The sequence below is a fragment of the Emticicia sp. C21 genome (assembly GCF_003418935.1).
In the GTDB taxonomy this organism is placed as follows: domain Bacteria; phylum Bacteroidota; class Bacteroidia; order Cytophagales; family Spirosomataceae; genus Emticicia.
In genome coordinates, this window is sequence record NZ_QVMT01000003.1 from 1 (window position 1) to 57671 (window position 57671).

The following is a 57671-nucleotide window of genomic DNA, read 5'->3' on the forward strand; positions in this document are numbered from 1 at the left end:
CTACTTCCTTAACGACTTGAAGCTTAAAGCTTAGCGTATAATCTTTTTGTGTACGCTTCACATAGTTGTTTTGATTTCCCATCTTCGATACTTTTTAATGTATCGCTATTTCAGGACGTGACATGGTACAGAAAAGAAGGATGGCGCTGGGAAATCTATCCCCACTTATAACAATAATGATATTGCTAATCTGGCGAAAGTATTCACCGGATTATCGTGGGGTGATAGCAAATATTTAGGGGATGTAAATAAAGACTACTGGAGTTATACAAAAAAGCTTAAATTCTATGCAATTGACTCAAGTGATGCCTATCTTAGACCTTGGGTTCATCCTAGTAATTGGGTTATTGTAAATGGTCATGAAGTTGGGCCTAAAACTTTCTTAGGAAATACCATTCCAACCCGCTCTGTTCAACAAGGAGAGTTAGATATTAAAGATGCATTGGATATTTTATTTAATCACCCGAATGTAGGCCCTTTTATAGGACGCCGCCTTATTCAACGATTGGTTACATCGAATCCTAGTCCTGCTTATATACAACGTGTAGCATCCATCTTTAATAATAATGGCAGTGGGACCAGGGGAGACCTAAAGGCAGTTGTCAGGGCAGTTTTGCTAGACCCTGAAGCTAGAGACTGCTGTAACAATGGCGATACGCAGTTTGCCGGTATATTTAAAGAGCCATTTATCAGATATACGAATTTAGTCAAAGGTCTTAATTTAACCGCCACAGGTGGTGTGTTCCGTAACGTTATGAGAAGGGCTTATGACAAAACTGGACAAATTCCTATGTATTCACCTAGTGTGTTTAACTTCTTTGCGCCTGATTACACACCAGATGGTGCACTAAAAGGTACGGGCAAATATGGACCTGAATTTCAGACTTTAAATTCTCAGACCTTAACAGGCTATCTGAATGCATTAAATAGCTGGATTATTGTAGATGATGTGGTTGAATACACTACCTATTTTAGTGGCGAGAAGTATAAGCCATTGCAAGAGCCTGGGTTTATTTTAACTGCTGACTATCCGTTGACAAGAAATGACAGGTTGCCACAGTTATTAGATAAATATAATCTGATTCTGGCTCATGGCAGGCTTTCTCAAAAAACGCTTGACATTATCAAAGGGGCTTTATTAGAGATGCCTATTAGTGTAACCAATGGAGTTCCTAATGCTGATGACGCTTCAAGAAGAGTTCGTATTGCAATTTTCTTAATTATGGCATCTCCAGATTATCTTATTAATAAGTAACAATAAAATGAATAGACGTGATTTCATAAAACAGTCTGGTTGTGCGGCTATGGGAACGACAACTTTACTGAGCACACTAACCAGCTTAGGAGCAGTAAATGGAGCTATAGGACATAAAAAATATCCTTCAAAAGAGGCTGCTGCTGAAGATTATAAAGCATTAGTATGTGTGTTATTCTCAGGTGGGCTTGATTCTTATAATGTGTTGGTTCCTAGGGGAACAACTTCAGGTGATAATGGCTACACTGAGTATGCAAATACAAGAGGAGATCTTGCTATAACTAACGCATCGCTTTTACCGCTTAATAATCCTCAATGCACAGGCTTCAGAAATTTGCCTTGCAATTATGGGTCTTTTGGGATTCACCCTTTGATGCCTAGCATGAGAGACTTGTTTAATACAGGTAAACTGGCATTTATGGGTAACGTGGGTACTTTAGTAGAGCCTATTAAGAATTTATCAGAGTTTCAGAGTGGTTTAAAAAAGATTCCGGATGGTATCTATTCTCATTCTGATCAAATCATGCAGTGGCAAACGTCAGTTCCACAAAGTAGACGTGCGTTGGGAGTTGGTGGAAGAATTGCCGATCTATTGAATGCTGGTAATTCGAATGCACAGATTTCGATGAATATCTCTTTAGGAGGTAAAAATATCTTTCAAACCGGAGAGAGTATTACTGAATACTCTATAGGTAATAATGTAAACCCTAATACTGTAGGGCTGGAGACTCTGCCTGCGTGGTGGAGTAGTTCAGGTTTGATGACTGATTTGAGAAATGCAGCAATTGATAGTTTAGTTGGGCAGACTTATGCTAATTTACTTCAACAAACCTATGCGGGTTCAGCTAAAAGCGCTATTGCTGCCTATGGTTTCTTTAAAGAGGCTATAAAAAAAGTACCAACTATGGCTACCCAGTTTCCGGCTACAAGTTTAGGAGCAGACTTGGCAGCGGTGGCAAAAGTAATAAGTGTAAGAAGTTATCTTGGTGCTAAAAGACAGATTTTCTTTGTAAATTACGGTGGTTGGGATATGCATGATAACCTTGCAGGAGGGTTAAACCAACGTTTGCCAGTAGTAAATGATGCCCTGAAAGCTTTTTATGAATCTACCGTAGAATTGGGTTTGGCAGATAAAATAACAACGTTTACAATTTCAGATTTTGGTCGTACAGTTACCTCTAACGGCTTAGGTTCTGACCACGGCTGGGGTGGAAACTCTATGGTTATAGGTGGAAGTGTGAAAGGGGGTAAAATTTATGGTTCTTTTCCTAGAATGAATCTTACAGACAATACGCAGACTATTTCTTTTAGAGGGAACTTTATTCCGGCTGTTTCTACAGATGAATTATATGCAGAAATGGCCCTATGGTATGGTGTAAGTCCTGCTGATTTATGTTATGTTTTGCCTAATCTCAGTAATTTTTACAATTATACGCCAGGTAATTACCCGATAGGATTCATGAATTTTAATGGTACTACTATTTCAACCGATAATAAACCTCAATCATGCTTAACATATTGAGATTATATAGTACATGAAAAAAATCTATAAAATATTTTTATTATTTCTACTTATCCCATTAGTGGATATTAAAGCCCAGAGTTGTATCGGTCCGGCAGGGCAGGTTAAATGGGGATATTGGGGAAATTTCCCTATGTTTCCAGATGTAACTGATGTCTGGGCCTTAGAAAATTTTCCGAGCAGACCCGACGGTTCTCAGATAATCAACTCTTTAAGAGCACCTATTAATTATAGTGATTTTTATGCTGGTATGATTCGAGGCTTTATTAAAGTACCTCAAACAGATAACTACATTTTTAACCTGACTGCTGACGATAAGGCTGTTTTTTATTTAAGCACCAATCAGTTGCCAGCAAATAAGGTAAAAAGAGCAGAAGTCGTAGTTTCTACTACCTTAGATCAGCATGATAAAGATCCTGCTCAGAATTCTGTAAGTATACAATTGGTGGGAGGACAGTATTATTATTTTGAAATGTATAATTTCGATTGGACAGGTAATGATCATTTGACTTTATCATGGAAAAAAGCTTCTACTCCTGCTGCTCCCTGGGCTATAGTAGATTTTAATAATATTTATGAATATGCCTGCGGACAAGTATGCCCTGAAAGAGGAACACCTTGTAATGATGGTAATTCTGCAACTACCAACGATCAGCAGGATGGATTCTGTAATTGTTTAGGCACTCCTGCTAAAGCTAATACCTGTATAGGTGAAAAGGGACTTACTGAAGCGTATTATTATGATAATATCGTGGGTAATTATGTAGTAAACGATTTGATTAATGCCCCAAAATTTCCATTATCACCAGATAGAAAAGAAAAACTTTTGGGAGCTTATGGCCCTTTATCGGCTACCCCAACTTATTCTGCTGATAATTATGGAACCCTCGTACAAGGTTATTTAACAGTACCAGTCTCGGGTAATTATGAGTTTAATATAACTGGTGATGGGAATGTGCTATTTTACTTAAGTAGCAATGATAATATCGCGAATAAGACGGCTCATCAGGCAAATGTTTACCAGGTAGATGAAACCGACCATACTAATAGTGTTTCTCAAACAATAGCACCATTTTTTATGGAGAAAAATAAGTACTATTATTTTGAGTTCAGGCATAAAGAAAATACCTGGAGAGATCACTTTAATTTGTTCTGGAAAACGCCTTTCCATGAAGATAAAGAGTGGAAAAGAGTACCTGCTTTTTATTTATATGATTATAAATGTGATGTGCAATGTATTCCTGCGGGGACTGCTTGTAATGATGGGGATCCTTTTACTAATGATGATAAGATAGTTAATTGCGAGTGTGTAGGGACACCTTGCTCAGGGGCTAATTGCGATGATGAATCAGCAAGATATAAGGTTTATGATTCTTGTAGTCCGACAGATAACCTGACTACGCTTTCAGAAGCTGCGTGGGTTTCTTGTGGTACACTTAAACCAAATCCTAATCCGGCAAGGTCTGCTAACAAAAACTGGATTATGTACGATTTTAATAATAGTTATAAATTTCAGGATACCAGAGTTTGGAATTATAATGTAACCGGCGAAACCAATAAAGGCTTTAAAAGTGTCTATGTGGATTATTCGATAAATGGTACAACCTGGCAACAACTAGGGGGTACTTATTCCTGGCCACAAGCGCCCGGAAATGGTGATTATGCTGGCTTTATTGGGCCTAATTTTAATGATATCAGAGCTCGATATGTGCTTATTTCAGCTATTAATAACTGGGGAGATGCCTCTTGTTCCGGATTTAGCAAAATAACTTTCAATGCGTCTTTGTGCGATACTGAGGGTACTACTTGCGATGATGGTGATCCGCTTACAATAAATGATAAATTTGATAATAGTTGTAACTGTAGAGGTGTGAATATTAATTGTGCCAGCGATACTATTAAATTAGACCGTTCTCCTTTGAGCGATGGCGATTATAAGGCTAAGAAAAGTATTGCAGCTGAAAGCCTTGTTCCTGCTACCAAGGATATTTCTTTTACAGCAGGTAATAGTATTGTGCTACTTCCGGGTTTTCAGGTAAATAATACTGCAGTATTTAAAGCTGATATTGCCAATTGTGTGCAACAAGCTTTTGCTAATAATACTGGTGAAAAATTAACTAATGCAACTGACGATAAATCAGTAACAGAGTTTTCGACTGATAGTACTGAAATCAATAAACTCAAAAAGATTATCTTCAGAATTAATAAGCCGGGTTATGTAAAACTCAAACTGAAAGATAAGAGTGAAAATACAATAGTAACCATCATAGATAGTTACTATGAGAATCTTGGAACACAAATCAAATTGTTGCCAACTAATAGACTTCCGAAAGGTATATACTGGATAGAATTAGACTATGCTGGTAAAGTACTGAAAGAGCAATTAGAAATAAAGGATTAGAAAGGGAACCTGCTGATGAAATTTATGAATTATTTAACACATAAATTTTTACCAGGAGGTCTTTTTATGTTCATAATGATAGTAAAACTAGGCTTATTTCTATAGGAACTGATTAATAAAGAGTTTTCATCCTGATATTTGCTTTATTATCTTTGCCTATAGAAGCATCATACAGTATTATTAAATACCATATTTTGAAATTTTAATCTTAACTTAATAATGTTTTTTTTATATTTGTATATATAACCAAAAATACTACCTAGTCCTACTTACAAATTGTCCCAAATTTGTATAATTATATATTATAACAAATAACTTTTAAATTTTTTAAAAGTCTATATAACTACTATTTTCTAAATAAATACGACATCTAACTTTATAAAAATCACCAAAAGTAAAAAATAATATAAATGGGATTACTATGTCCTTTTTATATACTATGAATAATTTTTTGTGGGTTGATTTTTGCTGCTACTGTATAAATCATACTATTATTATAGGTTTGAATTATTTACTTAAATTTCTATTCATTTGAGATGAGCTTTCCTTTGTTGGTGTTCCAAGGGCTTTTTAGAATCCGTCGGGTAATAACTTTTACTTTATTGATTGGCTTTACAGGCATAAGTATGCTTACTAATGCTCAGCAAAAAATCATATTTGGTAAAGGTAATACTACTAATGTATTGGTTTCCTCCTCTTCTTCTAGTGCAAGTAATCAGACCGCTCCCAAAACGCTTATGAGTTCAGGTTACCTGCCCAATAAGAATGCAGCTGCCAGACTACTTTCTCAGGCTACTTTAGGAACTACGTATGGCGAAATTGAAAATGTAGCCACCATTGGTATCGAAAAATGGGTTGAGCAGCAATTGGCTATGCCTAATTCATTTAAGATTACAAATTATCTACAAAATCTTCATCAGTCTATAGTAGATTCAGTGAAACGGACTGATCCAACAAGAACATTATCAAATGTATTTTTAAGTGATTGGCATTTTGATATTTCATGGTTTCAGGGTAGTATGACGGCTGCTGATATTTTGCGTTGGAGAGTCGCTTTAGGGCTTAGCGAGATATTCGTTACCTCTCGTGTTTCTGCATTTGCTGATAATCCATATGCGTTGGCCAGTTACTATGATGTATTATTAGATAATTCATTTACCAATTATCGTACGCTGATTGAGAAAATCACTTACCATCCTTCGATGGCTGTTTACCTTACCTTTATGAATAATCATGCAACCGATTTTAATAATGGTAAGCAGACTTACCCTGATGAAAACTATGCACGTGAGGTAATGCAGCTATTTTCAATAGGGCTGTTTCAACTAAACATAGATGGTACCGAAAAGAAAGATGCGAATGGAAAGTCGATTCCGACTTATAATAATAATGATATAGCTAATCTGGCAAAAGTTTTTACAGGTTTATCATGGGGTGATAGTAAATATATCGGCGATAGAAGCAAAGACTACTGGAGCTATACAAAGAAGCTTAAATTTTATGCCATTGATTCAAGTGATGTGTATATAAGATGGTGGGTGACTAATCCAAATAATTGGAGAATTGTAAATGCTCATGAAGTGGGTGTTAAAACCTTTTTAGGTAAAACTATTCCTGCCCGGTCTGTAGAGCAAGGCGAATTGGATATTAAGGATGCCTTGGACATTATATTTAATCATCCGAATGTAGGCCCCTTTATGGCAAGACGTTTAATCCAACGCCTGGTTACTTCCAATCCGAGTCCGGCTTTTATTCAGCGTGTAGCTACTGTTTTTAATAATAATGGGAGCGGTGTAAGAGGGGATTTGAAAGCAGTTATAAGAACTATTTTGACTGACCCCGAAGCGAGAGATTGCTGTAACAACGGAAATACTCAGTTTTCAGGAATGTTAAAGGAGCCATTCTTAAGATATATGAACTTGGTTAAGGGCTTAAACCTAACTTCTGCAACAAATGTATTTCGGAATTCAATGAGAAGAGCTTATGAGAAAACCGGACAAATACCTATGTATTCACCAAGTGTATTTAATTTTTTCTCTCCTGATTATACACCGGATGGTGCTCTAAAAGGTACAGGTAAGTATGGCCCTGAATTTCAGACATTAAACTCTCAGACGCTTACTGGTTATATGAATGCCCTTAATACCTGGCTTATCAATGACGATCCTATGGAATATTATGGCTATTTCGGAGGTGAAACCTATAAGCCTGAACAAGAACCTAAATTTAATCTGACGGCAGACTACGCCTTAGTAAGAAATGACAGACTTACACAGCTTTTAGATAAGTACAACCTTATTTTAGCACATGGAAGATTATCAAAGAAGAACCTCGATTTTATAAAAAAAGCTATATCGGGTATACCTCTTAGTATAACTAATGGCGTACCTGACAGCGATGATGCTTTCAGAAGAGTGCGTATTGCTATCTATCTGATCATGTCTTGCCCTGACTACCTCATCAATAATTAACATAGAAATGAATAGACGTGATTTCTTAAAACATTCAGGTTGTGCTGCTATGGGAACCACAACCTTACTGAGTACACTGACAAGTCTGGGTGCTGTAAATGGAGCGATGAGCCATAAAAAATTTTCTTCAAAAGAAGCAGTTGTTGCAGAGGATTATAAAGCACTGGTTTGTGTACTATTGGCAGGGGGTATTGATTCTTACAATGTATTAATCCCTAATGGAACAGCTGACAACGGATATAGTGAATATGCGGCAACGAGATCAGACCTTTCAATAGCACAAGCTTCACTTTTATCATTGAATAATCCTCAATGTACAGGTTTCAGAAATATACCATGTAATTACGGTTCTTTCGGAATCCACCCGGCTATGACCGGAATGCGGGATTTATTCAATTCAGGAAAACTGGCATTTATGGCCAACATCGGTACTTTGGTAGAGCCCATTATGAATGCCTCTGAATTTAATAATGGATTGAAAAAAATTCCGGATGGCATTTATTCTCATTCAGACCAGATTATGCAATGGCAAACTTCTGTTCCACAAAGCCGCAGTGCCCTAGGTGTTGGAGGTAGAATAGCTGATTTATTGAATGCCGGCAATGTTAATAACCAGATTTCGATGAATATTTCTTTAGCAGGAAAAAATATTTTTCAGACCGGTGAAAACATTGCTGAATATTCTATTAGTAATAATGTAAATCCTAATAATGTAGGACTGGATGTTCTGCCTACTTGGTGGAGTGACTCAGGCTTGATGAATGACCTGAGAAATACATCAGTTGATAGTATGGTTGGGCAAACTTATACCAACTCACTTAAGGAAACCTATTCAGGTACAGCTAAGGGCGCTATTGCCTCTTTCGATATATTTAAAGAAGCATTGAAACGGGTGCCAAGCCTGGCTACGCAATTCCCTAATACAAGCTTAGGAAATGATTTGGCGGCAATTGCCAAGGTAATAAGTGTAAGAGGTAACCTTGGAGCAAAAAGACAGATCTTTTTTGTGACCTACGGGGGTTGGGATATGCACGATGGCCTTGCTACAGGGCTAAACCAACGTTTGCCAGTAGTAAGTGGAGCTTTGAAAGCATTTTACGATGCTACAGTTGAATTAGGCATAGCCGACAAGGTAACAACTTTTACTATTTCAGATTTTGCACGTACCATAACTTCTAACGGACTAGGTTCAGATCATGCCTGGGGTGGAAACTCAATGGTAATAGGCGGGAGCGTAAAAGGTGGAAAGATTTATGGAGCTTTCCCGAGAATGGATTTAAATAATAGTCCGCAAAACATTTCATTCAGAGGCAACTTTATTCCGGCTGTATCTACTGACGAATTATACGCAGAAATGGCACTCTGGTATGGTGTCAGCCCTACTGATTTATGTTATGTGTTACCAAATCTGGGGAATTTTTATAGCTACACGCCTGGCAATTATCCAATAGGATTTATGAATTTTAATGGTACCTCAATTTCGACTGACGATAAGCCGCAGTCATGCTTAACTTACTAAGCTAAATAAGAGCAGATGAAAAAAACTTTATATATACTATTATTTATTTTAACTGCCTGTTCGGTGAGTGTTAGAGCACAAACCTGCATAGGCCCGGCCGGACAAGTAAAATGGAGTTATTGGACAAATTTTGATTCTTACCCCGATATGAAAGATTTGTCGGTTCTGGAAAATTTTCCTAGCAGACCAGATGGTTCTGAAATCATAGGTTCTTTAAAAGGGCCTGTTAACTATACAGACTATTATGCTGGTATGATCAGAGGATTTATTAAAGTTCCACAGACCGCAAACTATATTTTTAACCTGACCAGTGATGATAAAGGCTTTTTTTATCTGAGTACTAATCAGCTGCCGGCCAATAAGGTGAAAAGGGCTGAGGTAACTTCTTATACAGAAGAAAATCAGCATGACAAAGAACCCGGACAAACCTCTGTAAGCATACAGCTAGTAGGTGGCCAATATTACTATTTTGAATTATATAATTTTGAGGGTGGAGGTGGAGACCATCTGACTTTATCATGGAAAAAAGCTTCAACTCCTGAGGTACCGTGGACTATAGTTGATTTTAATTATATTTATGAATATAGCTGCGGACAAGTATGCCCGGAAAGAGGAACTCCATGCAATGATGGCAATGCGGCAACTACCAATGATCAGCAGGATGGTTTTTGTAATTGTGTAGGTATAGCGCCAACAGCTAATGCATGTGTAGGTGAAAGAGGCCTGATTGAAGCTTACTATTATGATAATATTGTCGGTTCTTATGTAGAGAACGATTTAATTAATTCTCCGAAATTCCCTTTGTCTCCAGATAGAAGAGAGAAATTAAAAGGCGCTTATGGACCTTTACCTGCGGCTCCTTTGTATTCTACTGATAATTATGGAACGCTTGTTCAGGGATTTTTGACAGTACCGGTAACAGGAAATTATGAATTTAATTTAACGGGCGACGGGCAAACTTTCTTTTTCTTAAGTAGTAACGATTCTCTTGAAAATAAACAGGCTCGTCAGGCATTGGTGATGTATGGAGTTGATGAAACAGACCACACTAATTCGGTATTTCAGACTATAGGTCCATCTTATCTGGAAAAGGGCAAGTATTATTATTTTGAGTTCAGACACAAAGAAAATACCTGGAGAGACCACTTTAATTTGTATTGGAAAACCCCATTTTATGAAAATAAAGTCTGGAAAAGAGTACCGAGTTTCTACCTTTTTGACTATAAGTGTGAAGTTTCATGCATAGCACAAGGTACGCCATGTAATGATGACAATCCTTTTACGAATGACGATAAAATTAATGGGAGTTGTGAGTGTGTAGGAACACCTTGTTCGGGGCCTGATTGTAACGACGAATCGGCCAGGTATCAGGTTTATGACTCATGTAGCCCGACCGATAACCTGACTACTTTTACGGAGGTTTCGTGGATTTCCTGTAGTAATGCAACGCTTAAGCCAAACCCTAATCCAACAAGAGCAGCTAATAAAAACTGGATCATGTATGATTTTTCAAACCAATACAAATTCCAGGATACCAGAGTCTGGAACTATAATGTAGCTGGTGAAACTACCAAGGGACTTAAAAGTGTATATGTTGATTATTCGGTAGATGGTACAACCTGGCAACCTTTAGGTGGTACTTACAACTGGCCTCAGGCACCCGGCAGTGCTGATTATGCCGGTTTTGTGGGACCGAATTTTAACGATGTGAAAGCCCGGTACATTCTTATTTCAGCTATTAATAACTGGGGAGATGCCACCTGTTCAGGATTGGGTAAAATAACTTTTGGTGCATTTCTTTGTGATAACGAAGGTACTCCCTGTGATGATGGTGACCCGTTGACTGAATACGATAAGTTTGATAATAGCTGTAATTGTAAGGGTATTAAAATCGATTGTGCTGTTGATTCGATTACATTAGATCGTTCACCTTTGAGTGATGGTGATATTAAAGCGATTAAAGGTATTGCTGCACAAAGTTTGGTACCTACAACGAAAGATATTTCATTTTCAGCAGGTAATAGCATCGTTTTACTACCTGGCTTTGAAGTAAATGCAAACGCAGTATTCACGGCTAATATTGCTGATTGTGTGCAACAGGCTTTTGCCAATAATGAAAGAGTGAGCCATGCAACTGATGATAAATCAGTAACAGAGTTTTCTACTGATACTACTGAAACCAGTAAATTGAAGAAGATTGTTTTCAGGATTAATAAGCCTGGTCAGGTAAAACTTAAACTGAAAGATAAGAGCGAAAAAACGGTAGTAACTCTTATAGATAGCTATTTCGAGAACCTTGGTACACAAGTAAAATTATTGCCTACCAACAAACTTCCAAAAGGTATATATTGGATAGAATTAACCTATGCCGGGAAAGTAATGAAAGAGCAGTTAGATTTAACGAAGTAGTTCTTTTGCGGTTAGATAATTTCGTTTTCAAGAAAGTGATTAAAGGCAACTTTAATCACTTTTTAATTAATAGCCTTACGATTAAGCTCTGAAATAGGTATACCTTCGCACTATATATTTTGTATTTTTCCTATATCAGTAGTTTTTTAAAAACAGCTGTATAGGATAAGTACAAACCTGACATTACCAAGGTTATAACTGAATTTTATGGAGTTTTTAAGTAAGATTCTAAGTGAAATTATTGATTTCTTTAGAATTGGCGGATTATTGAGTATCATACATTCCGGTCATTATGAGGTATTATTAACGTTAGAGGGTTTTCTGAGTTTTCTTTCTCCTATTGCGCCCTTATTAATAATTTTCGAAATTGGCTGGTTACTCGCTTCCCACCGCTTTAATAAAGAAACTTATCGGGTTCCTTTTATGATTATTCTCATTAATAGGGTTTTAACTCGTTTAATAGGAGTTTCTGTTATTCTTCTCTGTATCAAAATTTTCAGTAAATATGCTATCTTCCATGTATCGCTTAAATGGTACTGGTTTATTTATGGCTATCTGATTTATGAATTAAATACTTTTATACGGCATTATTTATCACATAAGATAAGATTACTTTGGTGCTTTCATTCGGTACATCACGCACCCGAAAGCCTTAATGCTTCTATCACCCTTAATACCTCTTATATAGAGAATATCTATACCGAAATCTTTACGGCTACTTTTTGTACTTTATTGGGAGTAAACCCTATCATGCTATTTACTATTATGATTTTAGATAGTATATGGGGCGCATTTGCGCATATCAGCGAAAACTCATTGAAAAACGCCCGATTAGGGTTCTTAGAGAAGTTTATCCTTACACCGTCTCACCATAGAGTTCATCACGGCCGTAATTATTTATATATGGATACCAACTTCTGTTCAATCATCAATATCTGGGACAGATTGTTTCATACTTACCAGGAAGAGGATGAGAGTGTACCTGTTGAATATGGTATTACCAGAGAGGTTGATTCCAGAAAAATAGTTGATGTATACTTTGGAGAATTCAGCGAACTATGGCAGGATATTAAACAAGCCTCAGGTTTGAAAAATAAATTGCTTTATGTTTTTATGCCACCGGGTTGGAGCCCTGATGGAGAAGATTTGACAGCTAAGACTTTGAGGACAAATTTTATAAAGACATTAAAAGAAGAGGTTTAGTTTTTGCTAAACCTCTTCTATACTCTATTAATCATTCCAATTGTTTCACTACATCCCCTTTCTCAATAAATCCCGCATTCGACCACTGGAGGGTTTTATTTTTATAAAGTTGCAAAACAGGCAAGGCATCTACACCTAAGCTTTTACACAAAGCCTGATTATCATCGGCATTGATTCGTATCACCTGTACCTTATCTTTCATATCCGTTGAGATTTCTTTCAGATACGGCTCCATTCTTTTGCAGGGTTCACACCAATCAGCATAGAAATCTACCAATACCAATTTATCAGAGTCAATTAACTGGCTGAACTGTTGCTGGGTCATACCCTCAGGTTTTGTTACCCCATCAGTAGTTTCGGGCAAATTAGCTGCACGCCATTTTACAATTCCGCCATCTAGTTCATATACTTCTTTGAAACCCATCTCACGCATTTTTTTGGCTGCTGCAGCGCTACGTATACCACTCAGGCAATAGACAAACACAGGTTTCGATTTATCCATCTGCTCAATTCTATTGGCAAAATTCGTGTCTTTCCAGTTAATGTTTTTAGAATCTATTAAGTGTCCTTTGGCATATTCTTCCGGTGTTCTTACGTCAAGAACCAGCTCGTTAGATAATGCTATTATTTTTTCAGAAAAGGTATTTGCTGAAAGGTTTGTTGCCTGATTTTTTTCTTGTGAGCAAGCTGTACCGAATAAGGTAAGGCTTAAAAAACAGGTATATAAGTATTTCTTCATGATTATGCTAACAATTATAGATAAATGAGTAATGCAATATACAAAAGCCTGATTATAAGTATATAAATATTTTACTAGACAAAATCAAGTCTGAAGTGCAAAAGAACGCGTTTTGCGCATAAATACCTACAATTGACAGGCCTTTAACAGATTTTTAACACTAGCCAAACATAACCAACCCATAATATTGACTTAACATTCACTTAATATTGGAGCAGTAGTTTTGCACCGTTAAAAACGACACAAAAACCAATATGACCAAGCGAGCAATTTCTACGACTCTTTTTTTATTATTTGCTACTGTTATCACTTTTGCCCAGACGGGTACTATTCGCGGAACAATCAAGGATATTAAAACCAACGAAGATTTAATTGGTGCTACTGTTAAAATCGACGGAACTACTTTAGGTTCAGTGACTGATGTTAACGGTTTCTTTTCGATTGCTAAAGTTCCGGCAGGTAAAGCGAAAGTGGTAATTACTTATGTTTCTTATAAAGATAAGGTAATTCCTGATGTAGCAGTGGTTGCCGATAACGTAACAGAAATCAATACAGTTCTTGAAGAAGAAGGCGCAGTTTTAGCTGAGGTAAAAGTTACTGCTGCCCGATTAACAAATACTGAGGTGTCGGTGATTTCCGAAATAAAAGCAGCACAAATGGTTGTAAATGGTATTTCGGCACAGCAAATTGCCAAATCTCTTGACCGCGACGCCGCACAGGTAGTGAAACGTGTACCAGGTATTACTATTGTAGGCGATAGATTCATCAATATCAGAGGTTTGAACCAACGTTATAACAACGTAATGTTGCACAACGCTTTCACGCCAAGTATGGAAACTGACGTAAAGTCGTTCTCATTCGATATTATCCCAAGTTCACAAATCGACAGAATGTTGATTTTTAAAAGCCCATCGGCTGAATTACCTGGCGAATTTGCAGGTGGTTTGGTTAAAATCTTCACTAAGAATATTCCTGATAAAAACTCTCTGGTAATAGATTACAGTACTTCTTACCGTAGCAATACTACTTTCGGAGATTTCTATCAGCCAAATCAAGGCAAAAACTACTGGACAGGCTTCAATAATGGCTACTATGATTTGCCTAAATTCTTCCCGGCAAATATCAGCCAGATTGCAAACAATCCTGCTGCATTAGAAACGGCTGGTAGATCATTGAAAAACGAATGGATTGCTAATAAAGGTAACGCTACGCCAGACCAGAGAATTGGTATCACAGGTAATTATAGATTTAATGCCGGTAATGTAAAAATAGGTAACGTAACAGCTGTAAACTACTCTGATACGCGTACCAACTTTGTAATTGATCGTAACGACTTCAACGCAAATATTAATAACACGCCATCTCCGATTTATAATTTTAACGACCAGCAATATAGCCGTAATATCCGTGTAGGTGTTATGCACAACTGGGCGTTCCGTTTGAACGAAGATAACTCTATCGAATTCAAAAACTTATTCAATCAGTTAAGCAACTCAAACTATACACACCGTACAGGTCGTGCGATTGAGGCAAACTATAATCCTGATAACCATTCGTTTAACCAGGTATATCGCGGTATTTATACCGGACAGTTAACCGGTAAACATACAGTGGCAAAAGGAAAAACTACGATTGACTGGGTGATTGGTTATAACAATTCTTATCGTGACCAACCAGATTACCGTCGTTATCGTTCAGATGTTGACCCTGGCACTGGTACGAAATCAGTATATATTCCTGTTGGAACTGCGCAGGCTTTCTTCTTAGGAAGATGGTTTTCAAAAATGACAGAGAATGGTTATACAGGTGCAGTTAACTTAAGTCAGAAAATCACACTTTCTAAAGAGAAAGAAACTGAAATGGAGTTGAAAGCAGGGGTTTTCTATGAGAAAAAAGACCGTACTTTCGATGGTAGAAATTTAGGTTATGTACGTGGGTCAAACTTTAATGGTGAGCTTTTCACTGCCCCGATTAACGTTATCTTCAATAATGTTAATAATACTAACGGTATCAGAATTGATGAACAGACGAACCCTAATGACTCTTATACAGCAGGTAATAAGCTAATGGCCTATTATGCTAATGCCAATATTCCGCTTAGCAAGAAACTGAACATCATTGCCGGTGCACGTGTAGAAGACAATACGCAAAGCCTGCAAAGTGCCTTTATCGGTGGGGCAAAAGTATCTGTTAAAAATCCGGTACTAAGTATATTACCATCTGCTAACCTTTCGTATAACTTCTCTGAAAAAATGTTGGTCAGAGCTGCTTACGGACAAACCATCAATCGTCCCGAGTTCAGAGAGTTAGCACCGTTCTCATTCTATGATTTCGATTTCAATGTGGTATATGAGGGTTATACAGGCTTAAAAATCGCGACTGTAAACAATTTCGATGCTCGTTGGGAATTTTATCCAACGCCATCAGAGGTAGTTAGCTTTGCTGCTTTCCACAAAGATTTCAGAAACCCGATTGAAATTGAGGTTGAAGCCGGTAGTGGTTCGTTAGGTGCAAAAACTTTTATTTATAACAATGCTAAAAGCGCCAGAAGCACAGGTATCGAATTAGAAATCAAAAAAGGACTGGCAAGTATCACTTCTTCAAAATTCCTTGAAAGAGTAAGTGTATTATTCAATACTACTTTATTAGTAAGTAAAGTAAAATTAAGAGATGGTTCGGCAGGCCAGTCAGACAACCGTCCTTTACAAGGTCAATCTCCATACATTGTAAATACTGGTATCAACTACAACGACCAGGACAGAGACTTCCAGGTAAACATTCTCTACAACGTAATTGGCAAAAGAATCTTTGCCGTAGGTTTCGATGGGTATCCTGACCTTTACGAAATGCCAAGAAATGTGCTTGACCTTACTTTCTCTAAAGGAGTGGGTAGAGACAACAGATTCGTAATCAAAGGTGGTGTGAATGATATATTCAATCAGGCAGCTTTGATTTTGCAAGATGGCAATCAGGACGGCAAATTTGACCGTAAAAAAGATGAAATCATTCAACAGTACAAGCCGGGCAGATTATTCTCAATAGGTGTAAGCTACACTTTAAGTGGAAAGTAAAAGACGAATCGTATCAATCGATCATACAGTAAAATTAAACATTCAAAGAGTTTACATTATAAACCCCAAAAATTATGCAGTTTTCTAAAATCTCTAGATTGTTTGCAGCATGTACAATGGCAGTTTCAGCCATGTTTGTACTGAATGCATGTAAAGAAGATGAAGAAGTGTTCCCAGCGCCAAGTGTATCGGCAGGTACAGAGGCATCAGGTGTGCCAGGTGCTAAAGTTAACGTTACGGCTTCTGTTAGCGCGCCGGCTGGCTTAAAAACTTTGACAGTTTTGAAAAACGGTGCTCCTTTTGACACAAAAACTTACGGTGGTACTGAAACATCAGATAACTATACAAAAGAATATACTATTGATAATCTAGCCGCTGGTACTACTGTAAACTTTACAGTAATTGCAACAGATAGCAAAAATCAGTCGTCTCCTGCCACTACATTTACTGTAAAAGTAACAGCTGTACCTCCTAAAGAAGTGGTTACAGTTAAAGGTGTATTAACCGGCAACGTTACCTGGACAAAAAACAAAATCTATAAATTGTCAGGTTTTGTTCGTGTAGGTGGTGATACCACTTCAGCAACTGCTGCAGGTGTATCTACAGGTATTTTAACTATTGAGCCTGGTACAGTTATCATCGGAGAACGCGCAACTAAAGGAACTTTGATTATTCAACGTGGCAGCCAGATCGTTGCCAATGGTACAGCTGCTGAACCAATCGTATTTACATCTGAGCGTGGTGTAGGTGAGCGTGAAGCAGGTGACTGGGGTGGTTTAGTAATTTGCGGTAAGGCAGTAAATAACTTACCTGGTGGTTCTGCACAATTAGAGGGTAGCTATAAAGGCTGGCACGGTGGTACATCTGATACCGACAACTCTGGTAGCTTGAAATATGTACGCGTTGAATACGCTGGTGTACCTATCAACCCTAACCAGGAAATTAACTCATTTACTTTCGGTTCAGTAGGTAGTGGTACAGTATTAGAGAACTTACAGGCTTCTTTCGGTGGTGATGATGCTTACGAGTGGTTTGGTGGTACTGTAAATGCTAAATATTTAATCTCTTATAGAACATTGGATGATGACTTCGATATGGATAATGGTTATAGAGGAAGCATCCAGTTTGCAGTAGCACTTCGTGGTGGTACAAGTGCTGACCAATCAGGTTCAAATGGATTTGAAGTTGACAACGATGGTCAGGGAACTGTTAACGAGCCTTTCACAGCTCCAACATTATCAAACGTTTCGTTGATTGGTGCAAAACAAAGCCAGGAGACTTTCATCAGTACTCTATTCCAGAATGGTATGCACTTACGTCGTAACAACAAAATTAAAGTATACAATACATTCGTAACAGGTTTCCCTAACGGTGTTTATATTGATGGTTCTACAACTGCTGCTAATGCTAACAGTGGTTCATTAGTACTAAACAACATAATATTGGCAGGTGTAACAGGCTGGGGTAGCAACGGTTTTGGACAAGGTGCTCCAACTTTACCATCAGGTTTCCCTGTTCGTGATATTAATACAGCTACTCCTGCAGCTGATTTATCTATCGGTGGTAAAAAACCATCAGAGTGGTTTGCAGGCCTAACTGGTAATAAAGTATTGGCTTCATGGTCAACTTCTGGTATCAATACTAATGTATTCGGTACTGGTCGCCCGACATTTACTTTGACTGCTACAGCTGCTGATGCATTGAACAAAGGTATTACAGCACCAACTGGTTTACCGGCATTCATTACACCAACTACTTATGTAGGTGCATTTGACGCTACAGACTGGACTGCAACATGGGCAGAATTCAACCCAAGTTCAGTAGTGTATATTAAATAATATTGCTTCGGAAAGAGCAAGGAGGAGTGAGATTCTCCTTGTTCTTTCCCTTTTTTGATTACCTCAACACCAATATGAAGAAGATTTTTTTAGTGTGTATTTGTCTGCTTACACTATCGTGCGAAAAAGACAAATACAATGTAAATACCTATTTTGATAAAACACAACAAGATTCTTTACTGACAAATATCGTAACCTATATTTATAGTAAAGCGCCGCAATCAAGCAATGAAACGAGATTTCAGCCGCAGTTCCGGAAATTCTACGCGGGTGTTCTACCAAAATTTAGTATTCAGAATTATTACATTGCCCCTGATAGTACGCATTATTTTTTTGTGATTCGTCCGGTAGGAGGATTACCTTATAAAAGAGGGGTAATTGGTCGATACAAATTAGATAAAAACTTGTTGCCGACTGATTTTGAAGAAGTAGTGAATACACCACATTTAGAAGAAAAATTAGTAAAAGAAAGAGGGAAGTTTTTATTTACTGAATTCATCAAAAACGGAAATCTGGATAAGTACCTGCCTATGAAACATTATGTTGAATGGCCTGATGCCAATCTGATTTACGATAAAAAACTGAACGAATGGGTAGCGCCCGTATCTAAATCTATACAATAAAAGACGTTAGTTTAATCACTAAAAGACTATCAGCCCTTTGGTTGAGAATTGAATCAGCAGATTCATATTGGTGTTAAATCAGAAAAGTCAGAAGCTTTGCTTCTGACTTTTTCTTTTGAGTGTATCCTGACAAATTTAGTTTTAACAGTAATTTTGTTGTTATTTCAAGTTGACAATAATTTTATTGTTAAATCTGCAATCACTTCTCTTCTTTCTTCTTCGCTTTCTTCTCCAACCCCTTAAAATTAAACGCGACCTTGCCCACTCTGGGTTGGTTATCACCTATCAGAAAGCCAAATGGTTTTAAATCATCAATTCTATCAAAAATCACTTTTAAAATAGCTGTAAGTGGTATTGAAAGAAACATGCCGGCTATTCCCCACAAAGAACCCCCGATAAGCACTACTACAATAGAAACAAGGGCATTCAGATTGACTTTACTGGCTACAATTTTAGGTACAATGAGATTATTATCTACGAACTGAACTACTGAAAACAAGGCTATTACCCAAAGCACATAGCTTGGTTCTTTAGTTGTGAGTGCCATTGTTATCGGGAAAACCATGGCGATCAGGTTACCTATATATGGTATTAAGTTCATCAAGGCCGCAATAATACCCATTAAAACAGCATATTGAATGCCCATAAGTAACAGACCTGACGAAATAAGTGCTGATACAATAACGGCTTCAATAAGTAAACCTATCAGATAACTTTGAATGAGCGATTTGGTTTCGTACAGTACTTCTTCTACTATTTTCTTCTTGTCACCTTGAAAAAGCATGGCTATAAATTCCAGTAACAAAGGCTTATAGAAAAGAATCAGAAAAATATATACGGGCATTAATATAAATAAAGTAAATATATTGCCCATTGCTCCCAATACTTTGGTAATTAATGCGGTTCCGTTTTTCAGACCCTCACTTTTCATACTTTCTATTGATTGTTGAATCTTAGGTTTACTAAGACCAAAAGTCTGCGAAATCCAGTTGATGGCATTTTGAGCAAATTCATCGAACTTTTCTTTAAATTGAGGAGCAGAATCGCTGAACATAATCAACTGTGAACCAATAAAAAACAAAACACTTCCAATTACAATAGCTGCAGCCAGAATCGCCAGAACGATAGCCAGAATCTTGTTAACATTTTTGCTCATCAGATAATTAACTACCGGATTAAGCAGAATAGCCACAATAGTTGCCAGTACAAACGGAATGATAATATTTTGCCCAATATATAGCACATAGAAAAAAGCCAGCAAACCCATAATGATTTGCGCTAGCTTAAGATAAACAGGTACTTTAATAGATGTTGAATTCATGAGCTTATATAATTAATAGGTGTTTGACGCCACTGGTGTTTAAAATATCTCTCTAAAAACTCTAGCCAACGCATTTTTGTAGGGATTTTAACCGAACAAATGTGCTTATACGTATAAAGAATCCGCATTTGTGGCGTGATACGTATATAGATTGTAGAATTAATTCCACAGGCTGAAATTCTTTATTTAATACTGGCTTAACAGTGAGTTTACATGGGTTGTCGAAATTACAGGTTCATTTAATAGCGGCAATCTGTGAAGAAAATCCTGGTAAAATCTGAAGCATTGTTGATAGTCTGGTGTATCATTGCAGCCTTTGGCACATATTTCTGTATGTATGCTTTTCGCAAACCATTCACTACCGGATTATACGAAAATTACGAATTGTGGGGAATGGGCTACAAGAGTATTCTGATTATCTCGCAGGTATTCGGTTATATGCTTTCTAAGATAATTGGTATAAAGGTCATCGCCGAATTAAAAGCCAAAAGCCGCGTTTTACTGATTATAGGATTAATAGCCTTTGCCGAAATTGCCTTATTGGCCTTTGGTTTTGTGCCTTTCCCATACAATTTTGGATTTCTATTTCTGAATGGGCTACCCTTAGGTATGGTATGGGGTGTTATCTTTAGCTTTCTGGAGGGGCGCAAGTTGACAGAATTTTTATCTTTAGGACTAAGCCTGAATCTGGTCATGACTTCCGGGGTTTTAAAGACTATTTATTTATATCTCCAAGAAACCTATCAGATTAGCGAATTTCATTTGCCTTATGTAATCGGGCTCATTTTTCTGCCTTTCTTCCTGTTTTTTGTCTGGATTCTGGCACAGATACCACCACCGAATGACGAAGACAAACGACTAAGAGCAAGCCGTTCGGCTATGACTAAACAAGACAGAGGCAGAATTGTTAAGGAGTTTGGTTTAGGACTTTTCTGCTTTGTAGGCATGTATCTGTTAATGGCTACCATGCGTGATTTCAGAGATAACTTTGCTGTAGAGGTATGGCGGGAAATTGACCCGAATTTCAGTAAAATTATTTTCTCAGAGATAGAAACAACCATTGGTCTGGTAGTAGTAAGCTTGATTGCATTGATTGCCTTTGTCCGTAACAACTTTCATTCTTACCTCACATTCACAGGTATGATGCTTGTTGCGGTAGCTGCTTGTGGAGGTAGCACATGGGCCTTTCAACAACAGTTAATTTCTCCAAAGCTATGGATGTTGAGTTTAGGCATTGGTTTATTTCTGCCTTATTTATTAATACAAACAGTGGTCTTTGAGCGACTGATAGCTCTGTTTAAAGCTAAAGGTAATGTAGGTTTTCTGGTCTATATCTGCGATTCGATAGGCTACTTAGGTAGTGTGTCGCTCTTGGTATACCGAGAGTTCTTTCTGAAACAGATTTCTTTTGTAAATGTGCTCATCACATTCGGTTATATCATTTCAGGCGTATGCCTGGTTTTATTGGTAATACAGCTCACCTACTTTACGAATAAGCATTTAAAAGGAAAAGTATGGTGGAGGTTGGCTCCGAAGTCAGAGATGGTATAATCTTGAAATTTGATTTAACTGATTTATTTGATTTCACTGAAATCACTATTGATACTTTCAGATTGGATAAATATGTTTTACAATATCGATACATCATTCTAATCATTAAATCAGGTTAATCAAAGTTCAGATAATAATCTACTATCAAGGTTTTACAAGAAGTCCCGAGCTTTTTGGAATATCTAAAACAGCACCGGGCTGGGTTGTTAAAAATTTGGCTTGAGCATTATAGTTATTGGGAACCGTAACAGTATGTTCGCTTTTAATAAGTACTATATCACCTGAATCGGGAACTCTGCCACAAGTCCAGATATCAGACGAAGCCCAACTTCCTGATTGTTTAGTATAATTTCTATTTCCCTCACAATCCATTGGCAGGTATTGCCACAGCTCACTTCCATGTATTTCATCAGTACCCCAGAATAATATCTTGTCAGGGAAATCCATCAGGTTATAAATCATAGAATTTTTGCTCCCATTTCTTATTTCACCGGCAAGACAGATTCCGGTATTAGTTTGATTGACTTTGAAGAGTTCGGTTCCATATTCTTTATCATAATAGCTAAAGAATAATTTATCGTAGAAATTAATAGCTGAAACCATATTGCTATTTGCTGCATTATTTAATAACTGAACAGTACCCTCAGGGGTACCATCGCTTTTCCAGATATTCAGAATACTTCCTGTAGCATTAGCTTTTAAGAATAGATAAAGCTGATTATTAACACTAAAAAAGTCGAGATTTGAATTTTGTCCAAAAGTAATTGTTTTTACTGGTTGGGTTCCTTGTGTAGTACCATCACTTGTCCATAAATTGAAAGAATAGGGTGGAGAGCCGGTATTAAAACCATATCTAAAAAATAATCGGTTATTAGTTTTTTGTAAGAATAAATAAATACTACTCAATAAAGCGTAATTAGACTCAAAATCTTTTACAATCTTTGTACCAACTGCACTACCGTCAGATTCAAAGAGTGCTTCTTTAAAATCAGAGTCTTTAAAGTAATCGGAGAAAAAATAAAGTTTATTTTTAAATTCAATCATAAGATAAGGGCTAAGGGATGTTCCTGAATCAATATAAAATACTTCATGAGTTCCAATTTCAGTTCCATCACTCACCCATAAACCATAATTGTCGAAAAATACCTTGCTCCCAACGGCTGTTAGATGTGGGGTTATTGAACCTACGGCCGGCGAAGTTTGTATCGTATGAGTGCCAATGATTGTTCCGTCAGACACCCATAATTTTAAGTTATTTTCTCCCCAAAAAAATAATTTATCAATAGTGGCTGTCAATTTCTGTGGATTTACTGGAACCTGATTACTACTTGAAAGAATGATTTCAATTGTGCCATTTTCTGTGCCATTTGATTTAAATAATCGATTTGTGTTTTCATTAGTAAACCTGGCAGTGAAGTAAATAGTATTACCAACAGCGACAATTTCCTGAATGATAGTACTTAAGTAACCAGAATTTATATCTTTTACTAACATAGTCCCGGTTTCTGTACCATCAGTTTTCCATAGTTCTCCTCCACGATGATCTCTCCCATTAAAATACCAGGTATTACCTAATTTTACTTTTTTATCAGATGCCAACGAGCCTTTTGTATAAGTAACTATGTTTTTTACTAATGCTGTGCTTTGAAGATTAACATCACCTTTCCATAATTCAATATTATGTTGTGGGTCATGATTACTGAATAATACCTGATTATTAGAATTATAGATAAATTCCTGACTTAATACGATTGTTTCAGCAGGAGGAACAGAAAAAATTAAAAGACGAATAGTTCCTGCTTCTGTACCGTCTGCTTGCCATACCTCGCCCAAACTGGTTTTAAAGAACAATTTATTAGCGATTTTTGTGAAAAAGAAAGGGTTTGAGCTACCAGTAGGATTAATATCTTTTGATAGGAGGGTTCCGTCGACAGTTCCATTCGATTCCCATAATTCTAAGTTGTTATTTTCCCCTGCTGAAAAATAAAATTTGTTATCTAAAACACCCCATTTTCTATTAAAAGAATAATCATCCGGGATAGCGGAAAAAGTTCTCAGACGTGTAGTAGTACTATCAGTGGTAGTATCATATATCCACAATTCAGTGGTATTTAAAATAAAAATAAGCTTGCCATCGAAACTACCTAAACTTGAAGTTTGTGAAACAGAATTTAAAGCTTTTTTTTCTAAAATAGTTTTTATAAATAAAGTTTGAGAGCCATCTGTTTTCCAAAGCTCTATCACCGTTTTACTTGATAAGTTATCAGGCGAAATTATAAATCTTTTTATAAAGAAATAAAGATTATTGCCTATTACATAAACTCGATTACTGCTAGTCGGAAATTCAAATAATTTGTTAATACTCTGAATAACACTCGTACCCTCGGTAGTTCCGTCGCTTTTCCAGACCTGAAAAATCTTATCAGAGCTACCAGGATTCATAATTGTAAAGAATACCAAATGGTTATTAACAATAGTCATTTGATGGTGATTAGAGATGCTCGTATTAACAGGTAAAGCTTTTACCAGAATACTTTCACCATTACTAATTTTAAATAATCCACTTAAACCAATATAATAAATTTCATTTTTGAAAAAATACAATTTTTCAATTGAGTTGGCACTAGCTAATACCAGTGTTCTGTCAATACCATTGGTCTTCCAAAGACTTATATTTGTAGATTCACTAATGTCCTGTACAAAATAATAGAGTTCATTGTTAAATGAATAAAGACTAGCACCTTTGAAACCGTATGGGTAGGCAATAATTGATTGGTCTGTAACCCTTATTGTGCCGTTTTCTGTCCCGTCAGTTTTCCATAAGCTATTAAGCCCCAATTCATAGGTAATAAAAAAAGTAACCCCATTTATTTCAATAAAATTTGAAGGATAAGACCCGTCTTCAGCTGTATTCAAGTCTTTAAAGAAACTAATTTGTGCAGAAGCAGTATAAGAAAGAAGTGCTAAAAGAAGTGTAAAGATTTTTTTCATAGAATTTATAGTCACATTTGTTTAGCAAATCTAACAAAAAAAGAGCCAACTTATGTCGGCTCTTTCAGAAATGACAATAAAAATATCAATTCTCCATCACCTCAGCCAAAGGCTTGAAATTGCCATGTTTCAGTTTCTCTTCTACTTCATCGTAAGGAATTACTTCCAGAATATTGGTGATATTAATATCTGTAATCTGGTAGTCTTCTACCGTGCCTAACCTTTCTGAAATAAGCTGATAGGCTTCCAATGAATTTTCTGCGTTAATCAACATATTGAAAGGGGTACGCTTCTCTTTCTGAGATTTCTCGTCGAAACTCACGAAGTTTACCTTTACTTTGAACCAGGTTTCTGCCCCATCTTCTACAAAGTATACCTCTTGCAGTTTCATGCGAGATAGTCCGAATAAATGAAAGTCGGGCGTATTAGAAGCAACAGTTGAGTAGATTCTTGCCTCTGCATCTGTATACGATACGGCGTCTACTAAATAAACTTCCGTGATTTTAATGGTTCTGTCTTTTTCGTCTACTTTCTGATAACGAATTTTTCCTTGATACCAAGCTGACATACGTAAATGGATTATTTATGATTGGAAAACAATTATGAGTGCAAAAATACGAGGCTAATTTAAACAAAAGGTATATACGCATCAATTAAATTAAAATTCAGGCTAATCTTTACAAGCCTGCTCTTCCAGCCTAAAAAAGTCAATATGCGCTGGTTTAGCAGGTGTATGAGGCATAAAGCCCTTCAAGGCAAAGATCCCTACATATCTAGGCTCAATCAATAAACCACGGGTGATTATCTCTTTGAAAGCAAAAATGTCATTTTCTCCTGTAGCATATAAGAATCGGAAAGTATGATTCTGTTTTTCAATACGCAAAGCTGATTTTTTCAGGTTTTTATTAACTATAGCTGATTGCGTTGAATCAGTACTGAAAATGACTGTGTGAGCTATTTCTTCTGGTTTACTAAGATTTCCATTAATAGCACTTATAGCTTGTAGCAGAATTTCTCCGGGCTTAGTGAAGCCTCCAAAGAAGTTATTAAAGGAAAGCGTCAATCTGACGCTCTTGCTCGTAAAAGTGGTATCTTCCATTAATAAAATCCCTACCTGTTGCCAGTTTTGCTGAGGGATAAAATTATTCAGGTGGATTTCGGTTGAGAAACAGGAGTTGGGTATTTTTCTCAATAAGAGATTCTTAATACCTATTCTGCCTGCTGTATCAGGATAATTGTCGCCATCTAAAGTATAGAGTGTCAAATGTCCAGCCTTTTCGTCTTTTTTATCCCAGTAGATAGGATCTTCGTTTTTTAGCACCCAACCTTTTTTTGCCAATGAATCCTGACTGACTGATTTAAAATGGTCAGTAAAATTAGTTGATTTAATGCTATTTCTATAGATATAAATGGCTATAGTTGTCAGTAAAACAACAATAGCAATTAAATCCCAGAACTTGAAATGATAGACGAATATATGTTTACGACGCTTGCGTTTAGGACTGTACGACCTGGCATAAGTATCCCTATAGTTGTACCAATACCTGAAATGCGCTTCATTTTTCTTCCGATTAGCTTCATCTGTTTTTGCCGCGTTGGTTACATAGCGGGCAAATGTATCTAAAGTGGCTGTGCTTGGATTTTCCTGCTTATTCGTGCCGGGATTAAGAATATGAAGTGAGTAATTTTTAATACTCTTCCAGCCAACTACCAAACCCGTGCGCTCCAGAATCTCGTTCGAAAAATGCTTGCTTTCCGTCTCCGAAAGGGGAGTGGTTAAGCTCTTCCAGAAGCACTTTTCATGCGCTTCGTGGAATAATCTGAAAAAAGCTTTTTCGTCTATAGAACTCATGCAGTTGGTTGCTGGTATGCGTAATTAACGTTTACGTGACATTTATGCTTCAATTACGGAGCATATTTTTTTTTCGGCCGAGATTTGAAGCATCGAAAAACAAAATTAAAGATTCAAATGAACTCAAACATCAAGTCAAACCTGATTTTTCTCTGCCTCTTATTACACTCAGTTCTTTCGCAAGCACAAGACTTTCAGCTTCATTATGATTTTCGTCATACAGTTGACCCGAAGTTAAATCCAAAAAATTTCCCAATGATTAGCTTTCAGTATTTCAAGGAGATTGATACCCTTGGCACCGGCTCATTCCTATTCAAAGCACAGACCTTTTTAGATGGTGAGAAAAACAATACTAATCAGGCTTTTTTACAAGTCTCACAGTCTCTACGTTTCTGGAAGCCTAAAGTTTATCTTTCGCTGAATTATAGCGGTGGATTGGGCATTGCCGAACCATCATTTGGTTACTATATCCGCAATTCTTTTGGTGTGGGAGTTGCTTACCCTTTTCAATGGAAAGGTGCATGGATAAGTGCTGCTGCCTTATATCGCTACAACGCTTTTCAAAAAGGTAGTCACGACCCTCAATTTACCTTCTACTTTGGCAGAGGATTTCTGAACTATAAAATATTTGTAGAAGGGAGCATTGTTGCATGGACAGAAAACCGGAACCAAGGTATTGAATACACCAAAGGATTGACAGGTAAGAAATTCGCCTTTTTCGGCGACCCACAAATCTGGTTTACTATTAAAAAGGGTTTGGCTGTTGGTTCCAGGGTGAGTTTATATTATCATCTTTTGACAGATAAGAATATTGTTCAGGCATATCCTACAGTTGGGACCAGGTATAAGTTTTGAATAATTACAACAACCCCTCAATCACACTCTCTGCATACCCGGCGCTGGTTGTCATACCCTTACCGCCTATGCCTGTACGGATATGAATATTCGGACTAATATCATGTTCGAAAATCTCATCGGGGTGTTGAGCGTAGAAACCGGCCCATGAGCGGGCAATTTTTCTGACCGGAAAACTCATGATGCGTTCGGCTTCTTTCAGCATCAGGTCATTGATATACGTTTTGGTATCAAAGCCTAACTCATCTGTTCGGCCAACTGGGGCATATTCGTGCGAATCACCGATGATGATAGAACCATCAATGGCTTGCTTAAACAAAATATGAATACCCCATTTCTTTAATTCTGAATAATGATCAGGCGTGGTAATATTTTTGAAAGAAGGGCATTGCTCAAATGACTCGTATCGACGAATAGATAGGCCTGTCAGGATATTCCCTTTGATAGAAACATTTGTCATGGGTACAGTCTGTAGCATCTGTAATTTGCTGACAATCATACCACTTTGTGCATATACTTCCGGAAAAAGTAGGTTAAATATATAGCCACTGCAAATAATAGCTTTATCAGCCGTGTATTGGTCGTTGCTACTTGTCATAAGTGTTACAAAGCCTGATGCTTCTGTACAGCCAATCACGCTGGTATTGGTCAGGTATGTCACCTGCAACTGTTCTTGTAGGTATTGGAGTATTCTATGGATAAGCAGGTTGGGTTCAACGCTTACCTCGCTTGGATAGTAGATAGCACCACGCGCATAATCTTCTTTCAACTCAGGATATAAATCAAGGCATTGTCTTTTCGAAAGCAGAATGCACTCATAGCCCTGGCTTTGGTGTATATCATACAACTCATTAGCCAGTTGCCATTCTGTTTCGTCAGATGCAAAATAGATTGAGCCGTTTTTTCTGACAGAAATATCGAATTGACTTTGAATGTCTTTATAAATATCAAGGCTTCGTCTACCAAAGTCAAACCATTTTCCGGCGGAACCTGAGGGAACGGCTTGCCCAAAGTTGCGGACTGTTGAACTGACTGGAAAATTATCTTTTTCGATAATTAATACTTTCTTTCCTTTTTTTGCCGCGTGAAAGGCATGAAAAGCCCCCATAATGCCGCTGCCAACTATAATTAGATCGTGATTTTTCATTTATGCTTCGCTAAGAACGCCTAAGTTAATAATAATGTCTTTTAAATCTTTCAAAGAATCTAATAAGCCATCATTACGCAGAATAGTTAATTGTTGACGGGTATGTGTACCATTCACCACGCCTAAAGACATACGGCAACCGGCTCTTACACCTGACTTTAAATCTGATGGCGTATCGCCGATGTTAATCACCTCATAAGGGTCAGATACACCCATCAGTTTCATGGCTCTTTGAATCATGTAAGGTTCCGGGCGGCCTTTGGGTACTTCGTCACTGGCGATAGACACATCAATGACTGATTTTCCAGAAGTATTCACGTAATTATATTCCAGGCCATCAAGCCAGCCCAATTTTTCTAAAATGATATTGGTAACTACTCTATAAAAACCTGTAGTTAAAGCGATTCTGATATTATTCCTACGTAAGAAATCAAATATTTCCAGACAACCCTCAGTGGGCAATACCTCATTTTTGCGATAATGCTCTTCAAGAATCAGCCGGAAATAGTCATAAGAGTAGATTACATTTTCATTGTACTCTGGATGATCCTTACCTGTTTTTTCTTCCCAAAGCATTTTAAACACCTCTACTTTCGAGTAGCCCTGTAAAGCTAAAATCCGTTCTTCCGATACATTCAAACCTACATACTCACAAGCATTGGCAAAGCAGGTTTCAACTTCCTTTTTGTCCTGAACGGTAGTTCCGGCCATATCGAAAACAACTAATCTGATTGGAAACATAAGGTATTGTTTTTTGACAAAAATAAGCCATCGTCTTCTATAAAACATATTATGTTTTTGTTAAGTCCAATCGCTAAAAGGCCAAAAAGGTGTGTAAAATACACTTAAAAAAAGCGTGTTTTTATATCTACATTTTTAAGAAATACGTCTCCCCAATTAATACTTTCATAGAAGTGTAGATCAGACATTTTATAGTATAATTTATAAGATTTGGGGAAAATATTCCCCGTAAATGGATAAAAATCCACTTTTTGCCGCGTATGGAAATTATTGTAAAAATTAGAATATATATATATTAAATGATTGATTATTAAGTATTTAATGAATTCTTCTTGATTCTGAGGCATTTTTTCAGGATGGAGGAATTAATTTTTTAACTTATATAGCAGGTATTGATTTTAGCTAATTTATCAGATTTTAAACTTTATATGAGGTGCTACTGTCAAAACCACAAATAAACACGATACGATTATGAAAAATGTAATAATTATCACTTCACTTGTAGCAGCTACAATGGGGTGTACTAGCAAAGAAAATACTAATGAACAGATACAGGCAGCCAGAAAAGCTGCAATTGATTCAGTGAACAGAGTAGTTGAAATAGAACGTATGAAACAGGCAACTATTGACTCGATGAATCTTGTACAGGAACAACAATTGGCAATAGCAGAAGCTAAAAAAGCCAATACCTCAACCAGAACAAAAGAGACTGTAATTTATAGAGACGGGGGTTATTCTAATGCTAATGGTGGCGGTTATACGCCGGTATCATATACCTCAACAAAGCCTGCTAAGAAGAAAATGAATCCTGCTGTGAAAGGTGCTTTGATTGGTACAGGTGTAGGTGCTTTGGCCGGGGTAGCGATTGCAAAGGATAAAAAAGGTAAAGGTGCCTTGATTGGTGCCGCTGCCGGTGCAGCCGCTGGTGCCTTAGGTGGGGTAATTATTGATAAGCAGAAACAGAAAAAACAGGCACAGCAACAGCCCCAGATTTATTACTAATTTCACAACCAGACTATATATTCACCCTCCTGAAAGAGTCTTAGGACTTTTCTCAGGAGGGTTTTCTTATTTTTTTAGTAAACAACTATTAGAGGGATTCCCGAAAAGTAGTTGAAAATTATGAACGATAACTAATAAACGTAAATAAAGTATTTGGTTATATCAAGTAATAAATACAGTGCAAAAGGGTTGTGTATATTCAAGAGTTATATCTTAGTAATGAAGAAATAAACTCATACAATGTCTTGTATGAGTTTTGACCATTTCTCAATATTGTCTTCAAAAACACCACGGTAGTAGTTAATCAAGTTGTGGTATTTTTCCTGAAACTCAGGTGTCATTCTTCTGTTAAAACTCTTATCTCTAAAAACACATTCAAAATTATTAATACTGCCAATCAGGTATTTATAATCAGTGATGAGTACCGAAGGGGCATTATTTCTTAGGGCTGGTTTAATCACCTCTTCATGCATAGTCAAGGCAGTTTCGTTAGCGGCCAATCCCTTCTCAAACCATTTATTTTCTAAGCATGTCCCTTCAATCGGATAAAAATTTCCATTAAAAAGGCTTTTATTCGGTTTTTTAAGTCCAGGTGAGGAGTAAAACAGAAAGTTCTCAGGTTCTTCAATTTTATACTGATAATTTTTAGTATTCATGTGAGATAGCCATTCTTCAAGGTTTAAAGGAGCTTCTTCTGAAAAATTAAAATCAAAAATCAAGTCCTGATTACCTTGCTGAACAATGGGTGCTACATGATAACCCCAACGGATGTATCCTTTGGGGGTCATATGATTAGGGTCCTGAATCAGGAAGACTTCATTTGAAGTCTCTGAATAGCGGCATGGAGCGAAGACCCATATTTTTTTATGCGGAATATTATGCTTTTTTAAAAGCAAAGAACTCAGGTGAGCATTACAATGACAGTTACCTTGCAGATAACGGTAAGATGGATAGAGTTGATGTTTTATTTCTTTAAACACTCTATCTATTAAGGGTTGAATCAAAGTTTTTGATTCAAATACATTCAGCATTTTGTTGAGTTGATTAGAGTTCAAAACTAATAGTTTAAAGCCTATTATTATGTTATGTTTTGGTAAAGGAATTGTAACGCAGAAGTTAAAAGAAGACTCTTTCTTCCGCCTGAATAGAAGAGGTAAAATAGACCTGTAATTGAAGATGAAAAAAAGATTGTCAACGAGAGCAATATCGTATCAGCACAGCTACTGAAATGTTGCCTGAAACCCTAAAAATCTTTTTAAGCCTTATTATTTCTATATTACAAAAAGATATCTACTTTATAAGAAGAACACATGAATTTCTGCCTCCTGCTCTTTTCAAACCTTACCCTTAATTCACAAACGTTAATAGATTTTTTTTACCATTTATACACAGCATAGAAACTATTTCTACTACAGATTTATTGTTTACAAAGATACTTTATTTCTACTAAAAAGAAGAATTTCATCAATACTATTTAATGGGTTTTGTAAGACTAAAAAGCAACCTTCTCCACCTTTCATTAAAAGGTATATTTAGTTGGTAAAAAGACTACTTTTCTCAGAATTTTTATTTCACTAACCACTCTAAAAACATGATAAAATGGAATGTTAAGAAAAGCTTAAAAAAAGATTAAGAAAGAAATTTGTTTTACCAGAAAACTCCTTAAATTGTTGCTCTATACCATACAAACCTTTTGTACCTATTATCTATCTAATTAAAACACCTACTTTATGACAAAAACACACGCGGCCTTTTGTTCTCTATCCTGATTCTTCTTTTCAAACCTTATCATTGTTGATAAGCATCTATTAATTGTGATGCTTTACAATTTACCTGGAAAAGAAATCTATTTGCGTTGCTGATTCACCGGCTATCAAGCTACCTGAAACGTATGATGATTAGAGTATTACCAACACACCTTTAAACTTTTCTTCAAACCTCAAAAAAAACACCATACACACTACCTTTTCTGTTACCAGTAAGGTCTGGTTATGCCTTTGCTTGTTAGCGGTGCATTTATGCACTATGTCTTGCATGAGTAAAAGTACTTAATTCTTAAAAAATGCCTGTTTTTTCATGTTTTTGCACAAAAAAGCCTGAAAAAACAGATAATTCCATCATTTACTTAACAATAGCTTAATTCCGACTTAACATTCACAGAATGTAAGAAGCGTACTTTTGCATGCTGAAAATCATGCTGGCTTATTATAAATTTTTAACGACTAAATCTTTCAAAAATCAAACAAAAAACAAAAGTTTATGAAAAAACAACTCCTATTATGCATGGTAGTTTTTCTGATTAGCCTCTTTATCAGCGAAGCAACTTATGCGCAGACTTCAGTAAGCGGGAAGGTATCTGCTGCCAATGGCGAGGGCATCCCCGGCGTAAGCGTGTTGGTAAAAGGCAGCAATCAGGGTACCAATTCTGATGCCAGCGGAAATTTCAGATTAAGTAATGTTAGTTCAAGTTCGGTTCTTGTGTTCTCTGCTATCGGTTTCGTAACAGAAGAACGTACAGTAGGTAACCAGACTACTATAAATATTACCTTGAACGAAGATAACAAAACCTTAAACGAGGTAGTAGTAACAGCTTTGGGTATTAAAAAAGACATTCGCCGTATCGGGGTGGCTATCCAGTCAATTGATGGAGCTTCTACCGTTAAAGCACGTGAGCCAAACGCCATTAATGCGTTGGCAGGTAAAGTAGCCGGTTTGACAATCGGAGCACAACCTGAAATGTTGCGTAAACCAAACATTTCGTTACGGGGTAATACCGAGATTTTATATGTAGTGGATGGTGTACCTATCAACTCTGATACCTGGAACATCAGTCCGGATGATATTGAAACTTATTCAGTGTTAAAAGGAGCTTCTGCTTCGGCGCTTTATGGTTTCCGCGGTAAAAATGGTGCTATCCTGATTACCACCAAACGTGGTTCTAAAGATAAACGTGGATTCTCGGTTGAAGTAAACTCTTCAACTATGTTAGATAAAGGTTTTTATGCGATACCTAAAACACAAGACTTGTATGGCCCGGGTGACCACGGTCGTTATGCCTTTGTTGACGGTAAAGGTGGTGGATTAAACGACGGTGACTACGATGGTGGCTGGGGCCCTAAATTTGAGGGTCAGTTGATTCCTCAATACGATAGCCCGGTTGACCCGGTAACAGGTGTAAGAGCAGGTACTCCATGGATTGCCCGTGGTAAAGACAACTTAGCCCGTTTCCTGCAAACAGGTATCTTATCAACTAATAATATTGCTGTTTCAGCCACAGGAGAAAAATATAACTTGCGTTTCTCTACTTCACAGATTTCACAACGTGGTATTGTTCCGAATACAAAATTAAATATCAGCAACTTTAACATTGCTGCTGATTATAAATTCTCTGACAAACTTTCGTTCACTTCGAACTTACAGTATAACAGACAATACACGCCAAATATCCCTGATATTAACTATGGCCCTAACTCAATCATCTATAATATGACACTTTGGGCCGGTGCTGACTGGGATGTTGACGATATGCGTAACTACTGGCAACCGGGTAAAGAAGGAATCCAACAGATTTATGCTGAGTACCAACGTTACAACAATCCATACTTCATGAGTTATGAATGGTTGAGAGGTCACCAGAAATCTGATATTATCGGCCAGGCCGCTTTGACTTATAAATTTACAGACTATCTGGAAGCTACACTTCGCTCGCAAATTACTACCTGGAACTTGCTACGTACAGAGAAAATGCCTTATTCAGCAGGTTCTTATGGGCGTGATGAGCGTCGTGGAGACTACCGTGAAGACCGTCGTAACCTGTTTGAAAACAACACCGACATCTTATTGAAATTTGACAAGGACATAGTAAGAGGTTTTAACGCAAAAATCTGGGCAGGGGGTAATATCCGTACTTTTGAGTATAGCTCACAATATGGTTCTACTGATTATCTGAACGTACCGGGCTTATACAACTTCAGCAACTCGGCGAACCCTGTTCGCGGCGCTAATTTTAACTCAGCTATGCGTGTAAATTCAGGATATTATTCTGCTGACTTTACCATTAAGAATTTTGTAACTATCGGAACAACCGGTCGTGTGGATAAATTGTCAACTTTACCATCTGGTAACAATACATTCTTTTATCCATCAGTTTCTGCTTCAACAGTTTTATCTGATTACATTAATCTTCCATCAGTTATCTCGTTCTTCAAGTTAAGAGGTTCGTATGCTAACGTGAAAGACGGCTTAACTCGCTCTACTATCGGTACAACCCCTAGCTTAGGCGATGGTAACCCACTAGGGTATGGCGATCAATATTATTCTCCATACGATGGCCCTGCTTATAGCAACGCTGCGGTTTATTCTACGCCTTTCTCTTACAATAACCAGCCATCGGCTTACTATACAGGTACATTGAACAACCCTGGCCTGAACCCAAGTTCAACTTCACAAACCGAGGTGGGTCTTGATTTCAGAGTATTGCAAAACCGTATCGGCTTGGATGTAACTTACTTCATCTCTGACGAAGGCCCTAGAATCTTCTCTTTACCAATTTCTTCTACTACCGGTTATACAGCCGCTTTGGTAAACGGTATTAAAACACAGAAAAAAGGTTGGGAAGTTGCCTTAACTGGCTCGCCAATCAAAAACCCTGATGGTTTAAACTGGGATGTAGTGGTTAACTACTCTACTTATCAGGAAAGACTAACAGAGATTTATCCGGGTGTTGCAAATCTGAATACTTTCTTCAAGGTAGGTGACCGTCTGGATAAATTCTATGGAACTGCCTTTGCCAGAACTCCAGACGGACAAATTATCAATGATGATTCAGGTCGCCCTGTTACTACTCCTGTGGCTCAGTTCTTAGGTTATATAAATCCTAAATTTGTATTTGGTATCAATAACAAATTCAACTATAAAAACCTGAGCTTCAGCTTCCAGTTTGATGGTCGTATCGGTGGTGTAATCTCTAACTATATCCAACGTCAGACATATCGCGGTGGTCGCCATATCGGTACCACTGAAGGGATAATGGGTATTGCACGCGAACAGGATTATAAAGGTGTAAAAGCTTATGTGGGCGAAGGAGTACAGATTTCAAATGGAGTACCTATTAAATACGATGCAGATGGTAAAATTACCAATTATGCTGAATTGCAATACAAACCAAATGAAACCAAACAATTTGTACAAGACTACGTGAGCCGTTACTATAATACAGATGATGGTAACTTAATGAACCGTTCTTTCGCTATGTTGCGTGAGGTTGTAATTGGTTATTCGTTACCTGAAAGATGGTTTGGCGGAGTTGTAAAAAATGCCTCGGTATCGTTGGTAGGTAGAAACCTATTGTATTTTGCAGAGAAGAAAGATATTGATTTGAACCAGTATATCAACGATGGTGGCTCAGGTCTGCAAACACCATCTACCAGAAGATACGGTATCAACCTGAACTTTACTTTCTAATCTCAATTGATTGCTCATTGAGCTTTATTTTAACATCATTCAGATAAAAATATTAAAAAATGAAGATACATAAATTATTCGCAGGAGCTTTCGCAGTATTAGCTGTTAGCCTTAGCAGTTGCGAAAAATCGTTTGAAGACCTTGAAAAAGATCCGAACCGCCCGGTAAACGTACCTGCCTCCCTTGTATTGCAAGGCGTTGAAGCCGATTTAGCTAACAATACAGGTCGCCCATTTAGTGCAGAAATGCGTTGGAACCAGTTCTATGCTTCTAACTATAATTATTATGCTAACAATGAATATACATGGACAGCGACTCCTAACCACTACAATACGCTTAAAAACGTAGTAAAAATGGAAGAAGAAGCTAAACGTGCAGGGTTAGCAGAAGTTAACGGTTACACAGCGCTTGGGAAGTTTTTCCGTGCGTATTTTATTGACGAAATGTCGAAACGTGTAGGTGACCTGCCAGTATCTGAAGCCCTAAAAGGTATTGCGAACACTACTCCTAAATATGATACCCAAAAAGCAGTTTACGTACAGATTTTGAAATGGTTGGATGAGGCGAATGATAACCTGGCTACTTTGATTGCCCAGGGACAATCTGTACAAGGTGACTTCTACTTTGGTGGAGACCTTCGTAAATGGCAAAAAGCCGTAAATGCTTTCAAATTGAGAGTTTTGATTTCATTAAGTAAAAAGGAAGGTGAAAGCGAGTTAAATGTGAAGGCGCGTTTTGCTGAAATATTAGGCAATCCAACTAAATATCCTTTGTTTGCAGGTCTGGAAGATAACTTAGAGTTTAAATACAATAACTTTAATAAATATCCGTCGAATCCTGATAACTTTGGTTTTGATGCGACTCGCCAGAACATGGCAAAAACTTATGTAGGTTTGCTATCTGGTCTGAATGACCCACGTGTAATGGTTACTACAGAACCGGCAGGTGGAGAATTGAAAGCTGGTAAATTGCCATCAGATTATACAGCGTATGTAGGGGCAAGCTCGGCAGAAGATTTAGCTGATATGAGTGATAAAGCCGGAAGAAACAATGGTGCTGGTTTTGCTCCGGGTTTGTATTCGTTCCAGAACCGTTTCCGTTACTACCGTAATTATACAGCCGAGAATACTTTCATTGTAGGTTATCCTGAAATGTGTTTCAACATAGCAGAGGGCTTACACAGAAACTGGGCAACAGGTGATGGCGAAGCATGGTATAAAAAAGGTATTCAGGCATCTATGAGTTTCTATGGAATCGTAAATGGCACTAATACCATGACTTACTCAAAAACTGGGGGTAGAGAAGCAGCTGATCTTGCAACCTTCACTATTAACTTTAATTTCGATACTTATTATGCGCAGGATATGGTGAAGTATGACGGTAAAACTACAAAAGGTTTACAACAGATTATCAGCCAGAAATATGCAGCATTCTTTATGAACTCGGGTATGGAAGCCTATTTTAACTGGAGACGTACGGGCTTCCCTAAATTTGAAACAGGGGTAGGTAATGGTAACTCAAACCGTATCGCAGTTCGTTGGCAATACCCGCTTTCAGAGCGTACTACTAACACCAAAAATTATAATGATGCGATTAACAGCCAGTATGGCGGTAAAGACGACATCAACGATTCAGTTTGGATAATGAAGTAGTTTTTGTACATCATAGGTAAGAGTTGAAAGTAGCGGAGCGGTGTTCCGCTACTTTTTAATTCAAGGTTTAACCCAATATTTATTATGGCAGATATTCCCAAAGTGATTGATGAGATTCGTGCGATATTCCTCTCGCAAGGCGATGAGCAATATTATGGCGAACCTGTAAGCCAGTTTGAACATGCCGCTCAATCTGCTATTCTGGCCGAGAAATCAGGCTTTGATCAAGGGGTGCAGATAGCGGCTTTTTTGCATGACATCGGGCACCTGTTACCGGCGGCATCAGAAGAAGAACTCATGGCTAACTATGGAAGAAAAGACCACGAGGGCGTGGCAGCAGACTGGTTGAGAGACAGGGGTTTTTCTGAAAGAATAGCGGTTCTGGTAGAAAACCACGTAAACGCCAAGCGTTATTTGTGCTATGCTAACCCGGCTTATTATAAAAATCTATCTGAGGCCAGCAAACAAACCCTGGAGTTTCAGGGTGGAAAGATGAAAAAAGAAGAAGCCGAAAGATTCGAACAGAATCCTTATTTTGATGTTATCATCAGAATGCGCAGATGGGATGAAGCCGCTAAAGTAGAACACCAGCAATTACCTGATTTAGGTCATTTCCTGAAAATCTGTGAAGATTATTTAAGGACTCATTAAGTGTCTCAGATTATCAGTTTGTTTATTATTTCCTCGCACAATATCATAAAAACATCTAACTACAATGAAGAAAATACTCGTATTACTTTTATTGGTTATTGAGACATTTGCCCAGAATAAAACTGAAAATGTATTTATCATCACTACCGATGGCTTTCGCTGGCAGGAAGTTTTTGGTGGCATGGACTCTGAGTTATTGAAGAAAAAAGAGTTCGTGAGAAATGAAGACCGTCTGAAAAAGACTTTCGGAGCTGATGAGGCAGAAGAAAGAAGGAAAAAACTATTGCCGTTTTTCTGGAATACCATTGCTAAAGAAGGTCAGCTATATGGTAACCGTTGGCAGAATAATAAAGTAAATGTTATGAATCCTTATTGGTTTTCATACCCGGGTTATAACGAGATTCTTACAGGATACGCAGATGATAAAGTGAATTCAAATGATAAGAAACTGAATGAGAACATTACAGTATTGGAGTTTCTGAACCAACAAAAAGGCCTAAAAGGTAAAGTGGCTGCCTATTCTACGTGGGATGTTTTTCCGTACATCATTAACGAGCAGCGCAGTGGTGTTCCGGTTAATTCTGGGAAAGAATTAGTGGAGGGCAAAACGACTGATAAAGAGGCCATGCTGAACGAAATTCAGTCTAACTACCCAAGCTTGGCCAGCGACCGCCACGATTTTATTACTTATTATCTGGCAAAGGAATACATCAAGAAAAACGATCCTAAGGTGTTCTTTTTATCGTTTGATGAAACCGATGAGTTTGCGCATGAAGCTAAATACGACGAGTATCTTTTTGCTGCCAATACAGTAGATAAATTCATAGGTGACCTTTGGAATTATTGCCAGAGCAATCCAAAGTACAAAGATAAAACCACATTCATCATTACTACAGACCACGGTAGAGGCGATAAAAACAAATCGCAATGGACAAGCCATGGGCAGCGTGTATCTGATTGTTATCAGATCTGGTTTGCGGTTATCGGGCCAGATACCCCTGCTACAGGAGAGATGAAAACAGATGTTCAATTATTCCAGAATCAGATAGCAAAAACAGCTGCGAAATTCCTGGGTTTCGACTTTCAGAATGGAAAGGAGATAGGAAAAGAGGTTCCGACGGTGATGAAATAAAAGAAATTTAGTGAATGAGTGAGTTAGTGATTGAGTGATTAGATTAAAATATAGAAATTCAACCAATCGCTCAATCACTCATTCACTAAATGATTCTAAATATCATGATGCACATAAAACAGATGTCCATTTAAATCTCTGATAGTAAATTGTCGTTGATTCCATGGTTTATCTTCAATATCGTCTATTATATCTACGCCGCTATTTTTCATTTCTAAATAACTTGCATCGACATCTTCTGCAAAAATCCAGTGAATATTTGGCGTAAAGGGCTCTTCTGTTCTTCTAAAAAAAATGGCTATTTCATCCCGATGAACTGCGCCAATCCACTTGCTTTCATCCAGCCAGGCGATATAAAAACCTAGTTTTTCTACATAATAAGCCATTGCCTTTTCTACATCTTCTACAGGCAATTGCGCAACAGGCTGAGCAAGTCTTGTCTTTTCCATGTGATTTGGGATTAGATGTTATTGAGTGATTTAGTGAATGAGCGATTGAGTGATTAAAATTATGTGAATTGTGATTTACCTCATAGGAGCTTACAGTAAATATTATTCACTAATTCACCCGCTCGGCGTCCTCATTCGCTAATTTGCAATTAAAAATAATCACTCAATCACTCATTCGCTCAATCACTCAATAAAAAAACGAGCACTAGCTCGTTTTTTTATTGTATCGTTTTCATGACTATGATTTTCTCAGCAAATTTTCTATTGGGACACTGCATGCGTTAACATAGGAACTGTTCTGATAGAGGATTAACTGAAACAGTTGTCAGTATATATCTTAATTTCTTGTCAGAGGCCATACAAGCGATAAGGCCAAGCGTTTGACTAATTGAGGTACAACATCAAGGCGGCGGAATGTGGTGCGCATGGTGCGGCGTTTAGATGCATTAAACAAGCTTTCAATCTCTCTTAAGAAGATGAAACTACCATGGCTATACCAGCTCTGAAAGTCACGGCTTATGTCTTTATGTGTAGGCAGATAATTCATAAATTCGGTTAAATCAAAGCTTGCCCCTGTAATTCCGGCTCCGGCTCTTTTAGCATCTATGGCATTACAGGCTTGCTCGTAGTGTTTAGGTACAGGAATCATCAGTGTCGGCTTACCTAAATACATGGCCTCACATACTGACTCAAAACCTGCGGTAGTTACTAATCCACGGCAATTCTGCATCATTTCTAAAAACTTTTTACCGTTAATTTTATGAAAATGCAGGTTGGGTGAATAGTGGAAAGTATCGTTGTATGTCGGGTTATCCCAGAAACAATGTACTTCCGTATCAGGGTTTTTATCGTGCCATGCCATTATCTGCTCAGCCAATGAATGTTGCGTTACATAAGCCAGCAGATAATTGTGGACATTGGTACTTAACCTTGATAGCTCTGACCGAAGCAAGGGTGGAATGGCAAAGATTTTCTGGTTTTTAGCGTCGTCGAATGGTGTAAACGAGAGTGCCAGTTTTTTTGTTGAACCTAAGGCTGTAATGCGCGTGTTAGTGTTGACTAAAACTTTATCTAACCAATGATTTTTTGGGTGGTGAAAATCGGGATGGAGCAATAAATATTGGTGTGCAATACAAACCATTGGTATTTTAGGGCGAAACATAAACTGGTGAAGTCCGCCTAAAACATCATAAAAATTAATGATAACATCAGGCTTCAGTGCTGATGTATGGATTTGGATTTTTTTAAGGCTGCGAATATATGCCGGCAGGTTAAGAAATGTATGGGTAATGGTTTTTGGTATATCCAGTGCCTTTGTTTTCTGGCAATAGGCCAGATAAGGGCTTGAAAAAGGAATAATTGTATTTTTGAAGTTTTCGCTGAAAAAAGTGGGTATTTCTCTTCCGGTAGCAGTTCCTACTAATGCACCTGCTACAGTGTGGCCATTGTTTTCCAATATCTCGGTCAACGCAATGGCTTGGGTCAGATGCCCACGTCCCTCTCCTTGTATAATCAATAAAAACCTCATAGAGTGGCTGCTATTCTTGGTAAAACAAATCTTTCTTCCTTGCTGAGTTCCTCATTCATCTCAACTTCTTCTGGGTCTTCCTCTGTCTTGCAATCGCTTACAGAATAGTAGACCAGACTCCAGTTTCCATCAAAATCTTCTACCAGTGCTGACATGGTTTCAACCCAGTCGCCCGAGTTCAGATACATTATTCCATCTATTTCTCTGATAGCCGGTTGGTGAATATGCCCGCAGATAATACCGTCACAGTCTTTTGCTTTGGCTAGTTCAGCTAGTTTTTCCTCATAATCGTTAATATAGCTGACGGCCATTTTTACAGCCTGCTTTACCTGTTGTGAAAGCGAATAATAAGGTAGCCCTCTCCACTCACGATATTTATTATAATTTTTATTCAGCCAGAGTAAGAAAGTATAGCCTAAATCGCCAAGATGCGCCAGCCATTTCATGTTGGTAGTAACACTATCGAAAACATCGCCATGTGTTACATAGAAGCGTTTATCTCCCGATTTCAGGATATAATCTCTTCGTATCTGAAATTGTCGACCTATAACCAATGGGAGAATCTGGTCAAGAAAATCGTCATGATTACCGCGTAGATAAATAACCTTGGTATCATGTTTATCCATCTTTTTTAGCACAACTCTGAAAAACGCAGTATGTTTTTTCTTCCAGTTACCGTATTTTTTTAGTTGCCAGCCGTCAATAATATCTCCATTAAGGATAAGCCGTTCACAGCGGTATTGTTTAAGAAATTCAGTTACCTCCTTCGCTTTGCAGCCACTTGTTCCTAAGTGAAGGTCTGAAAGCACGATTGTCCGAAAATGTTTGCCTTTATTCATGTCAACAAATTTCCGTAACTATTGTAAATTGTTGATTAAGAGGATATTACTAAAATGTAAAGAAAAAAAATAAAGCAGAAGAAAAATTCCTCTGCTAATCTTCAATCAATTAACCTAAACAAACTATATAACGTATGTGTAAACATTTCTTAAGCCGCTAATTTCATCTCTTTGATAGAGATTTCATCTTCGTAGGATTCATCAAATTCATCGCCCTCAAACGCTTCTTCAAAAAAATCGTCGTCTGAATCCTCATAGAGACGTTCCTCACTAAAGCCATCCACTATTCTGGTAGTGTATTTCCAGTGAAACTGATTCAATTGATAGGGTATTTTCTTCATATTCTTTTCATTTTGATGCCACAAAGGTCGTGTTAAGATTTAAACACACTATTGCCGTAATGTTAAGAAACTGCTAACACGACACTTTTAATGACCTAAAAATGAATAAAACAGGACAATGGCGATTTCTAAAACCTTTAATCTTTATTTTTTCTTAATATTCAGATAAACTCTACTTAATCTTAAAGCAGGTATTTTGTAATAAAAATTTCTTTTACTATGGTTATTCTTCGTCAGACCTATTTTCAGAATTTTTTATCTGTTTTCGTTTTTATGCTAATCATTTGTTATTACGCTTTTAATGGGGTTCCGGAAGAGAGTTTCGAAAGGCAAAGCTATTCGATAGAAAAAGCTACTGAATATGAAAACAGTATTGAGTTTGAAAAAAATGCCAGCCAGCTAAGAGCTGCTATATTGATGGATGCCGATGTGGTGCAAATAAAGGGTTTGCTATATCAGTTGGAAATAGCAGTGGCCAATCTGAGTTCTGGAGAGGAAGCAAAAGCTCAGATTAAGAGTATCTATGACTTATTATTGAAAGATAATAAAAAAGCAGCAATCAAAAGTATCAACCAGTTGCGTACCTATTTATTGAAGAAATCTAAAACAGCAGGTAATTAACGCAATAGTTAAAATAAAAGAGAAATACTTTTTCATGAGATAGTTGTTTAAAAATAAATAAGATTAATTCTTAAAACTTCATGAAGTTATATAAAAGGATTTGAGTCATTTTTTAACCTTGACCCATAAAAGTTTTTTTTATCGAAGGAAAAATTGGTATATGAAAATCGGGCGAAATTGTAGTTTTTGTTGATTTTACTGTTAATTATTTAAAAACAAAATAGACCATTTAGTGAGGAGATATGGCTATATTAAACGCAGGTCATGTGTAAAAAATAATCGCTTAGTTTAAGATAATTCAATCCTTATTATTGTGTTAGATTGAGTTATTACCATTTAAAATCAAAAGGTCAGTTCTGCTATTCAAGAACTGAACTTTTGATTTTATAAATTCTATCGTATATTATTGTGTAGAACTAACTACTGTAGGTTTTGCACTTGTCGTGTTAGCAATTATCTGGTTGTTACCAAATGAAATGACTTTTCCAGATCCGGTACCGATACCTGTGCCATTGTTCATGATACTTGTATTAGAAAGGCGTATGATTGAATCTGCTGCTTCGGGAGAAATCGCTATGATACTATTAGATATATAAGAATTTACTACGTTAATCTCAGTAGCAGTCTTAGATATAACAGCAGTTCCTATATCCTGCATATGCACATTGTCAATAAAAGCAATTACTTTGTCTGTAGCTACAGCTGTGCTACATTTAACACTTATACCATTCATATCAGCTGGCCCTGAAATAGTAGTATTTTTGACGGTAAGTATCCCACTGCCAGCAGTAGTGTAGTCCACCAGAATGGCATTACCGTTAGCACCACTTGGTGACGTAATTCCATTAATGGTACAATTGTCAATATGAACATTTGAGGGGACAGTAATTCTTATACCATTTGTACCAGTGCCAGCACCATTAATAGATAGGTTTCTGAGTGTCACTGTAATGCCAGGTGTAGTAGTAATATTTATAGCATTAACCAAGGGTGAGAGGATATGCCCCATTGTTCCCTTTCCATCAATTGTTATTGATTTTGTTATTGTTACGGCACCGAACCCCCCCGGATCTAATACATTTATTTCACCGCCTACTGCAGTTTTAGAAATAGCTCCGGCAAATGTTTTGCAAGGGGCTGTGCGGCTGCAAGGATTGACGTCATCGCCCACACCTGAAACCCAGGTACGGGTAGCTTGTGCCAAGGTCTTTTCTGAAAATACGATAGTGACCAGAAGCATTACTAGTAAAATGGATATTTTTTTCATAAGAAATGTCTTTTAGAGATTGAAATGTTAGAATCTTCTGATAGGGCGGACTCTATAAGCAGTACTTTTAGCGGTAGTACCCTGGCTTCCATTACTAAAGTTGAGATAATAAGCAGTCAGTGAAACCTCACCATAGGGTGCAGGTACTTCTGTAGAACTCCAGTAAGTCAGTGCCACTCCTCCCATACCAATATTGGCTCTCTGGTTATACATCAACTGAAGTTCTAATTTTGACGGTAAATACCAGTCTCCATAGTTACCTCCGTCATATTGAGCAGCAGCCAGAGCCGCCGAAATTCCATTTCCCTGAACCTCGTTAATCCGCTGTGTATTATATTCGCCGCCATAAACACCTGACCTCACTGCGTTGGTATTCATATTACTACCAGCTATCCAGGCAACAGTTGCACTTGCGTTATAGTCGGCTGTGGCTACAACCAGACCGTGCTGACCAGAATCATCTATATAAAATATCTTGCCGCCTTGGGCGCTTTGGCCAATAGCATATGTAATTCCGGCAGTATTAAACATAGGTACCCAGACTGAGCCGTTATAGCCATAAGGGCCAGCACCACCAGCACAGTTGGTACAATAGATTTGAAGACCTGCTGTAGGGTTGCTGATAGCTGTGCGTTGGGCTTCATTCATCCTGGGTAGAAGAAACCCTTTTTGGACAGATGAAGCATTGATAATAGGTCCCGGATTCGCATTATTGGGATCAATGGTTACACTTTGTGCTTGAGAAGGAAAATAAAGACTAATAGCAACAAAGGCAATCCATAAAATGGCATGTAAATGTTTTTTCATGGTAAAGCTAATTAAAGTGATTGTAATTACTTTTAAGTGTGTCAAAATTAAGTAAAAAGACTTATAACATTTTGGAATTCGTCAACAAAGAGAAAATTTTTTATTAAGTGGCGGACACAAGAATATTGGGTATAACACCTATTTGCCTAAGAAATATAGCTAAATTCCCAAAGCAATTATTTATTATCTTTGCAACATATACGCAATTATTATGAAGTTACTCCACCTACACTATACAGCGTTTTATGAAAAAAATACTTCTTGTAGAAGATGAAATCAGTGTAGTCAGTTTTATCAGAAGTGGCTTGTCAGAAGAGAATTATGCAGTTTCTGTGGCATTAGATGGCACTACAGGACTTAATATGGCATTAGGCAGCGAATTTGATTTGATTATTCTCGACATTATGCTGCCTGATAAAAACGGCTTAGAAATATGCAAGGAAATAAGAGCAGATGGCATTCAGACGCCTATTCTATTCCTGACCGCCTTAGGTACTTCTGAAAATATTGCTTTAGGCCTGAATACAGGTGCAGATGATTATCTGGTAAAACCCTTTAAGTTTATTGAACTAAGTGCCAGAGTCAAGGCATTGCTACGCAGATCGGTTATTAAAAATGAGGCAGCGCCAGAAACCTTCCAACACGTATATACGATGGCTGATCTGAAGATTAATGATGATGCCAAAACAGTTGAAAGAGCAGGAATTGCCATTTCATTAACTGCCACCGAGTACCGACTGCTTTTAACACTAATGAAAAACAGAGGAAAGGTGTTATCAAGATTAGATTTACTGGAAAGTGCCTGGGACATTAACTTCGATTTAGGAACAAATGTAGTAGATGTATACATCAATTATTTGCGTAAGAAAATAGATTCAGAAAATAAGCAGAAACTCATCCATACGGTTATCGGTATGGGCTATGTGTTGAAAGAAGCATGAAAACCCAAACCAAAATAGCTGTTTCGTTAGTAGTATTTAATATTGGATTATTGCTGCTCTTTGGTATCGGGATATACTTTTTCCTGAATGAGTATTCATATGTTGATTTCTATAAACGTCTGGAAACCCGGGCTAACATTGGGGCAAGATATAACCTGAAAATTGATAGCGCTAATGCTGAAGGTTTTAAAAAGATACGAGAACAACACCTCGAGAAACTTGAAGCAGAAAAAGAATATCTTATCAGAATTATTCCTACCGTATCATTAGAAGAGCAGGCAACTAAGTATCATTTACCTTTATCTTTATTACAAGCCTTAATGAAAGATGGCAGGGGCAGACATCAGGAGGGAAGTACCTTTTATGGAGGAATTAAATTGCAGCACAATAATGCTACTTATCTGTCCATCGTATCAGCTAATAGTCGGTTCGTTTCTCACCATCTTACTTTCTTACGAAATATTCTGCTCTGGGGCTTTTTGTTTATAGTAGTGGTTACGGTCTATCTCTCTATTTATTTCTCAAAACATTTCTTCGATCCTATCAAAGAAATGATAGATAAAGTAAAACAAATCAGCACCGAAAATATCCATCTACGGCTGAAAGAGCCGGAAAATAACAATGAAATCAGCGAATTAGCGAGTACTTTCAATGATTTACTGAACAGGATAGAGACTGCTTTTGAAACCCAGAAAAACTTTATCAGCAATGCCTCGCATGAATTAGCCACACCTCTCACAGCAATCATGGGTGAGGCCGATGTGGCTTTGATAAAAGAGCGCAAACCGGAAGATTATCAAAAAGTATTGCAGAATGTGGTAATACAAGCTGAAAGGCTCAACCAGATAACCAAATCACTACTCTTTCTGGCTCAGACAGGTTACAAAGGCAAGAAAATAGTCCTTGAAATTCTAAGGCTTGATGAGGTTATATGGGAAGTAAAGGGGCTGATTGACCGCCTGAATCCTGAGAATAAAATACAGGTTGATTTAAGCCTTCTGCCAGAGGACCCCAAGAAACTCAAAATTAATGGTAATAAACAATTGCTACATCTGGCTTTGGCTAATATATTGAATAATGCCTGCAAGTATTCGCATAATAAACCAGTATCGGTACATATTGGTGCCAGTCAGGATCAGGTATTGCTTTTCATTAAAGACCAGGGAATAGGTATCCCTGAAAATGAACTGGCATTTATCTATGACCCATTCTTCCGGGCTTCAAATACACGTTTGTTTGAGGGCTATGGTATTGGTTTACCACTGGCTCGAAATATTATTAAACTGCACAATGGTACACTTTTAGTTACTTCCAAGGCCAATAGTGGCACGAGTGTACAAATTAATTTCCCGCTTGCTAAGCTGATTAAGTAATTTTCTAATCTAATTCTAATCTCTCTTAATGTATTTTAATTCGGTTCTTAGACCCGACTAATGTGGTTTGTAGACCTTTGTACCTGATAATTAAATGTATTAGGTATGCAGAAAACTATATTGATTCCCATTGACTTCCGGGTAGCTTCTCTCAACACATTAAAATATGCGCTTGAAAGAAGTTCTGGTAATCCCCACCATGTCATTCTTATTTATGCCGAGTATCTTGAAGACTCGATTACAGAATTACTTTTTTATAGACCTGAAAGCAAAATAGCCAGTAAGATTACCCCCGAATTTAAGAATGCACTTGAAGTACTCAGAAACAGATTTGAGTACCAGATAGCAGACCTCGACATCAAGCTGTTTCATAACCGAAGCAGAAGAGGATTAAGACGCTTCGTTGAAAATCATCAGATTGATGCCATCTACATCCCGCAAACGTATCGCCTGAAAATGCCAAAAAAGGCCTTTGATCTGGTAAGTATTATCAGGCAGACTTTTGTTGACTATCAGGAAATAGACTGGCCGCAAGACCACAGTGATGCTTCAGAGAAAGATCATCTCGAATATCTATTTAACCAATAAAACACCATGAGCAAAACCTCGTTTCCTACCACACCGTTGGGGAGGATAAAACTGTTCTTTACTTTTTTTGATTCCCGCTGGGAAGATATTAACAAAGATAATTGGGCTAAAGTAGCCTACAAAGACTTTAGCGCCGGCTTGATTGTAGCCATGACAGCCATACCAATGGCGATGGGATTTGCCATGGCCATGGGCATGAGACCCGAAAACGGGATTATTGCCGGAGCTATGGCCTGTATAATCGGGCGTACGTTTGGTGGCTCAAAGTATCAGGTATATGGTCCTACGGCGGCATTTATTCCTGTAATAGCCGCCTTATTTACCAAATATGGGCCTGCCAGTGGAGGAACATTTGAGGTGGCGCATGGTTTTCTGGTATTGGTATCGATTATCGCAGGTATTATCCTGATAATCATGGGCATTTATGGTTTTGGCCGTTTCGCAAAGCTAGTGCCTAACTCAATCATTGTGGGTTTTACGGTAGGCATTGCGGTTGCTATTGCCCTTACCAATTTAGAAGATGTACTAGGTATTGAATCGTTCAAGGATCTGCTGGGACAGGATGAAGAGATAAAGGGGGGTATCATACATAACTTGCAAAGCGCCTTTCAGAATCTCGACAAAATAAATATCTGGTCTATTTTTCTGGGTTTATTAACTTTTGCTCTCGCCAAAGGACTGTTGCGTATTTCTATTTTTATTCCAGGCCCGATAATCGCGTTAGGGGTTGCTACCCTGCTTTCGGCTACCGTTTTGTCTGATAAAGGAATCATTCTTGTAAAAGACATCTACGGTGCAATCCCTAACAATTTCTTTGTGTTCACGCCTCCGTCTCTACCAAATATGACAACGCAGGTAATTGTAGACATCTTCTATTTTGTTGGAGCTATCGTATTCGTGTCGGGTGTAGAGAGTGTGCTTTGCTCATCAATGGCTGATAGACTGGCTAATAATAAAAGAACGCCTTTTAATCCTGATAAAGAGTTTTTTGGTCAGGGGTTGGTACAGATAATCACACCTTTGATTCAGGGTTTCCCATGTACAGGAGCATTGGCAAGAACAGCTACCAGCATCAAAGCAGGAGCAACTACACCACTAGCAGGGTATTTTAAGGCGATTCTGAAATTAGTAATGGCTTATTATTTAGCACAATATTTAGAGTTGATTCCGATGGCTTGTATTGGGGGAATCCTTATCTGGGTTGCCAGTAATATGATTAAGCCTGCCGAAATCAGAGAGGTGAAGCACTTAGGTAAATTTGAATTTGCCATAATGGTTTATACAGCCGTGATGGTACCTGTAACAGACTTTCTTACAGGTGTATTATCAGCTTTGGTAATTTACTTTGTTCTGAAAGCTATTTTCAATAGAAGGGTTAAGAGTATCTTATAAAGCTGATGAAGCACACTTTTATGAGAGCCATTGGGTAACCAATGGCTCATTTTTATTTTAAACAATCTTAAAGGTATAGATCTGGATATTTACAATGCAATCGCCTTTTTCGAGTTTACATTATTCTGTTTTACATTTTTCGGTTATTCCTTATTATTTGTCTGAGGATACTTTATTTCGTCAAAATCTTTACTGTAACCAATAGCTGTCCTACATGCCTGGTTGTATGTTCTGCTGAGTGGGTTAACAAGCCTATAACTGTCGAAGGCAATTTTGCCCGGCCTACTTCTCTGGCTTGTGTAAGTATGCTTTCATTGGTTTGCGCCAGTTCCGAAACAGATTGTTCAACTTGCCTGTCGAGCGCAAAAACCAATTCTTTTACTGTAATTGCTTCATTAAACCTTCCCTCTGCTGCCAAAGCACCCAATTGGATAGTGCTTAACGATTCGCCACGGGCATATGTAAATAACCTGTCTAAAACACCAGTGAGGTGTTGTAAATGAAAAGCCGGAGAAGCTACATTGAATGGACGTTCCCACAAAAGATTTTCCGGGAAATCAACCATCATGGCATGTACTTCTTCCTGTGCCTGTAAGAGTGCATGGGCAATCGGTTGTAATAAAGCAGTGATATTTGGGAGTGGCCCACGGAGCCATACTTCTAATTTAGGTGCATCAGCCATTTTTTGATTGTAAGTTTGGTTGTGCAAAAATAGCTCTTTTCTTAATCATCGCTATCGCCACCCCCATAAGCGGCACTTTTAGTTTCGTTTTCGTTCGAATAATAAAAGGCATGAATTCGAGCCACATCCCGAAGGAAGTCAACATTCAGTATCTCTACTCTATGAATAGGTAAACCTATACGTTTTCTTAAATCTTCTATCATTTCATCTCTGCGTTCGGGTACTACTAACTCTACTTTTTCGTAGCGTATTTCTCTGAAATTCTCGTGTTTGATGTTTAGTCCATGCTCTAAGCCAAAAGTAAGTGCTACTAAAACCACATCAGCTATAATTAACTCATAATGAGTCATATTGAGTGGCGTAAGCGCATTGATGAGACCAATTGCCACGCAAACAAAAAAGTAACCCATTTCACGCACAGGCACGGTAACCGTGCGATATCGGATAATTGAAAATATAGCAAAAAGCCCAAAAGCAAATCCCATTTTCAGTTTGGCTGTGCTCAATAGAAAACAAATCAGGAAATTGACAACATTGAATAAAAAGAATGTAAAAACAAAGTCTTTATTCTTATAGCGATTGTAATAAATGCCCCGTACCAGAATAAAAATAACAATCATATTCAGGAGAAACCTTACGCCAAATTCTATTGCTATATTATCTCCTAAAAAATGATTAACGGTGTGCGATGAGCCTTCGAGTTCTTCCATGAAATCTATTGAGTGAATGAGTGATTAGTTTTTATTTAGTGATTGAGTGAATGAGCGATTGAGTGATTATTTACTTGCGAGTAGGTGACTGAAAATGTGATATAAATCCAGGAATGGTGACAGTAATAATGTATTTATAATATAAATAAGTCTTTAATAAACTAATCACTAAATCACTCATTCACTAAATCACTCAATATTTTGTCGAGTTTTCTCAACACCGGCTTAAACGAATTGCGTTTGACGTTTTCAAGAGTTGCGATTCCTACGGAATATTTACTGAAACTTGCCTGTGAGATATGTCTTTTTTTGAAACTTTGTACAATCGGGCTAAAGATTGAGCCTTTATCCTGCTTGATTTCTGCAACTATCAACCCTTGATTCGCCTTTTTTAGTTCACCTTTCTGGAAAACCAGATTCAGGTCTAAAGTAAGGCGCTCAGTGAAGTCCTTTCTGACTAAGGTGATGCGGTCGAAATAAATCCAGAGTTGGTCGTGTAAGCGTTCGGGCTCTTGTAGAAAGCGATTGAATAATTGATAATCGTCATTTTGCAATTCCTTATTCAGACTAATGCGTTCTTCTCTGTATTTAACCGTACGGCTATTGCTGATTTTCTTTTTTACCTCAAAAAACACCAGCCCGGTGTCTGAATAGCGACGATAGCGAACTTTCAAACGATTAGGTTTACCATTATGGTGTTGGTAATAAAGCGCGTAATCATCAGTATCAAAATACAAAGATTCGTAGCTATGTGAGCGCTTCTGATTGATTTCCAGAATATGATAATAAGGCTTGATTTCCTCCAATATTTCAGATAATACATTTGTATGAAAGATGTATTTACTATCTACCCGATTGAGCAGCTTAACAGCTTCGATTTCGGCTAAAGAGACGCTTTCAAATGTTTGTAGGTCAATCATATCGGGTGTAATAGCTTCAAACAGCCTGTTAATCTACGAATAAAAATGTTATTTCAAAAATGTTGTCACGGCCTGATTACGTGTACTCACATGCGTTTTAAGTGTATTCAGTTCGGTTGTAAAAGCTGCCGTACTGGTCAGATTAGAATAAGGTTTCTGCTCTACCTCGCTGCCGTTTACATAGGGGGCTATCAGGTTATGATATTTGTCAAAAAGCGTTCCCATTTTTGCTACTGTAAAAACATTACTGGCAAACTCACCTACATATTGTTTGTATTTGGCATAATATACCGCATCATCAGCAACGTATCTCAACAAAGGCCATGATTTAGTAACCTCTGTCATAGCTAACGAAACTGCATTTCTTCCGCTGGTTTTCATCGATTCGTTATGATCCCACGGAATCCAGATAAGCTTTTTTGTCGGCGAATTATACAGATAATAATTATGGGCCATAGCTCCGTAGGCATCCCAGTTCACAATCGTATTATTCACAGCCAGATATTTCAGATAATGGTCAACATTGAAAGTTTTTTCTAAGTTGGCTCGCCAGATAGATGCATCTGAGATACGATTCGTTGCATTAAGGGCAGTAATAAATGCCTGTACATCACTATAATCGGCTTCGGTCTTGTTATTCTTCTTTTCAAACTGACTCTGTGTAAAAGATTGAAAGGTCGATTCAGGCTTGTATATATTGCCTTTACTCTCGGGGTCGTCGGTAAACTGGTTTTTTACCATTGTGTCGTCTACTACCTCAACCATTGTATAGATGCCGCAGTATTTTTTACCATCACCAAAATCAATATATACTTTGTAGAAGGCAGTTTTAGCTGCAGGAACACCTGCCTCCCTAAAAATATCAGCCGCCACTTTCTCACGTATTAAAGAATTATCTCCATAAGCGGGCGACATGGATAATTCCTGAAAACCATACAAGCGTTGATTTTTGATGGCAGGAATCTTATCTTCAAACTCATCCATATTCAAACGAAAAGGAAGTTTATAAACACCCGAACGCCAGATTGACGATAAACTCGAATTACCTTTCAGGCGAAAGCCCACATTCGTCCAGATTTTTTCGTTGAATTTCATCGTAACGGCAAAGTAAGCAGGTTCGTCTGTTCCGAAAGATACAGCACCGCCTCCTCCATTTCCGCCACCACCCGGGCCTCCTCCAGCTCCACCCATACCTCCCGCACCGCCTGTACCACCGGAACCAAAGTCATTACCATATTTGGCTTTCATATCGGTTCTGATACTATCCCATTGTGTTTTCCGGATGGTAATTTCTAAAGAATTAACGGCCTCTTGCGGAAAGACAACTGCATAGTTGGGTGAAACCTCACTGCCATGCGACTCAGCCGTCCAGTCTGGATTAGTAGCGGTTGAAGGGGTTACATCCTCCTCCTTAGGTTTGCAGGCGGCAACCCAAAGCAGAAAAATGACCGTGGGCCATACGAATCGCAGTTTTTTCATATTGGTGTTAAAAAGGGTGTTTGCTCGGATAGACGCAAAAAGATTAAAGCGGGTTGCTTGCATAATTTTGGGTTTTTGAGAATATTGCTCAGATGTAACTGATAAGCATCCTGACAATGATACCTGCGGAAAAAGCCCCAATCTGTGAATTTATATCGAAAATCTATCCGATGTCGCAAGAACAATTGGCTTCGGTAGTAGAATATTTTAAGCCCAGAGAATTTCAGAAGAATGACTTTGTGCTGGAAGAGGGGAGGGTATGCCAGATTTACTATTTCATGGAAGAGGGATTCATGCGGGCTTATACTTATGATCACGATGGGAATGAGGTAACTACCGCCTTGTATTCATCCAGGCAAATAGTTTGCGATTTGTCTTCATTCTTCAAGAGAATACCTGCCCAGGAATATATCCAGACTCTGACCGATTGTAAACTCTGGTACATCACCTTTGAGGAATTGCAGCACGTTTTTCACGCTATGCCATATTTCCGTGAGTTTGGTAGAATGATTCTGGTAAATTCTTATGCACAATTGAAACAAAGAATGCTTTCAATGCTACAGGAAACAGCCGAAACCAGATATGCTAAATTGATAGAAACAAACCCAATGATTTTTCAGAAAGTGCCTTTAAAAATGATTGCTTCTTATATCGGGGTAACAGATACCTCATTGAGCCGTATCAGAAAAGAATATGCAAAAAACAGAAATAACAATTGAAAACTTGCCAAATGGCAAGAATTAATTGCAAGCTCAAGGCTTCCTTTGCATAGAAATTAAACATGTATTATCAATGCAACATCTGCCTTTTTATATATCCTTAGTGATGGGTCTTAGCACTTTTTTAAGTGTATATTTCCTGGCCAGGGCTTCTTCAAAATATACTACCCGAATCTTAATAATAGCTACTATCTGGCTTGTGATACAGGCCTTGCTAGGCACAAGCGGTTTTTATGCAAATACTCAGGCTATGCCACCAAGATTTCTGTTAGCTATTGGCCCCCCTTTATTATTAATCATCAGCTTATTTGCTATCAAAAATGGAAGGAATTTTATAGACGGATTAAACCTTAAAACCCTGACTATCCTGCACGTTGTCAGAATACCTGTAGAACTGGTTTTATTCTGGCTATTTCTTCATAAGGCAATACCTGAAATTATGACCTTTGAGGGGCAAAATTTTGATATTCTTTCGGGCATTACGGCACCTATTGTATACTATCTATTCATCAAAGAGCGCATAGGGATGGGCATTATGCTTCTATGGAATTTTGTCTGTCTGGTGCTTTTAATCAATATCGTTAGCACAGCTATTTTATCTGCACCATTCCCTTTTCAGCAACTGGCTTTTGACCAACCTAATGTTGCAGTATTGTATTTTCCTTTCAACTGGTTGCCCGCTTGTATAGTGCCGATTGTATTGTTTTCGCATTTGGTGGCGATTCGGGGGTTGTTGAGGGGGTAGAAGAATTCTAACCTATATTTCTCCTTGATTTAAATAATGAAATTATCGATTTTTTTTATTAAATTTAAAGAAGAAACTAATCGAATTAGAGCCTATGACTTCCCGCAATTTAAATATTAAAACTGAACAACAAGGTGTTCGTTATATACAAGGTATAGTTCAAGATAACAATTCAATTTTTCAAAATATTAATAGAGAGAATGATCAGGGTAACGACTGTTACATTGAGTTTGTAGAAAATGGGTATGCTTTAAATTATGGAATATTTGCACAAATCAAAAGCGGAATGAGCTATAGGGATAATCAGGGTTATAAGATTCCTACAGATAAAGCACATCTCAAATACTGGAGTCAAGGATTAAATCTTAGTATTGGTATTGTGTATGACCCAGAATTACAGAAGGCATATTGGGTAGATATTACTGCTTATATAAAAGCTAACAATAATATTCTAAATCAAGAATATCACGCGATAAGAATCGATACAAAAAATGAATTCTCGCAAGATTTCTTTCCTGGTTTCATGAAGTATTGTATAGATTTTAGGGAAGAATTTAATAATTATGAAAATTATGGTAGAAGCTTAGATGCATTTGCAGATTTAGATAATCCTAATAATTGTTATGAGGGATTAAAATCTTTATATTCTAATCATAGAGATAAGCAATCAACTTGGTTTTATATTATTTCGACCTTTTCAAAGATAAAGCACGAAGGTATTCAAAGAAATATTATAGGTCTTCTAAGTAATTATACTTATCAACCGTATATATTTTATTCTAATTCTAAACTTCTACCTTCTGAGGAAATTCGGGAGAAGATTTCAGAATTAATGACAAAGTATTTTAGGAAAGAAGAAGTTGAATTAACTTTAAAATATATGGAAAATGGTATAATTAAGGGTAGTTTTAGCTATTTAGTATTTCTTGTAATAAATTTTGTAAGTGATATTCATATTATTTTTAAAGACATATCTTTTAGCGTCGGAATAGATGATGATAAAAGAAATTTTTGCTTTTGGTTATATATTCATTTAGCAAAATTTCATTCAATTGAAGAGACAATTAAAACAACAGAGTTATTTCTCTCAAAATTTCCAATTGGGTATAAAGATGAGGCTATGATAGGAGTTATAGAAAGTATTAAGATTGGACAGTTGTGGCCGGTTGGATAGACTATCTTTATCACCTCAATACTTTAATAATCGTGCAAAAAACTCAAAACTTAATAAGGATTTTTGCAAATAAACTTTTAATGCTATGGAAGAGAAAGATTTTATTGGTTACCATGAGTGGGGTATTCGTGTATCAAGATTGATGGAACTCATAGCAATGACAAACCGTACTATTCAAGTGCACAGAGAAGAAGGAGATTCAGAACTTTATATAAAGCAATATGAAGAAGTACTTGAAAGACATACAGATGAATTACAGGAATTAATGAAAGTAATGGGCTTAGCAGTTCAATTAACCCCATTATCTAATGTAGCTTAAAACTGGTGTTCCCGAAGGGATTCGAACCCCCATCATCAGAACCGGAATCTGACATTCTATCCATTGAACTACGGGAACAGGATACTATTAAATTTTTAGAACCGCAAAACTACGAAAATCTTTTTTCAAATACTATTTACGGATTTAAATGATAACAACGGCGGCAACGGGCTTCGTATCTTTCAGATTCTCCCAGAAGCACTTGCGGCCCGTCAGCAGTTTTACGGTAGGAATAATGAGCAATATCGCCACAGACTACGCAAATGGCATGTACTTTTGTTACATATTCGGCTATAGACATCAGATTAGGCATTGGTCCGAACGGCACACCTCTTGAATCCATATCTAAGCCTGCCACAATGACTCTTTTTCCCTGTTCAGCCAGTCTATTCACTACCTCAACAATTCCCTGATCAAAGAATTGAGCTTCATCAACACCCACCACATCACAATCACTACACATCAGCAAAATTTCTTCTGAGGTATTCACAGGCGTAGAACGGATAGCCGTCTGGTTATGCGAAACTATATCAGCTTCGTGGTAGCGGACATCAATGGCAGGTTTAAATATCTCAACTTTTTGCTGCGCAATTTTTGCCCGGTTCAGCCGCCGAATCAGTTCTTCTGTCTTCCCTGAAAACATAGAGCCGCAAATTACTTCAACCCAGCCTGTCTTATGTCCTTGTCCTCTACCTCTTTTTGGTTCAATAAACATTATTTTCCTAATTTTTTCGTTCTAAGTAAAACTGGCAAAAAAGTTGTAGTAAATTTACAGTTAGTTAGCAGAAATGATGTTCCACATGACGTACTAACCTTAGCTTCCAGTCATAAATTATAGCTATTTAACTTACAAAACAAATAAATTTAAGAATGTCGAACAAATTGAATTTGTCGGCCGTTGAACGGTACAGTAAGGCTTATGCAGCCCGTGTGTGTGATGAGTTTTTTGCCCAGAACAATACTATCTCTGGTAAACAAATACTTTCTTTATGTAATGTACAGCAGGTTAACCTGTTGACTATAAGGGCTTTGTTTGAAAAGTGGCAAGGAGATACGCAGCGTTTACGCAGCCCATATTTTGACTTTACTGCGCCTGAAGTACAACAAGCATTAAAGAACTTTATGAATATAGTTTCACAATTTATTTCGGTGAAACGCGAACAATTTGAACCTCTGTTGGTAGATTCTGTGGGTGAAACCCTGGTATTAATTCTTGAACCGCAGACTTTTTATAAGGAATTAATGCGCGACCTGCCGAATTTCAGATTTACACAGGAAAATGCCGCCCCTCTCGCTAAATATATACAAATTAATAAGCAGGTGCTACCGGGTTTGGTTGAAAAGCTGAATGGCAAAGAGTTTGTATTT

At 37.5% G+C, this 57671-nt stretch carries 46 protein-coding genes and 1 tRNA gene (1 of these 47 running past the window's edge); 27 read left to right on the plus strand and 20 right to left on the minus strand.

Annotated elements, in window-relative coordinates; translation table 11 throughout:
* The first annotated feature begins 157 nt into the window (after positions 1-157).
* From D0T08_RS07685 to D0T08_RS07715, 7 genes are all read left to right on the plus strand, one after another.
* A complete protein-coding gene (locus D0T08_RS07685; protein WP_116982040.1) occupies positions 158-1255 on the plus strand; it encodes a DUF1800 family protein in 1098 nt (365 codons plus the stop codon).
* A gap of 7 nt (positions 1256-1262) precedes the next feature.
* Positions 1263-2777, plus strand: a complete 1515-nt coding sequence (locus D0T08_RS07690) for a DUF1501 domain-containing protein (protein ID WP_116982041.1) — start codon at positions 1263-1265, stop codon at positions 2775-2777.
* Positions 2778-2790: 13 nt separating this feature from the next.
* The gene (locus D0T08_RS07695) at positions 2791-5178 is read left to right on the plus strand and encodes a PA14 domain-containing protein (protein ID WP_116982042.1); all 2388 of its coding nucleotides are present in this window, start codon (positions 2791-2793) and stop codon (positions 5176-5178) included.
* 536 nt (positions 5179-5714) lie between these two features.
* A complete protein-coding gene (locus D0T08_RS07700) occupies positions 5715-7649 on the plus strand; it encodes a DUF1800 family protein (RefSeq protein ID WP_116982043.1) in 1935 nt (644 codons plus the stop codon).
* Positions 7650-7656: 7 nt separating this feature from the next.
* Positions 7657-9168 (plus strand): DUF1501 domain-containing protein, encoded by a 1512-nt coding sequence (locus D0T08_RS07705; protein WP_116982044.1) that lies wholly within the window; start codon positions 7657-7659, stop codon positions 9166-9168.
* 15 nt (positions 9169-9183) lie between these two features.
* Entirely contained in the window at positions 9184-11577 is a 2394-nt protein-coding gene (locus D0T08_RS07710) for a PA14 domain-containing protein (RefSeq protein WP_116982045.1), read from the plus strand.
* Positions 11578-11784: 207 nt separating this feature from the next.
* The gene (locus tag D0T08_RS07715) at positions 11785-12780 is read left to right on the plus strand and encodes a sterol desaturase family protein (protein WP_116982046.1); all 996 of its coding nucleotides are present in this window, start codon (positions 11785-11787) and stop codon (positions 12778-12780) included.
* A gap of 31 nt (positions 12781-12811) precedes the next feature.
* Here D0T08_RS07715 and D0T08_RS07720 read toward each other — a convergent pair whose 3' ends face one another.
* Positions 12812-13519, minus strand: a complete 708-nt coding sequence (locus tag D0T08_RS07720) for a thioredoxin domain-containing protein (protein ID WP_116982047.1) — start codon at positions 13517-13519, stop codon at positions 12812-12814.
* A gap of 254 nt (positions 13520-13773) precedes the next feature.
* Between D0T08_RS07720 and D0T08_RS07725 the strand changes: the two genes are divergently transcribed.
* From D0T08_RS07725 to D0T08_RS07735, 3 genes are all read left to right on the plus strand, one after another.
* Positions 13774-16590 (plus strand): TonB-dependent receptor, encoded by a 2817-nt coding sequence (locus tag D0T08_RS07725; protein ID WP_116982048.1) that lies wholly within the window; start codon positions 13774-13776, stop codon positions 16588-16590.
* A gap of 74 nt (positions 16591-16664) precedes the next feature.
* The gene (locus tag D0T08_RS07730; RefSeq protein WP_116982049.1) at positions 16665-18428 is read left to right on the plus strand and encodes an Ig-like domain repeat protein; all 1764 of its coding nucleotides are present in this window, start codon (positions 16665-16667) and stop codon (positions 18426-18428) included.
* A gap of 74 nt (positions 18429-18502) precedes the next feature.
* The gene (locus D0T08_RS07735; protein ID WP_116982050.1) at positions 18503-19051 is read left to right on the plus strand and encodes a hypothetical protein; all 549 of its coding nucleotides are present in this window, start codon (positions 18503-18505) and stop codon (positions 19049-19051) included.
* Positions 19052-19250: 199 nt separating this feature from the next.
* On the opposite strand, the gene D0T08_RS07740 is transcribed toward D0T08_RS07735, so the two are convergent.
* Complete coding sequence (locus D0T08_RS07740) at positions 19251-20372, minus strand: AI-2E family transporter (protein ID WP_116982051.1); 1122 nt, start codon at positions 20370-20372, stop codon at positions 19251-19253.
* Positions 20373-20627: 255 nt separating this feature from the next.
* On the opposite strand from D0T08_RS07740, the gene D0T08_RS07745 reads away from it, so the two are divergent.
* Positions 20628-21923, plus strand: coding sequence for a DUF5690 family protein (locus D0T08_RS07745; protein ID WP_116982052.1), 1296 nt, complete (start codon positions 20628-20630; stop codon positions 21921-21923).
* 144 nt (positions 21924-22067) lie between these two features.
* Here the strand turns inward: D0T08_RS07745 and D0T08_RS07750 are convergent, their stop codons facing one another.
* From D0T08_RS07750 to D0T08_RS07760, 3 genes are all read right to left on the minus strand, one after another.
* Positions 22068-24914: a hypothetical protein gene (locus D0T08_RS07750; RefSeq protein WP_116982053.1), complete on the minus strand. Its 2847-nt coding sequence runs from the start codon at positions 24912-24914 to the stop codon at positions 22068-22070.
* Positions 24915-24999: 85 nt separating this feature from the next.
* On the minus strand, positions 25000-25482 hold the full coding sequence (locus D0T08_RS07755) for a DUF4494 domain-containing protein (RefSeq protein ID WP_116982054.1): 483 nt from the start codon (positions 25480-25482) through the stop codon (positions 25000-25002).
* A gap of 102 nt (positions 25483-25584) precedes the next feature.
* Positions 25585-26766 (minus strand): hypothetical protein, encoded by a 1182-nt coding sequence (locus D0T08_RS07760; RefSeq protein ID WP_116982055.1) that lies wholly within the window; start codon positions 26764-26766, stop codon positions 25585-25587.
* Positions 26767-26883: 117 nt separating this feature from the next.
* On the opposite strand from D0T08_RS07760, the gene D0T08_RS07765 reads away from it, so the two are divergent.
* Positions 26884-27621 carry a DUF5020 family protein gene (locus D0T08_RS07765; RefSeq protein WP_116982056.1) on the plus strand — a complete coding sequence of 246 codons (738 nt, stop codon included), beginning with the start codon at positions 26884-26886 and terminating at the stop codon, positions 27619-27621.
* A 4-nt stretch (positions 27622-27625) separates the two neighbouring features.
* Here D0T08_RS07765 and D0T08_RS07770 read toward each other — a convergent pair whose 3' ends face one another.
* Positions 27626-28768 carry a TIGR03364 family FAD-dependent oxidoreductase gene (locus D0T08_RS07770; RefSeq protein ID WP_116982057.1) on the minus strand — a complete coding sequence of 381 codons (1143 nt, stop codon included), beginning with the start codon at positions 28766-28768 and terminating at the stop codon, positions 27626-27628.
* Positions 28769-29509, minus strand: coding sequence for an HAD family hydrolase (locus tag D0T08_RS07775; RefSeq protein ID WP_116982058.1), 741 nt, complete (start codon positions 29507-29509; stop codon positions 28769-28771). It abuts the gene before it with no gap.
* Positions 29510-29980: 471 nt separating this feature from the next.
* Between D0T08_RS07775 and D0T08_RS07780 the strand changes: the two genes are divergently transcribed.
* Positions 29981-30511: a YMGG-like glycine zipper-containing protein gene (locus D0T08_RS07780; protein ID WP_116982059.1), complete on the plus strand. Its 531-nt coding sequence runs from the start codon at positions 29981-29983 to the stop codon at positions 30509-30511.
* Positions 30512-30744: 233 nt separating this feature from the next.
* Here D0T08_RS07780 and D0T08_RS07785 read toward each other — a convergent pair whose 3' ends face one another.
* Positions 30745-31566: a protein-glutamine glutaminase family protein gene (locus tag D0T08_RS07785; protein ID WP_147322731.1), complete on the minus strand. Its 822-nt coding sequence runs from the start codon at positions 31564-31566 to the stop codon at positions 30745-30747.
* A gap of 1204 nt (positions 31567-32770) precedes the next feature.
* On the opposite strand from D0T08_RS07785, the gene D0T08_RS07790 reads away from it, so the two are divergent.
* The 4 genes from D0T08_RS07790 to D0T08_RS07805 all read left to right on the plus strand — a co-directional run bounded on the left by D0T08_RS07790 (position 32771) and on the right by D0T08_RS07805 (position 39409).
* Positions 32771-35974 carry a SusC/RagA family TonB-linked outer membrane protein gene (locus tag D0T08_RS07790; protein ID WP_116982061.1) on the plus strand — a complete coding sequence of 1068 codons (3204 nt, stop codon included), beginning with the start codon at positions 32771-32773 and terminating at the stop codon, positions 35972-35974.
* Positions 35975-36033: 59 nt separating this feature from the next.
* Complete coding sequence (locus D0T08_RS07795) at positions 36034-37626, plus strand: SusD/RagB family nutrient-binding outer membrane lipoprotein (RefSeq protein ID WP_116982062.1); 1593 nt, start codon at positions 36034-36036, stop codon at positions 37624-37626.
* 84 nt (positions 37627-37710) lie between these two features.
* Positions 37711-38277 carry a phosphonate degradation HD-domain oxygenase gene (locus tag D0T08_RS07800; protein ID WP_116982063.1) on the plus strand — a complete coding sequence of 189 codons (567 nt, stop codon included), beginning with the start codon at positions 37711-37713 and terminating at the stop codon, positions 38275-38277.
* 64 nt (positions 38278-38341) lie between these two features.
* Positions 38342-39409 carry an alkaline phosphatase family protein gene (locus tag D0T08_RS07805; RefSeq protein WP_116982064.1) on the plus strand — a complete coding sequence of 356 codons (1068 nt, stop codon included), beginning with the start codon at positions 38342-38344 and terminating at the stop codon, positions 39407-39409.
* A gap of 95 nt (positions 39410-39504) precedes the next feature.
* On the opposite strand, the gene D0T08_RS07810 is transcribed toward D0T08_RS07805, so the two are convergent.
* The 4 genes from D0T08_RS07810 to D0T08_RS07825 all read right to left on the minus strand — a co-directional run bounded on the left by D0T08_RS07810 (position 39505) and on the right by D0T08_RS07825 (position 42566).
* Positions 39505-39858, minus strand: a complete 354-nt coding sequence (locus tag D0T08_RS07810) for a VOC family protein (RefSeq protein ID WP_116982065.1) — start codon at positions 39856-39858, stop codon at positions 39505-39507.
* Positions 39859-40195: 337 nt separating this feature from the next.
* Positions 40196-41386, minus strand: a complete 1191-nt coding sequence (locus D0T08_RS07815) for a glycosyltransferase family protein (protein WP_116982066.1) — start codon at positions 41384-41386, stop codon at positions 40196-40198.
* The gene (locus D0T08_RS07820) at positions 41383-42225 is read right to left on the minus strand and encodes a UDP-2,3-diacylglucosamine diphosphatase (protein ID WP_116982067.1); all 843 of its coding nucleotides are present in this window, start codon (positions 42223-42225) and stop codon (positions 41383-41385) included. Before D0T08_RS07820 ends, D0T08_RS07815 begins: the two co-directional genes overlap by 4 nt.
* Before the next feature lie 149 nt (positions 42226-42374).
* Positions 42375-42566 (minus strand): hypothetical protein, encoded by a 192-nt coding sequence (locus tag D0T08_RS07825; protein WP_116982068.1) that lies wholly within the window; start codon positions 42564-42566, stop codon positions 42375-42377.
* Positions 42567-42785: 219 nt separating this feature from the next.
* Here D0T08_RS07825 and D0T08_RS07830 point away from each other — a divergent pair, with 219 nt between their 5' ends.
* Complete coding sequence (locus D0T08_RS07830; RefSeq protein ID WP_116982069.1) at positions 42786-43187, plus strand: hypothetical protein; 402 nt, start codon at positions 42786-42788, stop codon at positions 43185-43187.
* 403 nt (positions 43188-43590) lie between these two features.
* Here D0T08_RS07830 and D0T08_RS07835 read toward each other — a convergent pair whose 3' ends face one another.
* Both D0T08_RS07835 and D0T08_RS07840 read right to left on the minus strand, forming a co-directional pair.
* Positions 43591-44454, minus strand: a complete 864-nt coding sequence (locus tag D0T08_RS07835) for a right-handed parallel beta-helix repeat-containing protein (RefSeq protein WP_147322732.1) — start codon at positions 44452-44454, stop codon at positions 43591-43593.
* Positions 44455-44481: 27 nt separating this feature from the next.
* Positions 44482-45261, minus strand: coding sequence for a DUF1566 domain-containing protein (locus tag D0T08_RS07840; protein ID WP_116982071.1), 780 nt, complete (start codon positions 45259-45261; stop codon positions 44482-44484).
* Between the two features lie 245 nt (positions 45262-45506).
* On the opposite strand from D0T08_RS07840, the gene D0T08_RS07845 reads away from it, so the two are divergent.
* The 4 genes from D0T08_RS07845 to D0T08_RS07860 all read left to right on the plus strand — a co-directional run bounded on the left by D0T08_RS07845 (position 45507) and on the right by D0T08_RS07860 (position 49555).
* Positions 45507-46202 carry a response regulator transcription factor gene (locus D0T08_RS07845; RefSeq protein ID WP_116982072.1) on the plus strand — a complete coding sequence of 232 codons (696 nt, stop codon included), beginning with the start codon at positions 45507-45509 and terminating at the stop codon, positions 46200-46202.
* Positions 46199-47575, plus strand: coding sequence for an ATP-binding protein (locus D0T08_RS07850; protein WP_116982073.1), 1377 nt, complete (start codon positions 46199-46201; stop codon positions 47573-47575). The genes D0T08_RS07845 and D0T08_RS07850 overlap by 4 nt, the downstream gene beginning before the upstream one ends.
* Before the next feature lie 105 nt (positions 47576-47680).
* On the plus strand, positions 47681-48163 hold the full coding sequence (locus D0T08_RS07855; protein ID WP_116982074.1) for a universal stress protein: 483 nt from the start codon (positions 47681-47683) through the stop codon (positions 48161-48163).
* A 6-nt stretch (positions 48164-48169) separates the two neighbouring features.
* Positions 48170-49555, plus strand: coding sequence for a SulP family inorganic anion transporter (locus D0T08_RS07860; RefSeq protein ID WP_116982075.1), 1386 nt, complete (start codon positions 48170-48172; stop codon positions 49553-49555).
* A gap of 172 nt (positions 49556-49727) precedes the next feature.
* On the opposite strand, the gene D0T08_RS07865 is transcribed toward D0T08_RS07860, so the two are convergent.
* The 4 genes from D0T08_RS07865 to D0T08_RS07880 form a co-directional block, all read right to left on the minus strand.
* On the minus strand, positions 49728-50237 hold the full coding sequence (locus D0T08_RS07865; protein WP_116982076.1) for a DinB family protein: 510 nt from the start codon (positions 50235-50237) through the stop codon (positions 49728-49730).
* 41 nt (positions 50238-50278) lie between these two features.
* Positions 50279-50947: a DUF4956 domain-containing protein gene (locus D0T08_RS07870; RefSeq protein ID WP_116982077.1), complete on the minus strand. Its 669-nt coding sequence runs from the start codon at positions 50945-50947 to the stop codon at positions 50279-50281.
* Positions 50948-51120: 173 nt separating this feature from the next.
* Entirely contained in the window at positions 51121-51867 is a 747-nt protein-coding gene (locus D0T08_RS07875; protein WP_116982078.1) for a polyphosphate polymerase domain-containing protein, read from the minus strand.
* Positions 51868-51915: 48 nt separating this feature from the next.
* Positions 51916-53346 (minus strand): CotH kinase family protein, encoded by a 1431-nt coding sequence (locus tag D0T08_RS07880; RefSeq protein WP_116982079.1) that lies wholly within the window; start codon positions 53344-53346, stop codon positions 51916-51918.
* A 116-nt stretch (positions 53347-53462) separates the two neighbouring features.
* Here D0T08_RS07880 and D0T08_RS07885 point away from each other — a divergent pair, with 116 nt between their 5' ends.
* The 4 genes from D0T08_RS07885 (at position 53463) to D0T08_RS07900 (ending at position 56303) form a co-directional block, all read left to right on the plus strand.
* A complete protein-coding gene (locus D0T08_RS07885; RefSeq protein WP_116982080.1) occupies positions 53463-54065 on the plus strand; it encodes a Crp/Fnr family transcriptional regulator in 603 nt (200 codons plus the stop codon).
* A 73-nt stretch (positions 54066-54138) separates the two neighbouring features.
* A complete protein-coding gene (locus tag D0T08_RS07890) occupies positions 54139-54810 on the plus strand; it encodes a hypothetical protein (protein WP_116982081.1) in 672 nt (223 codons plus the stop codon).
* 94 nt (positions 54811-54904) lie between these two features.
* Positions 54905-55984 carry a DUF4365 domain-containing protein gene (locus tag D0T08_RS07895; protein ID WP_116982082.1) on the plus strand — a complete coding sequence of 360 codons (1080 nt, stop codon included), beginning with the start codon at positions 54905-54907 and terminating at the stop codon, positions 55982-55984.
* A gap of 85 nt (positions 55985-56069) precedes the next feature.
* Entirely contained in the window at positions 56070-56303 is a 234-nt protein-coding gene (locus D0T08_RS07900) for a hypothetical protein (RefSeq protein ID WP_116982083.1), read from the plus strand.
* Positions 56304-56306: 3 nt separating this feature from the next.
* On the opposite strand, the gene D0T08_RS07905 is transcribed toward D0T08_RS07900, so the two are convergent.
* Positions 56307-56381: transfer RNA gene (locus D0T08_RS07905), tRNA-Arg, on the minus strand.
* Between the two features lie 58 nt (positions 56382-56439).
* The gene (locus D0T08_RS07910) at positions 56440-57018 is read right to left on the minus strand and encodes a thymidine kinase (protein ID WP_116982084.1); all 579 of its coding nucleotides are present in this window, start codon (positions 57016-57018) and stop codon (positions 56440-56442) included.
* A 155-nt stretch (positions 57019-57173) separates the two neighbouring features.
* Between D0T08_RS07910 and D0T08_RS07915 the strand changes: the two genes are divergently transcribed.
* On the plus strand, positions 57174-57671 hold the beginning of the coding sequence (locus D0T08_RS07915; RefSeq protein ID WP_116982085.1) for a hypothetical protein. Its footprint extends 771 nt past the window's final position; only the first 498 of its 1269 coding nucleotides appear in the window; its start codon is at positions 57174-57176; the stop codon falls past the right edge of the window.

Coding starts and splice junctions, on each gene's coding strand:
- D0T08_RS07690 (WP_116982041.1), top strand. CDS start 1,263: ATGAATAGACGTGATTTCATAAAACAGTCTGGTTGTGCGGCTATGGGA.
- D0T08_RS07695 (WP_116982042.1), top strand. CDS start 2,791: ATGAAAAAAATCTATAAAATATTTTTATTATTTCTACTTATCCCATTA.
- D0T08_RS07700 (WP_116982043.1), top strand. CDS start 5,715: ATGAGCTTTCCTTTGTTGGTGTTCCAAGGGCTTTTTAGAATCCGTCGG.
- D0T08_RS07705 (WP_116982044.1), top strand. CDS start 7,657: ATGAATAGACGTGATTTCTTAAAACATTCAGGTTGTGCTGCTATGGGA.
- D0T08_RS07710 (WP_116982045.1), top strand. CDS start 9,184: ATGAAAAAAACTTTATATATACTATTATTTATTTTAACTGCCTGTTCG.
- D0T08_RS07715 (WP_116982046.1), top strand. CDS start 11,785: ATGGAGTTTTTAAGTAAGATTCTAAGTGAAATTATTGATTTCTTTAGA.
- D0T08_RS07720 (WP_116982047.1), bottom strand. CDS start 13,519: ATGAAGAAATACTTATATACCTGTTTTTTAAGCCTTACCTTATTCGGT.
- D0T08_RS07725 (WP_116982048.1), top strand. CDS start 13,774: ATGACCAAGCGAGCAATTTCTACGACTCTTTTTTTATTATTTGCTACT.
- D0T08_RS07730 (WP_116982049.1), top strand. CDS start 16,665: ATGCAGTTTTCTAAAATCTCTAGATTGTTTGCAGCATGTACAATGGCA.
- D0T08_RS07735 (WP_116982050.1), top strand. CDS start 18,503: ATGAAGAAGATTTTTTTAGTGTGTATTTGTCTGCTTACACTATCGTGC.
- D0T08_RS07740 (WP_116982051.1), bottom strand. CDS start 20,372: ATGAATTCAACATCTATTAAAGTACCTGTTTATCTTAAGCTAGCGCAA.
- D0T08_RS07750 (WP_116982053.1), bottom strand. CDS start 24,914: ATGAAAAAAATCTTTACACTTCTTTTAGCACTTCTTTCTTATACTGCT.
- D0T08_RS07755 (WP_116982054.1), bottom strand. CDS start 25,482: ATGTCAGCTTGGTATCAAGGAAAAATTCGTTATCAGAAAGTAGACGAA.
- D0T08_RS07760 (WP_116982055.1), bottom strand. CDS start 26,766: ATGAGTTCTATAGACGAAAAAGCTTTTTTCAGATTATTCCACGAAGCG.
- D0T08_RS07765 (WP_116982056.1), top strand. CDS start 26,884: ATGAACTCAAACATCAAGTCAAACCTGATTTTTCTCTGCCTCTTATTA.
- D0T08_RS07770 (WP_116982057.1), bottom strand. CDS start 28,768: ATGAAAAATCACGATCTAATTATAGTTGGCAGCGGCATTATGGGGGCT.
- D0T08_RS07775 (WP_116982058.1), bottom strand. CDS start 29,509: ATGTTTCCAATCAGATTAGTTGTTTTCGATATGGCCGGAACTACCGTT.
- D0T08_RS07780 (WP_116982059.1), top strand. CDS start 29,981: ATGAAAAATGTAATAATTATCACTTCACTTGTAGCAGCTACAATGGGG.
- D0T08_RS07790 (WP_116982061.1), top strand. CDS start 32,771: ATGAAAAAACAACTCCTATTATGCATGGTAGTTTTTCTGATTAGCCTC.
- D0T08_RS07795 (WP_116982062.1), top strand. CDS start 36,034: ATGAAGATACATAAATTATTCGCAGGAGCTTTCGCAGTATTAGCTGTT.
- D0T08_RS07800 (WP_116982063.1), top strand. CDS start 37,711: ATGGCAGATATTCCCAAAGTGATTGATGAGATTCGTGCGATATTCCTC.
- D0T08_RS07805 (WP_116982064.1), top strand. CDS start 38,342: ATGAAGAAAATACTCGTATTACTTTTATTGGTTATTGAGACATTTGCC.
- D0T08_RS07810 (WP_116982065.1), bottom strand. CDS start 39,858: ATGGAAAAGACAAGACTTGCTCAGCCTGTTGCGCAATTGCCTGTAGAA.
- D0T08_RS07815 (WP_116982066.1), bottom strand. CDS start 41,386: ATGAGGTTTTTATTGATTATACAAGGAGAGGGACGTGGGCATCTGACC.
- D0T08_RS07820 (WP_116982067.1), bottom strand. CDS start 42,225: ATGAATAAAGGCAAACATTTTCGGACAATCGTGCTTTCAGACCTTCAC.
- D0T08_RS07825 (WP_116982068.1), bottom strand. CDS start 42,566: ATGAAGAAAATACCCTATCAATTGAATCAGTTTCACTGGAAATACACT.
- D0T08_RS07830 (WP_116982069.1), top strand. CDS start 42,786: ATGGTTATTCTTCGTCAGACCTATTTTCAGAATTTTTTATCTGTTTTC.
- D0T08_RS07835 (WP_147322732.1), bottom strand. CDS start 44,454: ATGAAAAAAATATCCATTTTACTAGTAATGCTTCTGGTCACTATCGTA.
- D0T08_RS07840 (WP_116982071.1), bottom strand. CDS start 45,261: ATGAAAAAACATTTACATGCCATTTTATGGATTGCCTTTGTTGCTATT.
- D0T08_RS07845 (WP_116982072.1), top strand. CDS start 45,507: ATGAAAAAAATACTTCTTGTAGAAGATGAAATCAGTGTAGTCAGTTTT.
- D0T08_RS07850 (WP_116982073.1), top strand. CDS start 46,199: ATGAAAACCCAAACCAAAATAGCTGTTTCGTTAGTAGTATTTAATATT.
- D0T08_RS07855 (WP_116982074.1), top strand. CDS start 47,681: ATGCAGAAAACTATATTGATTCCCATTGACTTCCGGGTAGCTTCTCTC.
- D0T08_RS07860 (WP_116982075.1), top strand. CDS start 48,170: ATGAGCAAAACCTCGTTTCCTACCACACCGTTGGGGAGGATAAAACTG.
- D0T08_RS07865 (WP_116982076.1), bottom strand. CDS start 50,237: ATGGCTGATGCACCTAAATTAGAAGTATGGCTCCGTGGGCCACTCCCA.
- D0T08_RS07870 (WP_116982077.1), bottom strand. CDS start 50,947: ATGGAAGAACTCGAAGGCTCATCGCACACCGTTAATCATTTTTTAGGA.
- D0T08_RS07875 (WP_116982078.1), bottom strand. CDS start 51,867: ATGATTGACCTACAAACATTTGAAAGCGTCTCTTTAGCCGAAATCGAA.
- D0T08_RS07880 (WP_116982079.1), bottom strand. CDS start 53,346: ATGAAAAAACTGCGATTCGTATGGCCCACGGTCATTTTTCTGCTTTGG.
- D0T08_RS07885 (WP_116982080.1), top strand. CDS start 53,463: ATGATACCTGCGGAAAAAGCCCCAATCTGTGAATTTATATCGAAAATC.
- D0T08_RS07890 (WP_116982081.1), top strand. CDS start 54,139: ATGCAACATCTGCCTTTTTATATATCCTTAGTGATGGGTCTTAGCACT.
- D0T08_RS07895 (WP_116982082.1), top strand. CDS start 54,905: ATGACTTCCCGCAATTTAAATATTAAAACTGAACAACAAGGTGTTCGT.
- D0T08_RS07900 (WP_116982083.1), top strand. CDS start 56,070: ATGGAAGAGAAAGATTTTATTGGTTACCATGAGTGGGGTATTCGTGTA.
- D0T08_RS07910 (WP_116982084.1), bottom strand. CDS start 57,018: ATGTTTATTGAACCAAAAAGAGGTAGAGGACAAGGACATAAGACAGGC.